At 26.3% G+C, this 57,671-nt stretch carries 35 protein-coding genes and 1 riboswitch (2 of these 36 cut by a window edge); of the genes, 23 read left to right on the forward strand and 12 right to left on the reverse strand.

The window, feature by feature from the left end:
* From GE118_RS02005 to GE118_RS02020, 4 genes are all read right to left on the reverse strand, one after another.
* A protein-coding gene (locus GE118_RS02005; RefSeq protein WP_158763786.1) for a M20/M25/M40 family metallo-hydrolase crosses the window boundary here: on the reverse strand, positions 1-873 show its 5' portion. Its footprint begins 213 nt before the window's first position; 873 of the gene's 1,086 nt are visible here — the first part of the coding sequence; the start codon lies at positions 871-873; its stop codon lies off the left edge, out of view.
* 8 nt (positions 874-881) lie between these two features.
* Positions 882-1,316 carry a 23S rRNA (pseudouridine(1915)-N(3))-methyltransferase RlmH gene (locus tag GE118_RS02010; protein ID WP_158763787.1) on the reverse strand — a complete coding sequence of 145 codons (435 nt, stop codon included), beginning with the start codon at positions 1,314-1,316 and terminating at the stop codon, positions 882-884.
* A complete protein-coding gene (mnmG, locus tag GE118_RS02015) occupies positions 1,306-3,141 on the reverse strand; it encodes a tRNA uridine-5-carboxymethylaminomethyl(34) synthesis enzyme MnmG (protein ID WP_158763788.1) in 1,836 nt (611 codons plus the stop codon). The genes GE118_RS02010 and mnmG overlap by 11 nt, the downstream gene beginning before the upstream one ends.
* 80 nt (positions 3,142-3,221) lie before the next feature.
* Positions 3,222-4,250, reverse strand: a complete 1,029-nt coding sequence (locus GE118_RS02020; protein ID WP_158763789.1) for a nicotinate phosphoribosyltransferase — start codon at positions 4,248-4,250, stop codon at positions 3,222-3,224.
* Between the two features lie 375 nt (positions 4,251-4,625).
* On the opposite strand from GE118_RS02020, the gene GE118_RS02025 reads away from it, so the two are divergent.
* The 5 genes from GE118_RS02025 (at position 4,626) to GE118_RS02045 (ending at position 9,842) form a co-directional block, all read left to right on the forward strand.
* Entirely contained in the window at positions 4,626-5,570 is a 945-nt protein-coding gene (locus GE118_RS02025) for a Vmc-like lipoprotein signal peptide domain-containing protein (protein WP_158763790.1), read from the forward strand.
* A 291-nt stretch (positions 5,571-5,861) separates the two neighbouring features.
* Complete coding sequence (locus GE118_RS02030) at positions 5,862-6,446, forward strand: type IV toxin-antitoxin system AbiEi family antitoxin domain-containing protein (RefSeq protein WP_158763791.1); 585 nt, start codon at positions 5,862-5,864, stop codon at positions 6,444-6,446.
* 80 nt (positions 6,447-6,526) lie between these two features.
* The gene (locus GE118_RS02035; RefSeq protein WP_158763792.1) at positions 6,527-7,288 is read left to right on the forward strand and encodes a nucleotidyl transferase AbiEii/AbiGii toxin family protein; all 762 of its coding nucleotides are present in this window, start codon (positions 6,527-6,529) and stop codon (positions 7,286-7,288) included.
* A 257-nt stretch (positions 7,289-7,545) separates the two neighbouring features.
* Complete coding sequence (locus tag GE118_RS02040; RefSeq protein ID WP_158763793.1) at positions 7,546-9,162, forward strand: ABC-F family ATP-binding cassette domain-containing protein; 1,617 nt, start codon at positions 7,546-7,548, stop codon at positions 9,160-9,162.
* On the forward strand, positions 9,162-9,842 hold the full coding sequence (locus GE118_RS02045) for a 16S rRNA (uracil(1498)-N(3))-methyltransferase (RefSeq protein WP_158763794.1): 681 nt from the start codon (positions 9,162-9,164) through the stop codon (positions 9,840-9,842). The genes GE118_RS02040 and GE118_RS02045 overlap by 1 nt, the downstream gene beginning before the upstream one ends.
* A 48-nt stretch (positions 9,843-9,890) precedes the next feature.
* Here the strand turns inward: GE118_RS02045 and GE118_RS02050 are convergent, their stop codons facing one another.
* The 7 genes from GE118_RS02050 to GE118_RS02080 all read right to left on the reverse strand — a co-directional run bounded on the left by GE118_RS02050 (position 9,891) and on the right by GE118_RS02080 (position 31,388).
* The gene (locus GE118_RS02050; RefSeq protein WP_158763795.1) at positions 9,891-16,505 is read right to left on the reverse strand and encodes a glycoside hydrolase family 2 TIM barrel-domain containing protein; all 6,615 of its coding nucleotides are present in this window, start codon (positions 16,503-16,505) and stop codon (positions 9,891-9,893) included.
* A 265-nt stretch (positions 16,506-16,770) separates the two neighbouring features.
* Positions 16,771-24,456, reverse strand: a complete 7,686-nt coding sequence (locus GE118_RS02055) for a beta-N-acetylglucosaminidase domain-containing protein (protein WP_158763796.1) — start codon at positions 24,454-24,456, stop codon at positions 16,771-16,773.
* A 66-nt stretch (positions 24,457-24,522) separates the two neighbouring features.
* A complete protein-coding gene (locus GE118_RS02060) occupies positions 24,523-26,469 on the reverse strand; it encodes a PTS transporter subunit EIIC (protein WP_233262737.1) in 1,947 nt (648 codons plus the stop codon).
* Positions 26,469-26,795, reverse strand: coding sequence for a hypothetical protein (locus GE118_RS02065; RefSeq protein WP_158763797.1), 327 nt, complete (start codon positions 26,793-26,795; stop codon positions 26,469-26,471). Before GE118_RS02065 ends, GE118_RS02060 begins: the two co-directional genes overlap by 1 nt.
* A 309-nt stretch (positions 26,796-27,104) precedes the next feature.
* Positions 27,105-27,947, reverse strand: a complete 843-nt coding sequence (locus GE118_RS02070) for an N-acetylmuramic acid 6-phosphate etherase (RefSeq protein ID WP_158763798.1) — start codon at positions 27,945-27,947, stop codon at positions 27,105-27,107.
* Between the two features lie 152 nt (positions 27,948-28,099).
* Positions 28,100-28,747, reverse strand: a complete 648-nt coding sequence (locus GE118_RS02075) for an SWIM zinc finger family protein (RefSeq protein ID WP_158763799.1) — start codon at positions 28,745-28,747, stop codon at positions 28,100-28,102.
* On the reverse strand, positions 28,737-31,388 hold the full coding sequence (locus tag GE118_RS02080) for a DEAD/DEAH box helicase (RefSeq protein WP_158763800.1): 2,652 nt from the start codon (positions 31,386-31,388) through the stop codon (positions 28,737-28,739). Before GE118_RS02080 ends, GE118_RS02075 begins: the two co-directional genes overlap by 11 nt.
* Before the next feature lie 326 nt (positions 31,389-31,714).
* On the opposite strand from GE118_RS02080, the gene prfA reads away from it, so the two are divergent.
* The 11 genes from prfA (at position 31,715) to GE118_RS02135 (ending at position 45,063) form a co-directional block, all read left to right on the forward strand.
* Positions 31,715-32,794 (forward strand): peptide chain release factor 1, encoded by a 1,080-nt coding sequence (gene prfA, locus GE118_RS02085; RefSeq protein WP_158763801.1) that lies wholly within the window; start codon positions 31,715-31,717, stop codon positions 32,792-32,794.
* The gene (gene prmC / locus GE118_RS02090; protein ID WP_158763802.1) at positions 32,794-33,513 is read left to right on the forward strand and encodes a peptide chain release factor N(5)-glutamine methyltransferase; all 720 of its coding nucleotides are present in this window, start codon (positions 32,794-32,796) and stop codon (positions 33,511-33,513) included. The genes prfA and prmC overlap by 1 nt, the downstream gene beginning before the upstream one ends.
* 78 nt (positions 33,514-33,591) lie before the next feature.
* Positions 33,592-35,358, forward strand: a complete 1,767-nt coding sequence (locus GE118_RS02095) for an ABC transporter permease (RefSeq protein WP_158763803.1) — start codon at positions 33,592-33,594, stop codon at positions 35,356-35,358.
* A complete protein-coding gene (locus GE118_RS02100) occupies positions 35,358-36,056 on the forward strand; it encodes an ABC transporter ATP-binding protein (RefSeq protein WP_158763804.1) in 699 nt (232 codons plus the stop codon). Before GE118_RS02095 ends, GE118_RS02100 begins: the two co-directional genes overlap by 1 nt.
* A complete protein-coding gene (locus GE118_RS02105; RefSeq protein ID WP_158763805.1) occupies positions 36,034-36,927 on the forward strand; it encodes a hypothetical protein in 894 nt (297 codons plus the stop codon). The genes GE118_RS02100 and GE118_RS02105 overlap by 23 nt, the downstream gene beginning before the upstream one ends.
* Entirely contained in the window at positions 36,917-37,777 is an 861-nt protein-coding gene (locus tag GE118_RS02110; protein ID WP_158763806.1) for an aromatic motif membrane protein, read from the forward strand. The genes GE118_RS02105 and GE118_RS02110 overlap by 11 nt, the downstream gene beginning before the upstream one ends.
* Positions 37,764-38,633, forward strand: coding sequence for an aromatic motif membrane protein (locus GE118_RS02115; protein WP_158763807.1), 870 nt, complete (start codon positions 37,764-37,766; stop codon positions 38,631-38,633). Before GE118_RS02110 ends, GE118_RS02115 begins: the two co-directional genes overlap by 14 nt.
* Positions 38,634-38,914: 281 nt before the next feature.
* On the forward strand, positions 38,915-40,273 hold the full coding sequence (locus tag GE118_RS02120) for a hypothetical protein (RefSeq protein ID WP_158763808.1): 1,359 nt from the start codon (positions 38,915-38,917) through the stop codon (positions 40,271-40,273).
* Positions 40,274-40,345: 72 nt separating this feature from the next.
* Positions 40,346-43,153 (forward strand): hypothetical protein, encoded by a 2,808-nt coding sequence (locus tag GE118_RS02125; RefSeq protein WP_158763809.1) that lies wholly within the window; start codon positions 40,346-40,348, stop codon positions 43,151-43,153.
* Positions 43,154-43,409: 256 nt separating this feature from the next.
* Entirely contained in the window at positions 43,410-44,531 is a 1,122-nt protein-coding gene (locus GE118_RS02130; protein ID WP_158763810.1) for a hypothetical protein, read from the forward strand.
* A 202-nt stretch (positions 44,532-44,733) separates the two neighbouring features.
* On the forward strand, positions 44,734-45,063 hold the full coding sequence (locus GE118_RS02135) for a hypothetical protein (protein ID WP_158763811.1): 330 nt from the start codon (positions 44,734-44,736) through the stop codon (positions 45,061-45,063).
* Between the two features lie 57 nt (positions 45,064-45,120).
* Here GE118_RS02135 and GE118_RS02140 read toward each other — a convergent pair whose 3' ends face one another.
* Complete coding sequence (locus tag GE118_RS02140; protein WP_158763812.1) at positions 45,121-45,672, reverse strand: thymidine kinase; 552 nt, start codon at positions 45,670-45,672, stop codon at positions 45,121-45,123.
* A gap of 103 nt (positions 45,673-45,775) precedes the next feature.
* On the opposite strand from GE118_RS02140, the gene GE118_RS02145 reads away from it, so the two are divergent.
* The 7 genes from GE118_RS02145 to GE118_RS02175 form a co-directional block, all read left to right on the forward strand.
* Positions 45,776-47,509 (forward strand): GIY-YIG nuclease family protein, encoded by a 1,734-nt coding sequence (locus GE118_RS02145; RefSeq protein WP_158763813.1) that lies wholly within the window; start codon positions 45,776-45,778, stop codon positions 47,507-47,509.
* 166 nt (positions 47,510-47,675) lie between these two features.
* Positions 47,676-47,840: riboswitch (Lysine riboswitch) on the forward strand.
* Between the two features lie 84 nt (positions 47,841-47,924).
* Entirely contained in the window at positions 47,925-49,757 is a 1,833-nt protein-coding gene (gene pepF, locus GE118_RS02150) for an oligoendopeptidase F (protein ID WP_233262738.1), read from the forward strand.
* 8 nt (positions 49,758-49,765) lie between these two features.
* Entirely contained in the window at positions 49,766-53,611 is a 3,846-nt protein-coding gene (locus tag GE118_RS02155; RefSeq protein ID WP_158763814.1) for an OppA family ABC transporter substrate-binding lipoprotein, read from the forward strand.
* An 87-nt stretch (positions 53,612-53,698) separates the two neighbouring features.
* A complete protein-coding gene (locus GE118_RS02160) occupies positions 53,699-54,796 on the forward strand; it encodes an ABC transporter permease (protein ID WP_370452018.1) in 1,098 nt (365 codons plus the stop codon).
* Positions 54,786-56,129, forward strand: coding sequence for an ABC transporter permease (locus tag GE118_RS02165; RefSeq protein ID WP_158763816.1), 1,344 nt, complete (start codon positions 54,786-54,788; stop codon positions 56,127-56,129). The genes GE118_RS02160 and GE118_RS02165 overlap by 11 nt, the downstream gene beginning before the upstream one ends.
* Positions 56,130-56,136: 7 nt before the next feature.
* The gene (locus GE118_RS02170; RefSeq protein WP_158763817.1) at positions 56,137-57,195 is read left to right on the forward strand and encodes an ABC transporter ATP-binding protein; all 1,059 of its coding nucleotides are present in this window, start codon (positions 56,137-56,139) and stop codon (positions 57,193-57,195) included.
* Positions 57,185-57,671: the 5' portion of an ATP-binding cassette domain-containing protein gene (locus GE118_RS02175; protein ID WP_158763818.1), read on the forward strand. The gene runs 2,087 nt beyond the window's last position; the window shows 487 of its 2,574 coding nt (coding positions 1-487); it begins with the start codon at positions 57,185-57,187; the stop codon falls past the right edge of the window. The genes GE118_RS02170 and GE118_RS02175 overlap by 11 nt, the downstream gene beginning before the upstream one ends.

The following is a 57,671-nucleotide window of genomic DNA, read 5'->3' on the forward strand; positions in this document are numbered from 1 at the left end:
ATAAGCTTTGATATTATGTTGTTTAGCAACTTGTTCAAATAAGTTAATTAAATTAACATCCATTAAAGTTCCACCATCTTTATATCTTAAAGCTGCACCTTTGTATAAAGCAGTAGTTCCTTCAATTGTTCCAATAGTATCATGACTTGAAGTTGTATCTAAAGCTATAGCTACATCAGGATTAATGATACTTACAGAACTTCTTGCACCTCTAGTACCCACTTCTTCTTGCACAGTACCTACAAGGTATAAATCACAATCTAATTCTAAATTAGCTAAATTATTTGCAATTTGTTCTAAAACAGCAACCCCAGCACGGTTATCCATTGCTTTTCCACCAATTAGATCTTGATCTTTAAATAAGATAGTTTCACCACTCATACATACTCTATCACCAATTTCTACACCATGATCAATAGCATCTTGTTCATTTTTAAATCCAAAATCAGCATAAATTTCATTATTAGTAATTGCTTTAGATACTTTTGATGATTCCATAATGTGAATTGATGTATGACCAAATACACCATCAAAAGTTTCATCACTACTTGTGATTAAAGTCGCTTTAGTTCCTACAACTACAGTAGGTCAAATTCCTCCAATTGGAGAAAGTAATAATTGTCCAGTTTTATCAATTCTACGCACAATGTATCCCACTTCATCCATATGTGCTGCAATCATAACCTTAGGAGCATTTACTTTTTTAGATTTTTTAAAGAAAATAATTGATCCTAATTTATCTCTAGAAATTTCATAGTTTCCTAAAATATTATTTCTTAATTCATCTGCAACTGGTTCTTCATATCTACTCATTGCTTGAATTTCCATATATTTAATTAATCTCTTTTTAAAATGTTGTTTTAATTCAGTCATTATTTCTCCTATTTATGATATTTAATCCCGTTTTTGATACTAAATCCACGATAAATTTGTTCAATTAACATCACCCTAAATAATTGATGGGGAAAGGTCATTTTTGAAAAGTTAATTTTTTTATTAAACATCTTTTCATCTACTCCATTAGAACCACCAATGACAAAAGTAATATTATCCTCTTCGGTAAATAATTTACCAAATTCTATTGAATCATATTGCTTACCTTGAAGTGATAAGTAATAAACAGTGGAATTTTTAGGAATTTTTTCTAAAATCATCTCTGTTTCTTTTTGAATTTTTAAATCGATATTATCGATTTTTTGCCCTTTAATTTCAATTAAATTAACTTTTGAAAAAAAGTTAATTTTTTTTACATAATCATTATAAATCACTTGATATTCTTTTGTTAAAGAACCTACAGCTACAATATTAATTTTCACTATGGTCCTTTTTGGTGCTGATATAAAACATTAACATTTGAATATCAGCTGGATTAATTCCGCTAATTCTTGATGCTTGACCAATAGTTATTGGTTTGATTAGTTTTAATTTTTGTTTAGCTTCTGTAGCTAAATTTAACACTTGATCATAATCAATGTCACTTGGTATTTTAAAATTATCTAATTTATGCATTTTATTTGCTTGAGTTTCTTGTTTTTTAATATAACCATCTAGCCTAACAGCTATAGCTAATTCATTTTTATAAGGAAAATCTCCTAAAATATCAGCAACTTCAACATCTGGACGAGCAATTACTTTTAATAATGAAACACCATTTTGAATATTATATTTAAGAGCAACTTCACTTTTTGAAGATAAAAATTGATTTTCTAATTCCTTAATTTTATCTTCAATCATTTGGTATTTATTAACCACTTGTAAATAATTTTCTTGTGAAATTAAACCAATTTCATATCCGTGTTTAGCTAGTCTTAAATCAGGATTATCATTTCTTAATAATAAACGATATTCAGCTCTAGAAGTTAGCATTCTATATGGTTCTTTAGTACCTTTGGTTACTAAATCATCAATTAAAACCCCAATATAAGCTTCATTTCTTTGAAGAATTAAAGGTTCTTTATTTTCTAATCTTAATCCTGCATTAATTCCTACAATTAATCCTTGAGCTGCAGCTTCTTCATAACCACTAGTTCCATTAATTTGACCAGCAGTATAAATATTTTTAATTACTTTAGATTCTAAAGATGGACTAATTTGTAAAGGGTTTAATGCATCATATTCAATTGCATATCCTCATTTTTGAATTTTACAATTTTCTAATCCTGGAATAGTTCTAAGCATTTGATCTTGAACTTCAATTGGCATTGATGTAGACATTCCATTAATATAAATAATGTCTCCTTCTTTAGTTTCAGGTTCAAAAAAGACTTGATGACGTTCTTTATCTCTAAAACGCATTACCTTATCTTCAATGCTTGGACAATATCTAGGTCCAATTCCTTCAATTAATCCTGAATACATTGCTGATTTATTAATGTTTTGTTCTATTATTTGATGAGTTTTGGCATTAGTGTAAGTTAAATAACAAGAAATTTGTTGATCAAGCTTGATATTTGAACGATTTGAAAAAGTTAATGCACTATCACTTAAATTCTCTTTTTCAACTTTTGAAAAATCAATTGAATCTGCATAAATTCTTGCAGGAGTTCCTGTTTTTAATCTTTGAAGCTCAAAACCTAAATCAATTAGTGATTGACTAATTTTTGGAGTAGTTTTTTGATTATCTGGACCGCTTATAGTTATATCACTTCCTCTTAAAATTCTTGAATTCATATATGTTCCAGTAGTAATTACTAAAACTTCTGCTTCAATAGTTAAACCGATTTCAGTTTCAATTGATTTAAATTGATTATTATCTGTATTAATTTTGATAACTACATCTTCTATTAAAGTAATATTTGGGTGATTTTTTAAAGCTTCTAGAATTAATTTTGAGTATTTTTCTTTATCAATTTGAGCTCTTAGTGCTCTAACTGCAGGACCTTTAGATTCATTTAGCATCTTAATTTGAATCATTGCTAAATCACTAAAATATCCTTGAACACCTCCTAAAGCATCAATTTCTCTAGTAATTATCCCTTTTGCAGGTCCTCCAATTGAAGGATTACATGGCATCATTGCAACTTTAGATAAATCAAAAGTTATAAGAGCTACTTTGTGTCCTTTGTTAGCTAGTGCAAAAGTTGCTTCAACTCCTGCATGACCTCCACCAACAACGATTGCTTGATATTTATTGTTTTTCATAGTATATGTATTTTAATAAAAAAATGAAAATTAATGTTTTTTTATTTTATAATAATTTACCTTTTTAAAATAAAGCACCACTATTGTGATGCTTTATTTTTTGGTTGATATAAAACTAAATTTTCATTATGTCTATAAAAACGCCCTTCTTTTGCTTGTTCTTTACCATTTAACATAGTAGCATCAGCTGAAAATGAATTATTTAAACTAAAAATTGAATGTCCTACACCATAAAAATCTACTGGGACTTTTAACCCTTCAAATAAAGCAATTTTTTTAGCATTAAATCCACTTGAAACAATTATTTTATAATCCTTAGCACCAATGTCATCTAAAGCTTGTCTTAATCTAAAGATTTGCTCAGGAGTAACTCCATATTGTGGTTCTTCATCATCAAACATGTGATCACACATAGCTTTTCCTGTATCAACCCTTACTCCATAAACTTTATTACCAAAATGTTGATAAATTTTAGTTGCATCTTCAATGACATTGTTATTGTAATCAACTAATGAAATGATCTTATGATTTGGAAAGTATTTAATATAAGCTTCAGTCGCTTTTACTACATCTCCATCAAAAGATTGAATTAAAGCATGAGGCATACTCCCAAAAACAGCTTCATCATCAATGCTTTTAGCAGTTTGTTTTTGAGCTAGAGTAGAAACAAATTTAATTCCACCTAAAGCCACTGCTTTTCCATCAACTTCTTGATTAAGATAATGATCAGCTCGATCACCCATAAAGATAACATCTTTACCATTAGCTGCTTGAACACATTTATAAGCATTTGAAGCTATTGAAGTACTTCTGGCTAAAATTCCATCAATCATTCCTTCTCAAATACCAAACTCATGATAAGGTCCAATTAACTCTAAAACCACTTCACAATTATGAATTAAAGTACCTTCAGGGAGATATTTAATTTTATAATTATTAGTATTAGTTTGAGCTTCTAATAATTCTAAAACTTCATTCATTCCACCTAAAATTGCATTGTCTTTACGTTGGAAAAATTGTAAAACAATTTCATTATTGGGAGTTTCGTTTTCTAAAATGGTTTTGGTTTTATGAAAATAACTTGCGATATATTGTTTTTTATCTTTCATTTTTCTCCTATTTATAAATAAATACTAAAAAATTGCAGTAAAATAATTATACAAAATATTTTTTAATGCTAAAAACATTATCAACTTACCAAAACCATTGTATAACGTGCTTTAAAGCACGTTATTTATTTTTTTAAATTTTTAATAATTAAAAAAGCACGGTTCCTAGTTTAGGTCCGTGCTTTTAGTTTCCTAGTAAAATATATAGAAAAAAATTAAATGAAAGGAAATCAACTTAATTATAATGAATAAATGTAAAACTCCAATAATTAAACTTATTTATGTTAAATTAATGGAGAATACCGTTCACAGCTTATCCATTTTTTAATAAATTATTTTATAATTTATTTATATAACTAAATTAAAGGAGCCAACGTGAAAAAATCAAAAATATTCTTCTCTATTTCTGCTGTAGGTAGTGTTATTGCCCCGGTTGCAATTGCTGTTTCTTGCAATGAAAAAACAAATCAAAATAACATTAAAAAAGCCGCTAATGAAATTACTACTAATATCGAAAACTTTTTATCTGGAACATTAGCAAATACTCCTAATATTCCAACGATAGATAAAAATCAAATCAAAAGCAATGTACTGAATTTATTAAACACTATTAACGACATATCTACCAAAGCTAACACTAGTATAAATTATCAATCATTAAGTACTTTTATAAATAAAGTAATGAATTATTACAGTACAGTTTTTTCTAGCAAAATAACTGCGGCATTAACCAGAGGATTAACTGGAGCAATAAATAACAATAGTAATGAGTTTCTTGAGAAATTAAATAACCAAGAATTTGTTGATAGTGAATTTAATAAAATACCTGGAAGCTCATCATTTGAGCAAAAATATACTGAATTGAAACAAATTATTAACCAAGTTCTAGATTATATTAAGAACAATATTGATAATCAAACCTTAATAAATAAATATTTAGATCTTTATAAAAAATTAATAGGCTTCTATAGTGTAATTTATCCTAATATTCCAATGAATAATGTTTTACCAAACACTGCTAATATAGCTCCATCAGCACAAGAAATACAATTTATTAAAAACTCTATTACTGAAGCTACTAAAAACTTTAATAATCAATTTGACACAGTGTATAAAAATGAATTTAAAAAGAATTTTGTAATGATTAATCACGAAATAAAAAATGAAAAAGATAAATTCACTTTAAATGAAATTTATGACGTTGTTTTACCAATCTCAAAAATGATAAAATACCTAGTTACAAATATCGATGAATTAACTAAACTTATTGATCAATATTTATCATTTGTATCCAAAACTCTAAAACCTGCAAATCAATAATTAAAATATCAATCTATACCAATACAAATAAAGGGTATCCTTTTTGTGTTGGTATTTTTTTATTAAATTAACTATTTCACACCTTAAAGGTTAATTAATCTTTTTTTAAGTAAAATTCACATAATTTAACTATTACTCAAAAATAAAAAAATACCTACTTAATATATATATATATATATATATATATATTAAGTATATAATGTTTGCTTTTTAATATCTTGCTTTATTTTTTTATTTTTAAAGCAAGATATTTTAAAAAAATCAATATAATTTTTATGAGAGGAGAAAATAATGAAAGTACTTGAAGAATATTTTGAATCAAATGCAGTTATTTCTACACAAGAGGCATACAACTTAGGTATTAGTTCTTATCAACTAAATAAAATGGTGAAAGAAAAATACCTTGAAAGGGTTAAAAAAGGGGTTTATAAAATAGAAAGATTCTTTGAGGATGAGTTTGCTACTGTTGCTTTTGAATGTGAAAAGGTTGTTTTTTCCCACGGTACAGCTTTATGATTTTTAGGTTATAGTGACAGAATACCAAATATCTATCACATTACAGTTCCTCAAGGATATAATGTCAGCACAATTAAAAAACGTTGCATGCAAGTTGTAGTACATTACGTAAAACCAGAAGTATTTGAATTAGGTAAAACTAAAATCAAATCACCTTTTGGAAGTGATATTTATATTTATAATGCCGAAAGAACCATTTGCGATATTGTTAAAAATAAAAAACATATGGATTTACAAATTTTTTCTGATGGTATGAAATGATATTTTAGAGACAGAAATAAAAATATGCTTAATTTATATAAATATAGCGATAAATTAAACATTAAAAACAAAGTATTAAATTATGTAGAGGTATTATAATGTATAGACATCAAAGTATAAAATCCAAGATTAACAACCTTTCTAAAACAAATAACCTTAATCCACAAGAGGTTATGAATATGTTTTTCTTTGAAAGATTCCTAGAAAGAGTATCAAAAACTGAGTATGCTAATAATTTTATTATTAAAGGTGGTTTTTTAATTTCTTCATTTTCTAATATTGCACAAAGAACAACAATGGACTTAGATGCTAGTATAGAGTATTTGGATTTTGAAAAAAGTAATGTTGAAAAGATTATTAAAGAAATTTCTGAAGCAAAAATTGATGATGGTGTTGAATTTGAATTTAGAAATATAGGTTATATTAGAGATAACTCATTTTATGGTGGATTTAGAATTAGTTTGTTAGCTAAATTAGATAAAGTAAATAATGTAATTAAGATGGATATATCAACAGGTGATAAAATAACCCCTAAAGAACAATTAATTGCATATAAATGTATCTTTGAAGATAAATCTATTGGCGTTCAAGCTTATCCAATAGAAACGGTATTAGCTGAAAAAATTGATGCTATATTTTATTGACTAGAAGGTACAACTAGAATGAGAGATTATTATGATATATATTTACTTTATTCATGCAAAAAGGATGAAATAAATTTTGATATATTAAAACAAGCTATTATCAACACATCAGCTCAACGTAATAATTTTGAATATATTAAAGATTCTAGACAAGGTCTAGAAAGAATAAAGAATCCTAAATACAATATGAAAGAAAAATGATTAAAATACCAAATTACCAACCCTTATACAAAATCAGTTAATTTTGATGATGTTATTAAAACTTTGGAATTGTTTATTGATAAACTTGGGTTTTAGACTTTTTAATAAAAACTGAATTACAATGTAAATTTTATAAAAAGTAGAAAAAGAGCAACATAATTGCTCTTTTTTGTTATTTTTTATTTAACTTGGAAACTTTTATCAAAAAATATATAAATATATTATTAAAAAATTCTAAATTGATCTTTTAACAATTAAGTTATTAAAGATTTTAAAATTTAATATAATATAAAAATATTTAATATTACATTAAAATACAAATTTTTAAAATAATAATTTTATAGGAGGATGATATGTTAGAGGTACAAAATTTAAGTAAAGTATTTAGTGATAAAAAATTATTTGAAAATGTTAATTTAAAATTTACAGAAGGTAATACATATGGAATTATTGGTGCAAATGGTGCTGGTAAATCTACATTTTTAAAAATGCTTGCTGGAGAAGTTGAATCAACTAGCGGACAAATAATTATTGAAAAAAATAAACGTATTTCAGTATTAAGTCAGAACCATAATGCTTATGATGATTATGAAGTTACTGAAGTTGTAATAATGGGAAATACTGATTTATATAAAATCAAAGAAGAAAAAGATGCAATTTATACTAATCCTGAAGCTACTATGGAAGATTATGAACGTGCAGCAGAATTAGAAGACAAATATGGTCAATTAGGTGGATGAACTGCAGAAAATGATGCTCAAGAATTATTAAGCAACCTTCATATACCAAAAGAAAAATGAAATGTTAAAATGTCAGAATTAACAGCTAATCAAAAAATTAAGGTGCTTTTATCTAAAGCTTTATTTGGTAACCCTGATATTTTAATAATGGACGAACCAACTAACCACTTAGATTTACGTTCAATTAGATGATTAGAAAACTTCTTAATTGATTATCCTAATGTTGTTATTGTTGTATCCCATGATAGTGATTTCTTAGATGCTATTTGTACTCACATTGTTGATATTGATTACAATGAAGCAAAAATTTATACAGGAAACTATAGTTTCTGAAAAGAATCATCAGAGCTTGCAAGAGAAATGATGAAACAATCTAACCTTAAAAAAGAAGCTCAAATGGAAAAACTTAAAGAGTTTATTGCTCGTTTTAGTGCTAATGCTTCTAAATCTAAACAAGCTACATCAAGAAAAAAATCATTAGAAAAAATTCAATTAGATGAAATTAAACCATCAAATAGAAAATATCCATATATTCGTTGAGATATGAATAGAGATCATGGTAAACAAATTTTAACTGTTGAAAATTTAACTTACCAAAATGAAAATGGAGATTATTTATTCCAAAATGTTAGCTTTACTCTTAGACCTGGTGAAAAAATGGTTATTGTTGGAGAGGATGATATTGCTAAAACAAGATTACTTGAATGTTTAGTAGGTATTAAACAACCAACTAGTGGAACAGTAGAATGAGGACAAACTATTACTTATAGTTATTTCCCTAATGATAACTTAGAATACTTTAAAACTGATGAAAACATATTAGAATGAATTTCTAAATGACCATTAGAAAACAAAATTAAAGAAAATCAAGAAAACGATGATGCAAGAATGCGTGGATTTTTAGGTCGAATGTTGTTTAGTAATGATTCAGTATTTAAAAAAGTTAATGTAACTAGTGGAGGAGAAAAAGCAAGATTAATGTTTTCAAGAATGATGCTTTTAGAATCTAATTTCATTATTCTTGACCAACCTTTAGACCACTTAGATGCTGAAAGTATTGATTCAGTTATTGAAGGAGTTAAAAACTACCGTGGTGGAGCTATTTTTACCACTTATAACCGTGCTTTTGTTAACCAATGTGCTGATGTTATTTTAGAACTTAAATCTCCTAGTGAAAGTTTCTTATTTAGAGGAACCTTAGAAGAATATGAAGAAATAATGGAAGAGTAATGAATCGATTTTTTGTAGATTTAAAAGAAGATAATCACTTTGTTTTATCTAAAGAACACTTAAAACATCTTAAAGTTTTAAGAATAGATAATAAACCTTTTATTTGTGTTTATCAAGAACAATTTTATAAATGCATCTTAAATAATGAAGTTGCTGAAATTATTGAAATCATAGATCAAAATCACGAAAGTGATTTTGAAATAATACTAGCTATTAGCGTGATTAAATTCGAACGTTTTGAATGATTGCTTCAAAAAGCTACTGAATTAGGAGTATCTAGAATTATTCCTTTTGTTAGTGATCACACTAATCATGAATTAGTTAAATATAATAAATATCAAAAGAAGATCCAGCGTTTTGAAACCATTATTCTAAATGCTGCTGAGCAGTCATTTAGAAATAAATTACCAATTTTAGAACCTTTAACCACTTTTACTAAATTATTAGATTATCCTATAAATAATAAAATTATTGCTCATGAAAAAGTTGAAGTATCAAAAACTCTTATTCAACCTATAGATCAAGAAGTAATCTTTTTTGTAGGTCCTGAAGGAGGATTTAGTGATAATGAAATTGATTTAGCAATTAAGCATAACTTTAATTTAGTCTCTTTAGGTTCAAGAATCTTAAGAGCTGAAACTGCAGGAATTTTCTTATTAAGTCAAATTAAAATTAAATAACAAAAACCACCAATAATGGTGGTTTTTGTTTAGCTTTAATTTAGCTAATTAGCTAGCAGTATGATTAAATTCAATGTAACTTTCACCCATTAAGGTTTTAATTTGAGTAATTAAACCATCAACTTTAGTTTTGTTTAAGCTTAAAATATCTTTTAATGATTCTTTAGCTTGCACTTTTAGCATTTGAGCTTGAGTGTATTTAGCAACACCATTGCTAAATACTACCTTATCTAATTGTTCAATTAAATGAGCTCTAAGTTCCTTATAGTTTTCTATTACTGGTGTAGTAGGAATCAGTTTAAAGTTATATGTTTTAATTGCTTGAGAGTTTTCTGCAGCTACTTTAACAACTAAAGTATCATCAACTAAATTTTGTTTAACTATAGCATTATTAGTTACAGTGAAATCAACTTTTGGAGTGGTGGTTCCATTCAAGTTAATTGTATAATCATAAGTATTAGTATCAAATTCAGCTAATGGAGTATCATTAACTGAAACTTGAGAAATAGTATAATCAGTATTAGCATTTACTATAGGACGATCAACTCTCATTTCAGTAATAATCATACCGTTTTTATTATCTTTTGGAGTCATCTTAATTCTTATTGCATAAGCTTTTACTGGATTAAATTTAATAGTATTAATAGTACCATCATCAGTTAAAGATTCTGGTTTATTAATATAAGTAACTTCATGTCATTTGCTATTATCTTTTAAATTACTTTCACTTTGATCAATATAACCTAAGTTTTCTAAACTAGGAAGAAGGGTAATAGGTTCATCAAAGTATTCAATAGTGTAAGTTTTAGGACTGCTTGTTCCACTATCTCCACCAAAGAAAATACTTACTGAATCTATATGTTCTTTAGTTAATACTCCTCCTCTTGCAAAAACTAATCCAACTCAATCACTAGCACGCTTAGAACGTTGTCAGTTTGATCATTTGTTATTGTCTTTTTGGACAATACCATCATTAACTTTATTGATTCTATCAGTACTTGCAGCGTCTTTATCATTAGTAAAGCTTGCTATAGCTGCAGGATAATCAAATCCTGTAACTTGTCTGGTGATATCTTGATTTTGAGTTGATGTTGCTACTCTTAGATTTAAGATTGCTTTTAAATTAGTTCCATTAATTGTTCCATAATGTACTTTAGAACCTTCGGTTGTTAATTCTTCAGTAGTAAATTCATCTCATACCACATCTTTAACATAGCTAGTTCCATCACTATCATAAACAGTAACTTGAGTTGGAACATTATATGGTTCTAAACCTATAGCAGTAGTTGCAGCAATAGCATCAACTGATACATAATCTTTAACTACAATAGTTAAATAAATCTCTTGATTTAATGAGTTAATTATTCCTTTATAAGTGTATAAACCAGCATTAGAGAATCTAGAAGGAATAGCTTGCTCTCAAGTTATAGCTAACTTACGATCAAATTGTTCATTTTTATATCTAGCAAGTAAAAATGAATCAATATTAATCGTTTCATTAACAAAAGTTTCATAATTTGGACTAGTAAATGATTGAATTTCATTACTTCTTATTGCATTAATAATATTTATATTAGAGATATTTGATCTATAACTTTGACCCTTATATTCAAAAGTTGCATATAAGCTAGAACTTCCAGCTCCTTGAGCTAATAAGTAATTATTATCAATGGTATATAGTGAATTAACTAATGGATTAGCATCAACAAATGTTAAGTTTTCCATTTTGCTTGGATCAAGTTTTGATCCATCTTCTAATCTAGCATCTAGTTCAATTTTACCTTTTAATCCTACAGCTAAATTAGGTACAGTAATATTAAAACTAGTTACTTTATCTAATTCTTTAACTACTTTTAAGGTATAAACTTTTTTAGTTTGGTTTTCTGCAATTACCGTAGCTTTATAAGCTTTAGTTAAGTTATCTAAATCAAATTCAACTACCGAAACATGAGCTGAAGAATTTTCTGGTAGGTTAAATTGAACTACTGGAAATGCTTGAGAGTAAGAAATAGTAGTTGAATAATCAGTTAAATTAGCATCAAACGAGCTAATTGGTTGATTATTGATTACAATGCTTGCTAATTGGTTAGAAGTATCTTTAATTAATAAATCACTTTCACCATAAGCTTTAACTTCAACCAATCCCACTACTCAAAAGTCACTATTTTTAGCTCTAGCAGTAATTTTTAGACGTAAGTATTTAGTATTAATTGCATCAAAACTCATTAAATGTTCTTTACTTACATTTTTAGCATCAGGGAAGTTATTAGTATTAGATTGATTACTTACATCCATATAAGTTGTTCCATCATTACTATATTGAATAATGATACTTTCAGGACCATTGGTATGAGTATTACCATCACCAAATAAATGAATACCTAATGCTTTAATGTCTTGAGCTTGATTTAAAGTTATATCAAATGTAGTTTCTCTAGCATTACCTTTATTTCCACTAACTCAGTTAGTTCAACGTTTAGAAGCATCTACTGCTCCATCAATTACGTATTTAGGAAGATCTCCTCCTTGTTTAAAGCTTGCATTTGCTTCTGCAGTTGAAGGAGAAATATATTGCTTATTAGGATCAATGGTTCTAGTTAGTGCTTTGACTTTAATGTAAGCTTTAGTGGCTACTTGAGGATATTTAGTTAAATGACCATTAATTTCTAATAATCCTACTTGATCAGTTGAATGATCTGCAATATCTCAAGTTACATCTTCAGTTAAATGTCCATATTTAGAATCTAAATCAATTTTAGTAGGTAAATAAGTATTTAAATCATAACCTACTCCTACAACATCAAAGTAATCTATAGGTTTATAAGTTGAAACAAAATTAATAACATCAACTTGAATTTTAAATACCGTTCCATCAACTTCTGTAGTAGCATAGTATTTTCCTGGAATAGTAGTTTGAACATTAGAAGTATCTCAAACTACTTGTTTTTGGATTATAGTTCCTGCTTTAGTTATTGCTTTAACAGTTTTAGGAAGCATTAATGTTTCACTTTGTTTAATCAAAACATTATTAGTTAATAAATGAATAACTTGATTATTATTAGGTTCAACATCTTTAATAGCATAAACACTAGCACTACCATCAATTAAGTTTTCACTTTTAGCTTTAAGTGTAATTACACCTTGATTTTTATTTGATTTAACTATTACAATTGCTTTACCATTGAATAATGAACGTTTTCAAACATTGCCAGGATATGCTTTCATTCTTTCTCTACTTCAAGCATCTCCATTATCAACTCCTACAATTTCTCCTTGTCCATCAACTTCAAAATTAATTAAGTTTTTAGCTCAAGGATATTCAGTTCCTTCTTCATCTACTGCAGAAATAGCAAAGTATGCCAAAGAATCTCCATTAGCTAAAATAACAGATTTTTCAGGAACTACTTTAATCGCTATTGGAGGATTTGCGGTTTTTATTATATCAGTAGCTACTAAATTACCTTCAGCATCATATGCTTCAGCTTTAATAGTAGCAGGTTCATAATCTAACATTCATTTTAGATATAGTTCATTATCATTCTCACCTTCTTGGTATTCTAAACCATAGTTAGTAGTTCTAACATTGAAGGTTTTTTCGCTGATTAATTGATCGTTTTTGTAAAGCTTGATTGTTCTAGCATTTGAATAAACTCTAAGAGCAATTTGTCCATTTTGAGTTACTAAATTACGATAGTTAGTTTGATCTCAAGTTCAATGTGGAGCAATTTTTACCATTGGATGTTTTTTAACATCTAATCATTGAGATTGATATAAATAATAATCATTTTTCTCAAATCCTGCAGTATCAACTATTCCAAAGTATGAACTTTTTGGAGCATCATTACCTCTGTGACTATGTCAAGGAGTAGGTTCTCCAATGTAATCTCATCCAGTTCAAATAAATTGACCTGCATATCATTTATTATCACGGTCAAATTTTCAAGAACTAGTTGCTGTACGACCTCAACCTACTCTATTATTCCCGTAATCACTAAGTTCCTTACCATATTCACTTACAGTAGAAGTTCCATTATCATAAGATCCAGGAGCATATCAAACCCCTCTACTTCTTACAGCTGAAGAAGTTTCACTTCCATAAATTTTTCAACTAGGATGAGCAGTTTTTAAATTAGTTGCATTAGCTTCTGAGTAGTTCATACCTACAACATCTAATGCATCACTTATAGCTGAAACATTAGCATTTTCACCATTACCAAAACGATATTTATCATTTCCTCAAGTGATATATCTAGTAGTATCAACTCCTTTAGCTCAAGCAGCTAATTGTTTTCCTACAGTTACACCTTTGGTTGAAGTTGATTCGCCAATTTCATTCCCAATTGATCACATAAATATAGCTACAGAGTTGATTTTTTGACGAATCATTTGTTTTAAATCATATTCAGCTCAGGTAACATTATTAGCTTTAGGATGAGTTGAAGGTTGTTCAAAGAATCTATGATAATCTTGGGATTTCTTACCTGCATATCAAGTATCAAATGCTTCATCAATCAATAACAATCCTAAATCTTCACAAATTTCAACGTATTTAATATCTGCAGGATTATGGGTAGATCTAATAGCATTAACTCCCATATCTTTCATTTTCTTTAATTGACGATACATTGCATCATAATTTGCTACCGCTCCTAAAGCTCCTTGATCATGATGCATTGATACCCCATGAAGTTTCATTCATTTACCATTTAATGAAAATCCATCATCAACTGTTCAATTAGTTCATTTATAACCAAATCTTGTAGTAGTTTCATCAATCACTTGATCATTTTGATTTAAAATTTCAGTTTTTAATAAATAAATATTAGGATTATCAACATCTCATAATGCTGGTTGATTAACATCAAAGGTTAATGAATGATCTGTAGTGGTTCCTGCATTTAAAGTAATGTCATTAGAAGTATTAGTAGCTACTACTTGATCAGAACCTTTTTTATAAATAGTTTGTTTAATTTTAATAGTAGCATTTTCATTAGTGTTGTTTTCTAAGCTATATTTAACATTTGAAGTTACTGTAGCATCTTTGTTAGCTTGTAGATTATTATGAGTAATAACTACTCCATATTCAGCAACATTAATTTTATTTTTAACAATTAAATTAACATCACGATAAATACCACTACCACTATATCATCTAGAAGAATCAGATTTATTTTGAGCTTTTACTACAATAACATTTTTGCTTCCATCAAATTTAAGATATTTAGAAATATCATAGGTAAATGATTGATATCCAGAAGGATAATTACCAATTTTAGTTCCATTAACCCATATTTCACTTTCCATATAAACACCTTCAAAATGAATTGATATTTCTTTATCTTTTCATTCAGGTTCTACATCAAAAGTTTTTCTATAATATCCAACTCCACCTTCTAATGCTCCTCATTCATTAGAAATAGTAGGACTATAATCTAAATAAATTGATCAATCATGTGGTAAATTAAGATTCATCATTGATGAATCATCATAATTTACTCCAGTGATTCCATTAGTTACACTAGATCTTGTAAATTTTCAATCATTATTAAAGTTAATATTTCTTAATTCACTAATTGAAGCTACGTGTTTTTCAACTTCTGGTTCACTAGGAGTTTCAACTTCAGTAATTAATGCTTTAAATCCTGTAATGGTTTTAGCAATAGATTTTTTAGCATTGTTAGTTGTATCAACTATTTCAACAGTTATATTGATACTATTAGTATCAATATCTCGATCATTAATCATTAAATTAGAGATTCTGAATTTAGGATTTAATCCTGAAATTTCTCTAACCATATTTTCACTAACATCTAAAACCGTTTTGCTAGCTTTATCATAAACATCAAAAGTTAAATCAGTTAATGCTTGATCAATATCGTCAGATAAATTTGATGAACCATGAGTTGCAGCTAGTAATTTTAAATTTTCTACTTTAGATTCTAAACTACTAATTTCTTGGGTTTTATCATTAATTTGTTGATTTAATGTTGCAATTGTTGATTGATAAGTAGATACTGAATCTTGTAAAGTAGAGATTAAAGTATCATTTTGTTTCTTAGCACTATCTAATTGTGCAATGGTTTGTCGAAGTTGAATTAAATCATTTTCTTTGTTTAAAATAGTGTTATTTAAACTATTTTTTTCATTAGTTAATGTATTAATATTAGCTAATAATTCTTGATTTTTTACTTCAACTGCATTCTTTTGATTTTCTAATTGAGTTTTTTGATTAACTAAATCATCTAATTGTTGTTGAATTTGAGATTTTTGATTTGTAATGAAATTTAATGAATTTTTATAAGTAGTTAATTGTTCTTTGAGCTTAATAATCGCTTGAGAATCAGTAGTTGATAAATATTGTTTTTCTAAATTAAGATATTTTTGGTTTAATGATTGAATTTCATTTTCTTTAGTTGTAATATCGTTATTTAAAGTGCTAATTTGATCATTTAAATTACTAATATTAGCACTAAATCCATCAATTTGGTTTTTATTTGAAGTTATAGTTTGGTTTAATTGATTAATTAAAAGATCTTTTTGTTGATTTTGAACTTTGATGTTAGCTAATTCTTGAACTTTGTTAGCAATATTTTCAATTGCTGCTTCTAAATTAGCTTCAACTTCTTTTTGTTTATTTTTGTTTAATTCTAAAAGAGCAACCATTGATGAGTGTTTTTGTTTTCATTGACCTAGTTCATTAGTGTTATGATCTAATTTGGTTTTATAATTAGATATTTTTGATTTGTAATCATTGATTAAAGATAATAACGCAGCTTTTTCTTTTTGATGTTCTTTCTTAATTTCTTCTATTTTCTGTTTACCTGGGTTCCCTTTCGGTAGCTTGAGGTTTTGAACAAGCTACCACTGTTAATATTGGGGTTAAAATAATTGAGCTAAAAACAACATTTTTTAACTTCTTATTCATGATTTATTTCTTCTTTCGTTTGAATAATTTATATCCTGCAAAAGAAAGTATTGAAGTTGCTAAGATAGTAGATATTGAAATTAAAGTAATTTTAATTTTACTTAAAGGACCGTTTTTTACTTTCTTGTTTTGTTGTGTTTCATCTTTATCTTCTGGTGCTGAAGGATCAGATGGTTTTGGAGATTCAAGTTGATTAGAAATAGTATTATTTGCAGTTTCAATAAGACTACTAATTGCTCCTTCTTTATTTTGCAGTTCATTATTGTTTAAGTTTGAATAATCATTATTTAATAAGGTGTCAATTTGTTTAGCTAAGTCATTATCATTTGCTAATTTTGATCTAATAGTTTTTAATTGTTCTACATTTTCATTGATTCTAGAAACTAAAGCAACTTTGTGATTTAAGTAGTTCATTTCACTATTAGCAACTTTATATTCAACTAATTTATTATTTAAATCATTAGTTGATAAATTATCATAATTTAAATTCGAAATTTCTTGGATTAAGTGATTAATTCTAGTTATTTGTTCGTCTGATAAGCTATATTTAGATTTAATATTATCTAAGCTTTCTTTAACTTTAGATAACTCTTGTTTTAATTCTTCTTTATCATTTGAAGGATTAATTTCTTTATCATAATCTTCATATCCAATAGTGTTTAAATGATCAACTAAAGTTTGATTTAACTTAGTTAATTTTGCTGTTTGATCATTTAAATCATTAGTATTATTAGCATTAATAGCTAATAAGTTTGATATTTGATTTTTTAATTCATCATCTTTAACTAAGTGATTATAGTAATTAGTTTTATATTTTGCTAATTGATTATTTAAAGTTGCAGTTTCTAATTTATGATTTTGCTGTTCAATAATTGCTTGGTTAATTTTTTGCTTAATTGGTTGAATTTGATCATAAGTTGATATTGCTTGAATTTCTTTAGAATAAGCATCAATTAACTCTGTATTTTCTAATTCCTTTAATTTTTCTAATAATTGATCTTTGTATTTGTTTAATTGTTCAACTTTGGTTGCATTAATTGAAGCAATAATATTAGTAATTTGTTCAACTGTAGTAGCATCATTGATTGCTTGTTTAAATGATTGGCTATCTTCTAATCCTGTAAGTTGATCTAATGCACTAGCTTTTGCATTGGTTAATGCTTGTTGTTGAATTTGGTTAATTAAACTTGTAATTTGACTTTCTAAAGCCATTAAATTAGTTTCATCATTGCTTTGATTAATCTCATTAGCATATGAACTTAATTGGTTATATGGTTGAATTAAATTTAAAAGTTTGTTCTTTAAATTATTAATTCTTTGAGCTTTCATTTGTTTTAAATGTTCTAAAGAAGCTATTTTTTGATTAATTGTTTCAATTAATAATCTTGCTTCTTCTATTGTAGTAATTGATTTTAATTTATTTAAATAAAGCTCAGGAGTATCAGTTTTAGTTGCTAATTCTGTAGCTTGAGTGATTAATTCTTGTAATTTTTGCTCTTGTTCAGCTAAAAGAGCTACTTGTAATTCTTGGATAATGTTTTCTACTTCTTCTACAGAGTTTGCTTGATTGATTTTGTTAGCAAAATCAGCTTTATTATTTAAAGAATTTAAAATAGCTGTTGCTTCTTGTTTTTTATTAACAATTGCAGTTGCTTTTTCGTTTCTAATAGCTGCTTCAACTTGATCCAAAATAGTATTTAAAGCATCTATTTCATTAGTATTATTCATCGCTTCTAATAATTTAGCTTTTTTAGTAGGGTTATTTAATTGATCTATTTTTGCTGTAATTTGACCTTTAACTACATTAGCTTTAGCAGTTTTATCATTTTCTAATCTTGCTAAAACATTAGTTTTAACAGTTTCAATTGCTTCTAGGGTATCTGCATCAAATAATGATAGTTCCAATCCTTCTTTAGCAGCAAAATCACTAATTTGATCAATTATAGCTTTAACTTCAGCTTTTTTAGCTGCAATAGTTGCATCATTTTGCTCTTTGATTGCTGCTAAAATTTGTTTGTTAATTGCTAATACTGCTTCTACTGTAGTAGCTTCAGTAATTTGACTTGCATAATTAGCTTTATTAGTTAATTGATCTAAATTATTATTTGCTAATGCTTTTGCTTCTTCAAGTTTAGAGCTATCTAAAGTTAATCCATTAATAGCATTGGTTAATTCTGTAATATAACCACTGATTTCATCATCACGAATTTGATCTTCATTAGTTAATAAAGTAGTCATTTTATTTAAGACATTAGTATATGTTTCAAAGGTTTCTGAAGTATAAATATTACTATCATTTGAATAAGGGTGATTTACCAAATCTTTAAGTTTATTTAATTCAGCTTTTTTAGCTGATTTTGCAGCATAAAATTCTGTTTTTAATTCATTAGTTGCAGCAACTATTGAATCAATAGTGGCATTAGTAGCTTCAGCTTTTAAATCAATAGCTGCAATTTTTGCTTTAAGATCTTTATTTAATTGTTGTCATTTAGCTCCATTATTATCAATAAAGCTATATACTTGATCTCTTAAAGTTGAGTATTCTTTATATTTTAGACCTTTAGCAGATTCTTTAGCACTAGCTAAAGAATTATTATATTGCTCAATTAAAGCTTGATATTGTTCAGGAGTTACTTTAGCAGCTCTATTAGTTGCTAAAGTATCTTGATCAAGTTTAGTTTTAATTTCATTAATAATATTGCTTAAAGCCATATATGATTCATCATCGTATAAATTTCGATCTAATTTAGTAAATTCATCTACTTTCAATAAAGCAATGTCTTTATAAGTGGGACTATATTCTAAAGCTTCTTCAGTAGTGTTAAGTAAATTAGTTAATTTTGAAACTTCAACATCACTTAAAGCATCTTCGTTTTCTAATGCTTTAGTAACTTTTTTGATTGCATTCATATAGTTATTTCAAGTAGCAGTAGTAAAACTATTAGCATTAGTTAATGCTGAAGCTAATTTAGCTTTTAATCCTGAAGTATCTGCTTTTAATTTAGCATTTGAAACAATAAATTTAATTTTATTAAGCATAATATTTACTGTTTCTTGAGCAATAGCATTTGAAGCTATAACTTTTTTAGCTAATTCTATAGCTTGATTAAATTTATCTTTATCAATTTGAGTTCATTGATCAAAATTACTTGGAGTTATTAAATTATTTTGTAATTCTTCTTTAGATGTTTCAGTTAGTTGAGAACGATCAAAGAAGATTAATTCATTAATAGTAGGTTTTATATTTGTTCAAGTAATAGTTATAGAAACTAAATATTTATCACTTGGTAATCTAAAAGTTGAAGTAGATAAATCTAAAGTACCTAAATCAAGAGTTTCTTTATTTCCTTGATCATTAACTACTACTGCAGATACAGTAGCACTTGAAGGTTCATCACTAGTAATAATTTTTAAATCTTTATTGTTAAAACTTTCATCTAAAGTATAAGTGATTGAACCATTAGTGTTTTTTGGTTTATAAGCACTATTGAAATCTCCATCAATCATTTTTCCTGGAAGATAGTTTCTTGAAACTTCTACTGCTCCATCAAATTTAGGATCATTAGCTAGTGAAATATATTCTCCATTATTAATTACAATTTCATTAATAATTAAAGCTCTTGTTGGATAATTTGCTAAAACTTTTAATCTAATGTATCTAGCTTTAACTCCATTAAGCTCATCATTTCCATAATATTTAATGTTTGGATATCTTGAATCACTTAATCCTGCACCTAATTGTTGAAGGTTGCTTTCTCTATCACTATCTTGAGTGCTATCACCAATGGTAAAAGCGGGTTGTCAATTAGATTGATCAGTTGAATATTCAACTTTTAAGTCTCTAGGATAATCTTGAACGTTATCTGAAACATATAATCTTAAAGAATTAAGATCAATTTCAGTTCCTATATCATAAATTGCAGTATTTCCTGTATTTGGATTTCCACCAAATTTAGTTTGAGTGTTGATATTACCATCAAATGCAGCTCCATTAAATCTTGTATCTCCTCAAGTTGAATTAATTGGCATATCGCTTGAAATTAATTTACCAAAACTTGATTGTTCTTTAATATGAACTTTAATACTATTAAAGGTTACTGTAATAGGTTCAGTAACTGAAGTTTCATTATTATTAAATAATCTTAAATATTTAAAGGTTCTATTATTTAACTCACTAACATCATTAATATTTTCTCAAATATGACCATTTTGAGATGCTTGTAATACTATATGTTCAGTTTGAGTATAATCAACTTCTACATTTTTAATTCTGTATAAGGTTTTTAGATCTAATCCTATATATTCTCCAGATTTTAATGAATGAGTGTTAGTAGTAGTGTTATTCATTAAAGTAAATGTATCATCTTGATGATCGGTTAATAATTGCGGACTTTCTAAATTACTTAAAAGATATTTAGCTGATGGTCTACGTTTTTCTTCAAATTCTATTTCTTTAATTTTTCATCAAGTACTTACTCCATTTTTAGATTTTAATCTAATACCATGAACCATTCCAGTATTTGCAGGAACTTCAAATGTTCATACTTGATTTGCATTATCAATTTCACCTAATGTAGTTCATACACCATTGATTTCTTTTTCTAAAACCATTGCTGATAGTTTATCATTTGTATCTTGAGTAACTGTAATGGTTTTTAATTCCAATGTTTTATCAAATATAACTTCCACACCATCATTAGCAGCAATATTACCATTTGAAGTTTTATGACTTATTCAAGCATAAGTGCTTTTATTACCATCTACTATATAATCGTATCTATTATTTCTTGCTCCATCATTGATTGAAGGATTTACTCCTATTTGAGTATTATAAGCAATAGCGGTTTTATTAAATGTTGCAGAAGCATCATATCCACCAACTTTAATAGTTCCTAATCTTCATCAAACTCTTTTTTCTTTTCTATTAACTAATCTAAGTTTATTAGTATGACAGTATCCATAAATAGTTTGATCTTTTGAACTATCAAAATGTCTATCTCCAAATTGTTTTCAAGTATTATCAGTGGTATCAAAGTATTGAACTTCTACATCTTCTAAAACATCTCCACTATTTGTACCACCTTGGAAGATTTTAACTTTAGTAACTTCTTGAATTGTTCCTAAACCTATATGTAATTCAGAGTTTTCTGATGAAAGATCACCATCAACACTTTTTAATCATCATTCAGTTGCGTTATCATCATCTAATACTCTATCTTTATTTCCGCCAGCAGTTGCAAATTTTACCGGAAGAGTTACATTAACAATAGGTAATCAAGAAGCTTTAGCTTGTGATTCTTCAACTACAGGTTTATTAACAATAAATTGAGTTAAACCAAATCAAGAATCATTTGGATCATCTTGAGTTGAAATCAATCTTACACCTAAAACATTTGAAATGTTTAAATTATTAACTTCTACAGGTACAACTGAATTTAATGGACGATCATAAACTTCGCTTGAAACATCAACTCAATCAGTACCATTAGTGGTATATTGTAATTTAGATCTAAAGAAGTGGTTTTTACCAGCATTCATTTCAATATAAACATTTTGTAAAGTGATAGGTTTATTATACTTAACTCCAATATAGTTACCATTTCTAACTATGTTAGGATTTTTAAAGTACACGTTTTCTCTATTACCTGGTTCAAAAATCTTTTCTTTAGTACCTCCTGCAGGTGAAAGATATACATCTGAAATGTAAGTTTTGGTAATAAAATTAGGATCTAAAGATGATTTTTGTAAACCACTAGCATAAGCATTTAAGTTATTTACAAATGGTTGAATGTGTTGATTACCTACTTCTGGATCTTTAAATTCACTAAGGTATCTAAATTTATGGTTAGTTCTAGCTAAAGTTAAATCTTTTTTAGCTGTAGTTACTAATTCTAAAAATCCACTAATGTTACCTAATTTATATTGTTTTAAAGCGTTTAAGAAATTAACTATTGAATTAGTTAAATCAACTCAAGAACCTAAAAAAGGTTCCATTTGACTTATAAGATTACGATCATGACCACTTTCAAGTAAAGTAGTTGCATGATCGTGTAATTTACTAAACACATCTATTAAGTTATTAATTTGTTCATCAGTATAAGTTTCAGTTTGTAAAGCACGGTTAAATTCACTTAAAGTATCTCTTATTTCTACTGATTCTTCAAGTTTAACAACTCTACTATCCATTTTTTGGTTAATCATATGTTTAGATAATTCTCTTAAAGCTGTAGATTCAGGAGTTTCTACAATTGAATTATTTTCTACATATTTAAATGCATCATGATAAACCTTATCTATATGGTTATCATTATCCCAAATATTTCAAGAATATTCTGCATTACCAAAAATTGCAACTTTAGATGGTTCAGATTGTTGCATTGGGTTTAATATAATACCTTCTAAGTTATTCGGATTTACATTTTTATGTAAAAACTCTTTATATCCTCCCATAATTAAATGGTTTTTAGAGTTATCTGAGCAAGGTCAGTTAATTCATAAAAATGGTCCTCTACCAGAAGTATTTGTAAATGAATTTGTGAAATTAACTGAAACTTCACCTCATATTTTTCCACCAGTCATTACTATTTGAACTTCTTGTGGTAAAGCTTTAAATCTTTCACTACCTCAACCACCATAATCATGCACAACAAAAGGTAAGGTAGTTTTCATATCTGGATATTCATTAGCTTTTAATTCTTTCAATCAAGCTACAACATCTTCCAATAATTTCTTTTCTAAAGCTTGTGATGGAGAGTGAAAGTCATCAGCTAAGATTCCAATTTGTCTTACTCCTACATCAATTACTTGTTTAAATTTAGCTTTTAAAGCGATTAAACTTTGATCATAATTAGCATCAGTAATTATGTTTGATTTAAATGGATGAAGTGTATAAATATAACGAACTTTAGTTTCGTTTCCTGCTACAGCTATTGGTTTAATTTTATTTTCAATTTCTTCTACTGTATATAATTCTCTTCAACGATCAATATGTTTTGGATCGTCTTTAGGAGCATAGAAATATCCATTTAATTTAAAATAGCTCCCTCATTTCATATAGTTAATCCGATCTTGTACAGATCATGGATTACCATAATATCCTTCAATTACTCCTCTAGATTTAACATCTGCATAATCTTGAATTTTAAATTCACTAATTTTTAAACCTCTAAGTTGTTTAAAAATGTGATATAAGGATGTTAAACCATAAAAGGCTGCATCATTTTCTTTTGCATATAAAGTAATTACATTATCTTGGTTATCTAAAAGATAACTATCAGTTTTATCTAATAATCCTTCTTGGTATTCTATATTCTTTTCTTTAACATAATCATCAACAAAATTATCTCTGTTGTCTTTGGTTCCAATTAAAATATTTGTTTTATTCTTTACAATTCTTCTACTAGTTGTATAAGTGATATTTCTTAAGTTTAACGTTTCTTTAAAACGATTAATGGTTGCTTGATCAATTCCTTCTTCGATTACCACATTAATACTTGGTGTCATAATATAACTTTTTTCATTGTAAGTTATTTGGTGAGGTGTTGGATAAATTTCATATTTATCTACAGTTGATACTACTGGTTGGTTTAAGTTAGTGCTTGATTCATCACTTGCAGCACTAATACTAGCAAAACATCCTAAAGATCCAACTATAGATAAAATCGTTTTTATTTGTTTTGATATATTCATAATTCTCCTAAGTGTTAACAAAAACTAAGAACAAGTCAAATGTCCTTAGTTTTTAATTATAATTGATTATTCTAAAGTTTCACCTTTATGCTCAACGATTTGAGTGTTAAGCCCTTCAGCTTCAACTCCAACTATTGAGTGAATTGTAGTATCAGACATTCTAACAACACCAAAAACACCTGCTTTTTTAAGAGCTTGATCATCGACTTTTGTACCATCTTTTACGATGTATCTTAATCTAGTTGAACAGTTATTATATTCAACAATGTTGTCTCATCCACCATAAGCAAGAACAATTTGTTTTGCTTTTTGTGATAATCCTGATCCAGTTTCTTCATTTAATGGAGTTAATACACCATCATCTTCTTTTTCAGCTAGAATAACTCCATCTTTTCTACCTGGTGTACTTAAGTCTAATTTCTTAATCATTAATGTTCCTACAAAGAAGTATGTAAGACCACAAACAAGACCAATAGGAATAATTCATCCTGGGTTAGCAAATACTTTTGCAGCTCCAGTAAATCCTGATTCTCTAATAATTGCTAATGATTTATTAATACTTAATAAGTAGTCCATAGCTCCTGCTGAGAATCCGAATCCAATTTGAATTCCAAATAATCCTGTAATGAATGCAAAGATTCCAGTAAGGATAGCATGGACTAAGTATAATAATGGTGATACATAAACAAAGGCAAATTCAATAGGTTCTGTAATACCAGTTAAGAAGCTAATTACAGCTGCTGAACCAAATAACGCAAATACTCTTTTTCTTTGTTCTGTGTTTTCTGAAGTATATCAGAATGCACCAACTAATGCTGGTAATCCAAACATCATCATTGGGAAGAATCCTGCTTGGAATAATCCTCCAGGGTTACCTTTTGCAGCACCTTGTAAGAAGATAAAGATATCTCCATGAACTGCATCTCCAGCTTCGGTGTGGAATTCTCCTAATTGGAATCAGAATAAGTTGTTTGGAATGTGGTGTAATCCAAATGGAATTAATAATCTGTTAAAGAATCCATATCCACCCATAATTGTAGCTCTTAGAGCTAATGAACTAGGAACTGGTTTCCCATCAGCTCCAATTGTTGATGTAGCTTTAGACATAGATGAAGAGATAATGTAAATTACATATCCAATTCATGGGAAAATTAAAGCTCATAAAATTGAAAATACAATTGTTGTAATAATTGCTAATGCAGGAATTAATCTTCTTCCTGAGAAGAATCCTAAAACTTTAGGTAATTCTACATTTCAAGCTCTATTGTATACATATGCTACAAGAGAACCAATTAAGATCCCGTTTAACACGTTTTGTGCTAAAACAGCATTAAATTTAGATCCAAATAAGCTTTCAAATCCAAATTGAGCTAAAGTATAATTTGCTTTAACAGCAACAGTTTTAGTAGTTGCATTAACATCACCGAAGCTAAAGGCGATTTTTCCACCAACTACTTGATCTGGAGTAATATTAATTAATTTATCTCCATATGCTCCAATATTTGTTAAAAATTCTTTATTTTTATCAAATTCATTTGCGAATGTGTATATTACTTTATTATCAGTAGTAATTTTAAGCCCATCAATATTGCTTAAGTTCGCTGAAGAAATCACTGCAGTTTGAGCAGAACCTTTAGTGATTCCAAAATCTATTGAACCATAGTATAAATTTACTAATGGTCCCATTATTGCATAAAGCAACATAATGGCTACAAAACCAGCAAAAGCCGCTTCACCTCTACGTTCTTTAGTGAATCCAAATGCTAGTCCAATAGCGAATAATACTGGTAAGTTATCAAATACAATACCACCAGATTTTAAAATAATTGTTCCTACAATACTTGAAAAAGCTGTATTTCCAGGTATGTCTGATCCAATTCTTAGTAAAATAGCAGCAATTGGTAACACAGCAATAGGGAATAATAATGCTCCCCCAATTTTACCTAATTTAGCAATAAAGCGGTGTAATCCACTGTTATTTGCTTTTGATTTTTTAGTCATAACAGCAGTCATTATGCACCCCTTACTTTTGAGCTTTTCTTAAGAATAAAGCCATTTGTGATAACAGTTAACACAATGGCACTAAATAAAAAGATTGTCATTAATAAAGCCATAGATGCAATGAGATTAGCCCGCATTGCATCATGAGCTTTTTGAACCATTTTTAGTGCATCACCTTTTTCACTAAAGGTCATATTTGCACTTGATGGTACGAAAGCAGTTACTAAAACAGTAACCACCATAAGAACTACAAACATAAGTCACAAGAAAACATAAATTTTTTGTGCTATATGCATATTTTTTACATTTTTAATTAAACTATTCACTTTATTAGACATATTGCCTCTTATTTTTGGGGAATATTGGATTTTGTAAGTAAAAACTTACGGAATTATTCCCTCACAATAAATTATGTTCTTTTTTTTTTTTTTTTTTTGAGACCAAACCTCGAATATTGTTTTAAATATTCATAAAATAATACTTATTTAAAATTTTGAAAACCTCCATAATCTAATTTTTGTTTATTTTATGCAAAAAAGTGCTAAAAAAATATCGAACCGTTCCATATTTTTGAGTTTAACTATTTTTTAGCATCTTTTTTAGCACTTGATTAATCAAGTGCTAATTTAAAAAATAAGCATTTAATCCTATTCAATACACTTTCTTAAGTTAAAATCATTATCTTGATAAATCTTTTTTGCTTTAGTTAAATCAACCTTATTTTTAATCATAATAATAGCTAAAGGAATGTTTTGCTCTGCTTGATTATAGGTTGAATTAGCTAATTGATAATCACAATTTGTGATTTTGACTATCATATCAATACTTCTTTTTTGAAGTTTGATATTAATTGGAGTTAAATTAATCATATATTGATCATAAACTTTATTTAATTTAATAGCAGTAATTGAAGAAATGTTATTTAAAATAATTTTTTGTGCAGTAGCACTTTTTAATCTAGTTGAACCTAAAATCACTTCTTGGCCTACAGGTATAAAAATATATTTATCACAAACTTCAACACAACTACCATTATCAAAATTTGCAATTAAAGCTGTATAACCCTTAACTTCTTTAGCGTATGTTAAAAAACCTTTAACATATTTAGTATTTCCTGAAGCACTTAATCCAATTAATACATCTTTATTAGAAATATTATTTTTCTTAGCATCATTATATCCAAGTTCAAAATCATCTTCATAACCTTCAAGCGATTGCAAAATAGCTTGATCACCACCAGCCATCGAGTATTTAAATCAATTATTTTCGCCAAAAGTAGGTAACACATCTAAAGCATCAAGCATCCCAATTCTTCCACTAGTTCCAGCACCAATATAAAAAACTCTTCCACCTTGTTTGATTGATTCTACAATTTTATCTATTAATGATTCAAATTCCGCAGCTTTTTGTTGAATTATTTTAATTACTCCAGTATTAGAATTAGTAAAAATTTCAAATAATTCTTTAGTATCATAAGTATCTAATTTCATATTTCTCCTATCTTTTTAATGATATAAAGAATAATAAAGTTTTAACAATACAAAGTATTTTTATATGAAACTATTTCATATTTAAGAGCTTAAGATTCTTTAACAAAATAAAAAACAATAATAGAATTTAATTCTATTATTGTTTGCTTTAGTTAAATATTAAATATTTCTTTTGCTTTGTCTATACTAATAATTCGATTGCTTTTTTGAACTTTCTTTTTAACAATGTTTTTAATTGCAGTATCAACACTTTCTTTTAATAAATCCTTTGTTTTTATTCCTCTAAGTTCAAAAAATGCTAATGGTTCAGTATCTAATTTAACTCCCAAACCATAAAATACTGCAATAACGTGTTTACATAAAATAGTTCAATCAGGACAACTACATTTAACTCTCATATCATCTAATTGTGGTAAAAATCCTAATTTTGGATCATATAATTCTTTAGAAAAAGTATCATTAAACTTACCCTCTTCTAATTCAACTAAAGAATTAATATTTTCACTAATTAAATGTTTAATTTGATCAATTTTATCTTGCTCTAAAGTTGGTATTGTAATTAAAATTTTATATGGTCATCTAGCATTTCCGCTAACTCGAGCAAAAATTTCTCCAGCTTTTAATTCAAAGTGAATCACTTTACCTTTACGCATATAAGTTCTTGCACGAGTAAAACGTTTTTCATCATAATAATAAGAAGTTTTTAGTGAATTAATTCATTCTATAGCAGATCAAGAAGTAATAATTCTTCTTGATTCCACCACAATAGGAATACGAACTTTTTCTTTTTTAGTAATCATTTTTATCCAATCTTATTAAATTCAAAATTTCTTCATTAGTCATTTCAGTTAAATATTTGCTTCCTTCTATATTTAATAAATCTTGTGCTAATTCCATTTTTGATTCAATTAAATTATCAATTTTTTCTTCTATAGTACCTTGGGTAATTAATTTTCTTACTACTACATTTTTAGTTTGTCCAATTCTATATGTTCTATCTGTAGCTTGATTTTCCGCTGCGGGATTTCATCAACGATCAAAATGAATAACATGGTTAGCTGAAGTTAAGTTCAATCCTACTCCTGCAGCTTTTAAAGATAAAATCATATATGGAATATATTTATCATTGTTATTGAACTCATCTACAAGCTTACCTCTTTGTTTAATAGGTGTTTTACCATGAAGTATTAAACCTTCAGATTTAAATATTTGTTTTAAACACTCATTTAAAAGTGGTATAAACTCTGTATATTGTGTAAAAACTAGAACTTTTTCTTTTTTATTTGCAATAGTTTCACAAAGATTTTTAATATAAGTCATCTTACCACTATGACTTAATTTAAAATCATCATTTTTCCCTAAAAATAAATTAGGATGATTACAAATTTGTTTTAGTTTAGTTAAACTAGAAAATATAAGACCTGTTCTTGCTATACCAGATTTTCCTTCTATTTTTTCTTTTATTTCATCAACTATTTTTAAATATAATGCAGCTTGTTTAGGACTTAATTCCACTATATCTTTATATTCAATTTTTTCAGGTAAGTCACTAATAATTTTTTTATCAGTTTTTAATCTTCTTAAAACAAAAGCGTTAATTGTCTTTTTTAACCTTTCTAATAGTTCTAAATCTTCATCAGTTTTATGAATAAAACGTTTAAATTGAGTTAAATTACCTAATAAACCTGGATTAATAAAATCAAAAATTGATCATAAATCAACCAAATTATTTTCAATTGGTGTTCCAGTTAACGCAATTTGCATATTAGATTTCAAGTTTTTTATTGCTTTAGTTTGAATAGTGGTAGGATTTTTAATATTTTGTGCTTCATCTAAAATAACAATATCAAAATCTGTTTTAACTAGATTTTGAATTTTAGAAACCATACCATAAGTAGTTATATACAATAAAGTTTGATCATTGATGCTGTTTTCAAAATCATCATTATTGTCAGTTCTATGTAATATTTTAAAGCTTATATTTTTAGCAAATCGTTTAATTTCTGCTTTTCAGTTGCTTAATAATGATGCTGGAACTACTAATAAAACTTTTTTAATTTGTTTTTTTGATCTTAATTTATCTAAAAATGTTAAAACTTGTAAAGTTTTACCTAATCCCATATCATCAGCTAAACAAACACCTAGGTTTAATGAATGCATTTCCAACAATCACTCAACACCTTCTTTTTGATATTCTCTTAAATTAGCATTTATTGTTTTAGGAATCGAAGTATCTAGAGTTTTTTTATTCTTAGTAATAGTATTGTTTAATTTATCAAAGAATATTTTTACAATTTGTTGGTTGATTTTATCATCAAATTTGGTATTTGAATCTAAGGCAAATTGATTGCTAATTAATGATTTAACTGAAATAGTAGGATTTTTCTTTAGTTTTTTAATCGCTTCTAATAAGTCTTTAATTTGTTCTTTGTTAATTTCGACTCATTCATTTTTAAATCTAAATAACCCTTCATCTTGATCTAAAAGAGCATATAAATCATCCTCAGATAATTTTTGACCATTAATCTCAGCTTGAGGTACGAAATTAATAATATTGTCAATTGATAAGATGCTTTTTTCATCTTCTAATTTAATAGATAAACTTGGTTTAGGTCTTTGAGACTTACGTTTTCATCAATTAGGTACAACACAAACAATTCCATATTTTTCATACAAATCAACTTCTTTTAAAAATATTGATGCTTCTTTAATAGTTAATTTAATTGGACTAAATAACTCATTGCTTTCAACTAATGAGTTAATAAAATCTGATTCTTTAGAAATTTTAATAACTGTAGAAATTAATGATAGTAATTTCATTGTATCGTTTTTATATTCTTTAAAAGCTTTATTTAAAGGTGTATGATATGTCTTTTGATCTTGCTCTTTTTGAGCTGAATAAGTAGCTAAAAATGCAAAAGGATATTCTGGATCATTATATTCAGCTAAATGGAAAAATATTCTATCTGCAACATGTAAATTTGCATTTTTAGAATTTATATATTCTTCTACAGTACCTTGATATTCTTTACATTCTTGATTAAAAACTTTTAAAACTGAATATCATAAATTTTCAACTCATTGATAATTGATTTTACCTGAGTTTAAATCATGACCTCAAGGTACTAAATTATAAATATCAGTATATAAATCTTGTATCATTGGAATATCAACATTTCCTTTATTAATTTCAACTGATGGATCTTGAATAATTTTTTTAATCATCATTTGAAAGGTTTTACATAAAAATATAATTCCTGGACCATAAGGTATTTCTTTTGTAAAACTTAAGTTATATATAGTTAAAAATTTATTGTGCTCAAAATTATTTATAAATTTCTCTTCATCTAGAGAATATAAATTTTTAGTTTTTGTAAATTCTTTAGTATCAATTGAAAAATCTTGATCAGTAAAGAATATATCTAGTTTCTTTTTAGTCATACAATTAATAATATCGATAATGATTTAAATTTATAAAATAAATATCACTAATTAAATTTAATATGAAAAGTATTTCATAAATAATTAATAATACTAAGGTTTTTATAAACTTATTTTTTAATTAAATTCTTTATCATAACTATTGTTTATTCTTTAAATTAGCATTAATTACAAAAAATACTTACATTTATAAATAAGTGATGAAAAATAGTATTTTGCTATTTTAATTCTTTTAATTTAAGCCATTTAAAAAACTTAAAAAATAGTTTAAATATTTGTGCTCATATGATAAAATAAAGCACTTTTTGTGATAAAATAAAAAAACTATGGAAAACACAATGTACAACTCTCTTACACAAATCAAAAGTAAATATGATGAATTACAAAAACAATTAATGGAACCAGAAATTGTTTCAGATATCAAAAAATACACTAAGATCGTAAAAGAAATTAATAATATTAAAGATATTGCAGAATCATTTGAAAAATATTTAGAAGCAGAAGCTAACTTAAATAACGCTAAAGAAATGTTGGTTCTAGATAAAGATGAAGATATGCAAGCACTAGCAAAAAGTGAAATTCAAGAAGCTCAAGCTCAAATGGAAAAATTAACTGATGAATTAAAAATATTAATTCTTCCTAAAGATGAAAATGATGATAAAGACGTTATTGTTGAAATAAGAGGAGCTGCTGGTGGTGATGAAGCTAATATTTTTGCAGGTGATTTATTTAGAATGTATCAAAAATGATGTGCTCAAAATGATATGAAAGCAACTATTTTAGATTCTTCATCAGCTGAAGGTGGTGGATTTAGTTTAATCACTTTTTCAGTTAAAGGTGATAAACCATATTCAAAATTAAAATTTGAAAGTGGTGTTCATAGAGTTCAAAGAGTTCCAGTCACTGAAACTAAAGGTAGAGTTCATACTTCTACAGCTACAGTTACTGTAATGCCTGAATTAGATGATGATATTGAAATTGAAGTTAAACCAGATGACATTAGAGTTGATGTTTTCCGTTCAAGTGGAAATGGTGGACAATCAGTTAATACCACAGATTCAGCAGTTAGAATTACTCACTTTGCTACTGGTATTGTAGTATCTTGTCAAGAAGGAAAAAGTCAAATCCAAAACAAAGATATTGCAATGAGAATTTTAAAATCTAAATTATATGATCTAGAACTTGAAAAAAAACAAGCAGAAGAATCTGGATATAGAAAACTTGCAGGTAGTGGAGCAAGAAGTGAAAAAATTAGAACTTATAACTACCCTCAAGATAGAGTAACTGACCACAGAATTAGCTATTCAACCAGTTTATCTCCTGTTATGGAAGGTAAACTTAACCCAATAATTGATGCATTATTAGCAGAAGAACAAAACGAAAAAGTTAAAGCTGCAGGAATTTAATGCCTACTAAAGAAGATTTATTATTAGAAAAAAGGAGATATGGTCTAGATCAAACCATATCTCCTTTTGAATTAGAACAATTAAATATTGGTACTCCTGTACAAAAAATTATTGGATATGTTGAAATGGCAGATGTTGTTATTAATTTAGATCATAATGTATTAATTCCTAGATACGAAACTGAAGAATTAATATTAAAGGTTGTTAATGATATTAAAATTCAAGATAATTTAGATATTTTGGATTTATGTTGTGGTAGTGGATTTATTGGTTTAGCTATTAAAAAAGCTAAACCAAATTGTAATTTAATATTAAGCGACATTTCAAATGAAGCGATACTTCAGTCTCAAAAAAATGCTAAATTAAACCAATTAAAAGTAGATATTATAGAATCAGATTTATTTAATAATATTGAGCCTAATAGTTTAGATATTATAGTGTCAAATCCACCATATTTAGATGTAAGAGAACTTATAAGTGATTCGGTATTAAATTTTGAACCTCATTTAGCTTTATTTGCAGATGATCAAGGTTTATATTTTTATAAAAAAATTATTGAACAAGCTCCTAAATATTTAAAAAATCAAAAAGGACTTTTATATTTTGAAATTAATCCCTTACATTTAGAATATTGAGAAGATTTAGCAACCAAAATGGATTTAGAAATTATTAACGATATTGCTAATTTAGCTAGAATTGTAAAAATAAAATTTAAATAATTTAAATATTACTTTGCAGTAATATTTTTTATTTTATAATTTGTACATTACTGTACAGTAATATTACAAAGGAGAAATATGTCTAAATATTTAAAACTTTTATTTTCATTAATAGCTAGGAAAAAGCTAAATTACTTTATTTGAACTATTAATTTAATTTTTGTATTAAGTTATAGTTTGTCATTTAAGTATGTTAATCATGATTTTGATTACAATACTTTATTTTTAATACTAATCACTTTTGAAATATTTATTACAATCTTGTATTCTTCACTGATTGCATTGTATTTATTCAAAGGATTAAGTTATGAAGGAATAGATTTATTAGTCTTTAGTAAACCTATTTCTAGAAAGAAAATCATTTTAGCTAAATTAATTACTTTGATGATAGTAGCTAGTTTATGAAGCTTGTTTTCTTTAATATTAAATATTATTGCCTTAGCATTATTTAAATTATTTGATCAAATTTTATTAATTAGTTTTATCTCATTAATTAGCTTCTTTATGGCATTTATGTTTTTTGGAAATATTAGTGCTATTTTAAGTTATAAACTAAGCTCAAAATTAGCTCTATCAATCAATTTATTAACTAGTATCTCATTAGTAGCTGCAGGAGTTAGTGTTAATATTAATACCACTTCAACAGTAAATCATTTTGCTAAGTTTTTAAATCAAAAATATAACTATAATCGCTCAGGAAATGTAGCCAACATTGAAAGTTTTTTTGTTAAAAATCAAAATAAACTATATTTAGTACCTAATGGTGTAGATAATAATGAGTTTTCTAATAAACAAAAAGAATTTATTGATTTTGCATACAATAACTCAAAACAAGCACCACAAACTATGCATATTTATAATTTTTTATCTTTACCTTATCAATTTATTGATAGTTTTAATGTTAAAAATTCAAATTTTATTAAACAAGAAAATAATTTAACAAATTATTTATACCAACCAAGAGATTTATCATTGCGTTATAGTTATAAAATTAATAAAAACAACCCATCATTAATTAAAACTATTGATAGCAATAAGTTATCAATAGTGCCGTTTTTATTAAAAAATAATTCTACTATTGCTAATCTTTTAGATTCAAAAATAATTTATGCAAGAGAAAATGCAAATAACTTTATTCAAGAATTTCCTGAAGATAAATTTGTCTTTGCTTCAAGTGATAATTTAATTGGTGAAATAGATTGAACTATTGTTAATCAAACTTTAGCAAATGACTTTTTTGATGAATATGCAAACAAATTATTTAACAAAATTAATCAAGAAATTAATAAAAGAAAGATTTATGATCAAGAATTAATTAAGCAATTAATATTAAAAACCATTACTACTATTTTAAATAATAAAGATGACCAAATAAATACTTATAGCGATCCATCTACTGCAGTATTTGATCAAAATGCTATTAAAAATAAAATTATTCAAACTTATACTCAAAGACAAATTTATTTATTTGCTAGTTTAATCTACTATTTATACTTTAATAATAATTATCCGATTTTATTAGATGCTATTTTATTTAATCCAAACAAAATGGATTATTCACCAATGGCATTTAATATTAAAATTGGTCAATATAACTATCAAATTGGTGGATATCAAAGTTATACTCCAATTCAAGAAGTTGATAAAAAAACTAATAAAGTAGTAACTAGATATAGTATTAAACCTAAAGATAATTATCTTTTTACTACCACTAAAGATTTATATAGTGTTGCAAGTGATAAACAAGTAACTAACATTGGATATTATTTTATTATTTGAATTATAGTTCTATCAATTTTAAGCACCATATCATATCAACTTTATTATAAAAAGGATTACAAATAATGACATACAGTTTAGAAATTAATAATTTAACTAAAATTTACAATAAGAAAAAGAATTCTGGTATTTTTGATTTAAATTTTAAAGTTAAAAAAGGTGATTTTCATGCTTTTATTGGTGAAAATGGAGCAGGAAAAACCACTACAATTAAATCAATTATTGGTGCATTAAGTAATATCGATGGTGAGATATTAATCGATGGAATTAATAATAAATTAATTGCTTCAAAGCAAAAATTAGCTTATGTTCCAGAAGTTATGTTATTTCCTGAAAATCTTACTACTTGAAACTATTTAACATTATTAAGCAACTTAAATAATATTGTAGATATTGAAACAAAAATCAATAATTTATTAGATATTTTTGAAATATCACATTTAAAAAATAAAAATCCAAACCAAATGTCTAGTGGCCAAAAGAAAAAAATTATTTTAATTCAAGCTTTATTAAATGAACCGGATTTATTAATATTAGATGAACCTGCATCTAATTTAGATCCTACAGCTAGATATCAATTATTTAAATTATTAAAAGAACTAAATCAAAAAGGTACAACCATTTTTATTAGTTCTCATATTTTAAGTGAATTAGATCAATATGTTAATTCATTTACCTTAATTCATCAAGGTCAAATTATTGATTCAGGAGTTAAAACTAAAAACTTAGAGGAATTATTTTATGAAAAAATTATTAATAACTAATTTATTAATAATTGCTCCTGCTTTAGTTTCTTGTAACACTATAAATCAAACAAAACAAATAACTAAACAAGAAAATAAACTTGATGAAATAGTTAAATTAACTTTAGATAATAATCTTGCAAATCAATATAGACAAAATCAACTAAATACTAGTGATGAATATTTAACTGAATTACATTCCTCAATGGTTTTAGCACCTATTTTTAATGTTGAACTTTTAGATAAAACAACAAATAGATTATCTAGAACCAAAGATGCTATAGCTATTTTAAACACTGCTATTGTTGATAATTGGTATTTTTTACTTCATAATTTAAATAAATTATTTTTCATTTTTAACCCTTATGATAGTAGTTTAAATGAAGATGCTAATCAAGAAACTTTTTATAATCCAAAACAACTTTTTATCCAAAAACAAGATCAAGAGCAACCTTTAGTTTTGAATTTAAACAATAAACAAATCAATAATTTTATTATTAAAGATTTAGATGATAAACATCAAATTATTTATTTAAATATTAATGATCAATATATGACCTTTTTAATTAAACAAGCAGATAAATTAACTTGATTACCTGAGATAATTAAGCTCAATAATCAAAAATTTACCAATGATTTTATCCAAATATTTAATGACCAATTTTTAAAACAATACCAACAAATTATCCAAAAAGAAATTAATTACCATAAACTAATTGAAAGCTCAATTACTGAAGAAAAAATCAAAAGCAACTTTGCTTTTGATCAATACTTTTTATTATTTAAAAACAATAACTATGTTAATAGTTTAATAAATACTATTAATCATTTAAATCACAATAATCAAATCAATCTCGAAAGATACACCCTAGGAGGAATCAATGAAAACTAAACTGATAACTTTTATAAGCTTAGGTACTTCTTTAAGTGCTATTAGTTGTGTTAATTATTCCAAAGTAAGTCAATCATTTAAATTTGTTGATAGTGATTTTGATGAAGTGATTAACAATAATCAAGAAATTGATAAACAAAATAAATTAACTAAAGCGATTTTAAATAAAATTTATAAATCCAATAGTGCTGCAAAACTACTATTTATTAATCAACAAAAATCACCTACTATTAATCAAATTTTTAAAGATTGAAGTGTTAAATATAATGAAGTTGCCACAAAACTTAAAACCATAAATATCGATAACAATGAATATCAAGCACTAGAACATCAACAAACTCAACTACAAGATGAATTAAATCAATTAATTAATCAAAATTGATTATTTGTACTAAATAATTTATCAAAATTTAAACTTACTTTTAAATTTTGATTCAACAATCCATTGAATAATAACGCTCATTTAGATAAAGAATATTTAATTAATTTACTTGCTAAACCCAGAGTTAAAGATATAAGTTTAAATGATGCTAAAATTAGTGATTTTATCGAAGGTGAAGAATCTAAAGAACTAAGAAATACTCAAGTTTTATATGTTTTAATCAATAATAGTGTTTGAAGAATTTCAATTAATAATTTAAACAATCAACCTTATGTTAAGTTTCATCCAGAGCTATGAACCTTTGATAAAGCTAAAAGACCGATTTCACTAAACTTAATTTCAAATATTATCCATAGTGGTTTTATCCATAATGATAAAGAAATTATTAATAAATGAATTACAGATTTAGTTGATAAACAACTTTATGGGGATGCTGCATCGATGCAATTAATTTATGATGAAAAATAAAATTCTAAAATCTTTTTTTAGTATGATTGGTGTTTCTAGTTTTTTAGGTTTAATCGCTTGTAATCAAGTAGCAAATATTAATAATTTAAATAATCCTAAGCAAGAACAATTTCATAATTTTGTTAGTCAAAAAAGTATATCCGCAATATTGGATTATGTTTTTGATAATCAAGAACAAAAAAATCAATATATTAATCAACAAAGCTTATTGGATGATAAATATAAAACTAAAATTAAGCAAAATTTAATCTATGGTAATAATATATCTGCTTCATTTAAATCAAATAGCTTTTTTACAAAACCAATTCAACCAATAAACACTGCTAATAAAGTCTTAAGTTATGATGATGATTCTTTAGCAAAGCAAAATTGATTATGATTTTTATTTAATTTACAAAATGCTGTCTTTATCCAAGATCCAAGTATTGATTATTTTGAATCTAATATCAATGATATTGATATAAATAATAAGAAAAATAATATTTTATACAAGATTTTTTATCAACCTAAATCAAATAAAATTATAGATTATGTTTTTCATAGTTATGAAAACAGCATTACTACAGAAGAAACTGTTGTTTATTTATTAACTAGTGAAGGCTTTATTATTCAACTTAATATCACAAAAAATAAAGAATCAAATGAACCAACTAGTGTTAATTTACTTTTTTACATTTACACTTTTCCAAAATTACTAGAATCAAAAAATAAATTACAAAATTTTGATCTTAAAAAATATGTCAATGATACTAAAAGCTTTTATGATTTAGAAGATGATAACAGTACAAAAAGAGTTTTATTTAAAGATAAATATGGTGGTCAAGAACTGAAATATACCTTAGTAGATATGGTTTAATTTCCACAAAATAAGAGCACTGCTCTTATTTTTTATACCAATAAAAACCTTATTTAGGTAAATTTTTACATCTTTTGATTATTATTTGTATGATTTAATCATTTTTTGATCGCTAGACGTATATATATATATATATATATATATAGGATTCCATATTTCCATTTAACAATAAATATATATGAAAAATTTTCAGCAACATTAATATGGTCTCTTGACATTGGTAAATAGCAAAGTAAAAACTTGTTATTAATCAATTAAACTATTTTATTTAAGGATCAAAAATGTCTCAAAACGCAAACAAGAATACAAGTCGTAAAAAATTATTCATCATTTTAGGTGCTATTACAGCAACAGCTGGAGTTGCTGGTATTATTACCTATAGCGTAGTAAATAGCAAAAAAGAATCTATGAATAATAATGAATTAGTTAAGAAAATTGATGAACAAAAAACAAATATTCAAAAATCAATAGATGAATTGAATTTTGTAGTTCAAAAAACTAACGATAAAACTAATCCTTATTCTTCGACTTTAGATTTAGTAAATCAAAAAATTGCTCAAATCTCAAAACTTAACCTTTCTCAACAAACACCACAAAAATTAGACGAAATTCTAAAAGAATTAACACAATTAACTTCTAAAATCCAAACAGATTACAAAGCTGCATCACAAACAGGTATCACTAAGTACAAAAACCTTATTGATCTAAAAATTGAAGATCTTAATAAAAATTGATTCCCTTTATGAACTGATAAATATTTCGATAATTCAAAAGCCACATTAAACAAATTTATCCCAACAGTAGCAAATAAAGAATGATCATCATTTAAAGTAATTTATGAAAAATATGAAGAATTATTAGCTACAGCTGATAAAGCTGCAATGAATGTTGTTCATGCTTCTGCAGAATTACAAGATGCTATTAATGTTAATTATCAAGTAATGAAAGAAGCTGTTGAATTATACAATGGTAGAACTAGCGGATATGCTTTAACAGCACCTTATAAACAATTAGTAATAGCTACTTTAAATTTTGAATCATTATTTAAAATGCCTGTAAATGAAATTGGTACAAATAATAACGTTTTAGCATTACAAAATGGAGCTAAACTTGCTAAAAAATATGCTGATGAATATCTTGCATTAATTAATACAGCTCAAGAAAAAACTGCTAACTTATTAAAATATGCTAATGATTTAATAAATAAATGACAAGAAACTCAAAAAGATACTTTAGCTAATTTAAAAGCATTATTAGATAAATATAGTAAAGAAACTCTTGATGATAAACCAAACCCAGAATACATTAAGGATTTAAAACCAGTTTCTAAAGATTATGATGTTTTAGATGAAATGCAAAAAACATTATTCCAAACAATTACCCCTGTTAATAATGTTGTTTCTAAAATATTATTAGATCAAAAAATTACTGAAGTTGAATCTTGATTGAAATCTCATCAATCAGAAAGCAATGAAAATACAGCAGTAAAAACATTAAAAGATAAAGCGGCAGAATTAAAAGCTAAAAAATATGATTCAACTAATAATCCAAAAACGTTTGAATCAATACTAAAAGATCTAGAAGATTTAGAAAAATTGTTTGATCAAGCTTCAAAAGAATCAACACCTAAACAATCGTAGTTATATATTAATAAATGTTCTAGTTTCAAATTAGATCATTTATTAATATTTTTTATATCTCTAAGGAAAATTATGTTTAATAAAAAAATAACAATTATTGCAATTACTGGTGGAAGTTTAATATTAGCAACAAGTATTGCCACTACTGCTATAGTAGCAAAAAGTAAAAATATTAATGCTTTATCTAAAAAAGATGTAGTCTTTTATCAAAAGAATTTAAAACAAACTCAAAACGATTTAGCGTTATTGATCAATACCACAAAAGAAACCATCAACAATCCTAACAATAGTAATATAGCTTTAATAAAAGTTATTAAAGATAAAATAAATGATACTCAAACAAAAATTAACAATTTACCTAATAGCAATTTAAGCACTTGATCAGTTGAACAACTAACTAATAACATTAATATAACCAAACATTTAATTAATGAAATTAAGCAATTAATCAATTCACATAATACAATTAGTGATAAATTTTCTAAAATCAAAGATTTAGAACAAAAATTATTAAATATTGAAAGTTCACTAAAAAATCAAAATTTAGATCAAGATTTTGAACAATATAATGAACTTTTAAATAATATTAATCAAGCTATAGCTAATGTATCATCATTTAAAGAATCACAAGATTTTAATGAAGCAAATAAATTATTTAACAATATTGATCAAGCATATAACGATTCATTAATTATGCTTAATCAAAATAGATTTAACCAATTAATGAATTTAGAAACTCAAGCAAACAACTTAATTAATGATAGTTTGCTTGAAGATGAAGAAACTATAATAAATAATATCAATACTGCTTTAAAGCAAATTTCTAATAATAATTTCAATAAAGAAAGTTCATTTGAACAGTTAGATAATTCAATATTGATTTTAAAACCAATTTTAAAAGAAGTTCAAGATAAAAGGCAACAAAACCTAGTTGCTTTTGAAACAGCTTTAGCTCAATATAAAAATTCATTTAATACAACTAAACAAGAATTAAATGATTATGAATCAACTAACAACAATAAACTAAATGATTCATCTAACCAAGATATTAATTTAGTAACAAATTTAAAAGCAAAGATACTTGATTTAAAAACCAAATTAGACCAATTTGAAATCAATGATAATCAAACTCTAACTAAAAAACAATTACATCAAAAAGAATTAGATTTTGCTTTATTAAAAACTCAAATTAGTGATCTTAAAAACAATTACACTGATTTATTTACTAACATTGACCAAATTAAGGTTCTATTACAAAAGCTTCAAAATATCAAACCTTTATTAGAAAATGAAAATCATCAATTTCAAGATATAGCAAATAAAGATGATGTTTTAAATCAATTAAATACAGCTTTAGCTAAAGAAAATGTGTTTAAAACCACTTTAGAACTTACATTACTTCCAACATTAATTAACGAATTATCAAACTCTTTTAATCAAGTTGTATTAGCATTAGAAAATGCTAGAACTTTAGAATTAAATAATTTAATTTCAAAAGTTGAAAAATTCATCCAAGACAAACAAAATAATAATGCTTCAATAATTAAACCATTGGTTCAAAAAGTTAATGAGACTAAACAAACTCTATCAACTAGTAATACCGAAGAAAATAATGATAAAGTTTCATTATTTTCTAGATTAATTAATGAATTATCAAGTTCTTTAGATCAAGCAATAACATCATTAGATAATTCTTTAACATTAGAATTGAATAATTTAATTTCAAAAGCTAAGGAATTTGTTCAAGAAAAACAAAATGAAAATACTTCTTCAATAACTCAACCACTAGTAAATAAGATAAATGAAATTGAACAAATGTTATCATCTAATCATTCTATTGAAAATAAAGAAAGTTATATCACTGAATTAAAAACAGTTTTAAGAGAAACTAGAGAACAACTATCAATTCATAAACAAGCTATAATGGAGCTAAAAGAAGTAAATTCTAAAATCAAAGAAGTTTTAACTACCGATAAAAATCAATATTTAAAGAGCAACTTCTTTGATAGTTTAACTGCTATAACCAATGAAATAGATACCTTTTTAGATTCAGATGATCAATCTAATATCAAGGAAAAATCAAAAGAATGATCTTCAAGAATAAATCAAGCTTGTTCATTACTTTTTGATGAAATAGATGAATGAAAACAAGGTTCAGAAGCTAACGCAAGTGAAATAGCACATAAACTTTATGAATATGGAATAGATGTTGATACTAATATTTCTATGATAAATAACAATTTACCAACTGATATCAAACTCCTAGAACAAGCTAAACAAAAAATATTATTATCAAATAATTTAGCAAATAAAATCCAAGAAACTGATGCAGCTTATGCATCATTAGATACAATTTCAAAAACACAATTAAGCAAGATTCAAAGTTCATTAGAAGATGATTATTTTAAAAATGGAGAAGGACTTAAATATAAAGAATTGTTAGATAAAGCATCAGAATTGCTTACTGCGACTAAAAAATATCAAAAAATTAACGAAGTAAATGAAACCAAAAATGATTTAATAACTGCATTTAGAGCATATAATCAACACACAGCTCCTTTATATCTTGCTTTAAGAAACATTTATAATGAAGCTACAAGATACTATAATGAGCAATATAATGCATTTAATGCTTTTAAAGAAAAGAATCAAAATTTTGTTGGAGATTATGTTTGAAAAGCATTCACAACCTCAAGAGATGCTTCTGAAATTGATAAACTATTAGCACAAGTTGCTGCTGACTTAAATTCAAACGATATTTCTTATCAATTAACCAACATCAAGGTAGCAACAGCAAATATAGAGGCATCGTATAAAGTATTCAAAAATAATATCAATAGATCTAAAGAAATATTTAAAAATTACAACATTGAAATTTAACCAAAAATCACTTTTTCTCCTTAAATTAACTAAAAAATAAGAGTTTTTCTCTTATTTTTTATACAAGCTTTAGGACTCTAATTCATTATATAGGTTGTTTTTGCTAAAAAAATGTATACTTTAATCGTTCTTTTAGTAATAATTTACTTATATATACTAATATTTATAGTATAAAAATAAAGATAGAATATCTTAATAAATTTAATCAAATACAACGTACAAAGAATTTAATTAAAAGAAAGGATTTTTTAAATATATGAAGAAAAAATGAAAATTCATTTGACCAGTTGTTTTAACTAGTTCATTAGTTGCTACAACAGCTGTTGCTTATACTTTATCAAATAAAAATGACACTACTTCAAACAAAGTGTTAGAAAGTAAAAAAGTAGAAGTATTAGGTTCTAGTTTAAACCTTGAATTAAATAAAGAATTTAATTTAAATACAGCTAATGGTGAAGAAGTTGCTGCTGATGGAACAGGAGAAGGAGGAACATCTCCTGAAGCTCCTGCAACACCAGAAGGAAGCTCACAAGGCGGAACTACTTCAAATGAAAACGAAGCAGAAAGTTCTGAATCAAGACCAGAATCAGAGAACTCATTAGAACAACCTAAAGGTGAAATGTCATCAGGTTCAAACAATGGAGAATCTAATGTTGAAACTCAACCTTCAAGTGTTGATTCAACACCTGTAGAACCTAAATCTGAAGTGGTTTCTCAACCAGAAGAAAACAGTGGAGAGGTTACTAATACTGAATCAACTACAACTTCAGGTGGTGATGAAAAACAACCTGTTGTAGCAAATCCTGAAGAAGGACCAAAAGCTAGCGAAAATACCGATAGTGAAGGTGGAGCATCTACAGAAGAAAAAGAAGCAGAAGGTGAAAAAGAATCTACAGAAAATCAAGCCGGTACACCTGGAGCTACTGATTCAAACGGAAATGAAGCATCTGCTGGAAAAGAATCTGAGAATACTGTCGATCCTGCTCAACCAGCTGTTGAAGGAACAACAACTGTATTACCCGAATCTACTCAAGACGGTAACAAAGAAACAGAAGTTGAAAACGCTAACAAAGAAGCTGATGGTGAAGGGAATGCTGTAGATAACACAAATAGTGGATCTGAAGCAACAACAGACCAAAATGGTGAAGCTACTTCAACTGAAGAAAACCAAAACGGTAATGGTGAATCATCTGCTGAAGGAAGTTCAACAGAAGCAGGAAGTAACGAAGCTGAAAATACAGCAACTGAAGGAACTGCTACAGAATCAAATGCTCAAGAATTAACACCTCAAAGCATGATTGCTAACGGTAAGGTTCAAGAATTATTAAGATTGATTTTATCACTATACATCTTTGGTGAAATGAACCAAAACAACTAGTTTATGGATTTTGATTAACTAAATCAAATAAATAATTTAATCATTTTTTAATTTCAAGTAAAAATCTACTAGCAATAGTAGATTTTTATAATTTTACTCTTGCATAATAGCTAAATTTTTAACTATTATGCAAAATCTCTAGTTATGAAAATATAGCAAATATTGTATAATAATATAAACACTTAGTTATAGAAAGGTTAGTATGTTCAAACTTAAAAAGTTATTTATTTCACTTGGTGCAGTATCAACTATTGCTGCAGCATCAACACCATTAATTTCTGCTAGTGCAAATTCTACAGCAACAACTAATACAAATTCAAACGTTAATAATAATGATCCTATTACTGTTCCAAAAGTAGCTCAACCTAGAAGAGTTGCTTCAACTGAATTAACACCTAAAAACCAAAGAAACTCAAGAAATCTATTATTATCAATATTAATTCCTTCAACATTTGTAGTTATATTTGGTGCATTCTTATATATTATTTTCGCTCGTGAAGAAGATGAAGAAGAATTAGAATTAAAAAAATAATGTAATTTTATAAATTAAAAGACAAGAATTAAATTCTTGTCTTTTTTAATCAAATTATTATTTAATAGCATGACAAGTTCTACATCTTGCTTCATACTCATCATCTCCAAGTAAATGCCTTTCAGTTGAAGCAACTTTTCTATAAGTCATATTAGCTTCTCCAAGACATTTCATACATACAGCTTTTAATTTGTTTACTGTATCAGCTCTAGCTAATAAATCTGCTACTATTTCAAATGGTTGACCTAAATAATCAGTATCTAACCCCGAAACAATTACCCTAATATCTAATTCAAGTAATTTTTCAATTACTTGAATTACTCCTTGGTCAAAAAAATGAATTTCATCAAAAGCCACTGCTTTAACATCTTTAGTGATTAATGGTAAAATCTCACTACTATTTTTTATCACTATTGCATTAATGTTAGATCCAGTTCTTGAAACAATTTTATATTGATCAAATCTTTGATCAAAGCTTGGTTTAAATACCATAACTTCTACTTTAGCAATTTTTCAAATCGTTAAACGTTTAATCAATTCAGCAGATTTCCCTGCAAACATAGGTCCAGTAATTACTTCTAAAGTTCCTTTTGGATATTTTCAAAACATCTCTCTCCTCCTTTTAGTTTATTTATTTTAAATATTTTTAATCAATACGATATAAAAAAATATTTTTTTATGAAAAAAGAAACATAAATAATATTATTTAATTATGAACCAATCATTAAAAGAAAAAATTAAACTTATTCCACATCTTCCTGGGGTATATTTATGAAAAAATATTGATAATGAAATTATTTATATCGGTAAAGCTAAGGATTTGAATAATAGAATTAACCAATACCTTCAAGGATCAATTAATTCTTATAAAACTAAAAAAATGATGCAAGAAGTTAGTGATATTGAAATCATTATTTGTGCTAATGAACATGAAAGCTTTATTAAAGAACAAAATTACATCAAACAGCATGTTCCTAAGTACAATATTGCTTTATTAGATGATAAATATTATCCATATTTAGTTGTAAGCTTAAAAACTAATAAATTAGAAATCAAAAAGAAAAATAGCATCAATAAAAAAGAAAAAGCTTTTTATTATGGTCCATTTTCACCTAAATATCGCTTAAGACATTTAATCAAAATTCTTGAACGAGAATTTTTATATGATAATGGATTAAAAATCAATAATAATGATTATTGATTTTGATTAAACAAATACAATCAAATTAAAGAAATACTTAAGCTTAAAAATAATAATTTTATTAATCATCTAACTAGTCAAATGGAACAAAATAGTTTAATTTTAAACTATGAAATTGCTATGGAATATCGTGATGCTGTAGTTTTACTTCAAGCATTAAAAGATAAACAAATTCCTAAAATTAGTAATCAGCACAATGTTGATGTTTTTTCTTTTAAAGTGATTGATAATTGATTGGTTATTTATGTTTCTTTATACCAATATGGTATTCCTATGGAAAATAAAAGTTACCTTTTTGAAATTAAGAATAATTTAGATTTAATGATTAATGATTTTTTAGAGCAATATTATCAATTAAATGATGATCCTTCAGTTATTTTAATTGATACAAATAATTTGGATATAACTTTAGATTTTAGCTATCAAAATAAAATTTCTCATACTAAAAATGAATTTCTTAATTTATTAGAAATTAATCAAACTAATTTAAATAATTTTATTAATCTTGAATTTGAGCAACATAAACAAAAATATCTTCAACATCAACAGTTAAATAATGAAGTAAATATGATTTTTAATGAGTCTAAACAAGTTAATAACTTATTTTTATTTGATAACTCATTTATTAATGACAAATATCTTGTAGGAGTTGTTATTGCTTATACTAATTTAATTAGAAATAATAAGTTAAATCGTAAGTTCAATCACATTAATCTGCAAAAACAACTAGCAAAACACGGAGATCCTATGTATATGTATCTCACAGTTAGTAAATACCTTCAACAAAATCATCTTTTTTTAACTAATGATGATATTTTTATTGTTGATGGAGCAAAAGCACAAATTGATCAAGCTCTATACGCTTTAAAAGAGTTTAATTTAGAAAACAAAATTAAAGTTTTTGGTTTGATTAAAGATCAAAACCATAAAACTAGAGCTTTAATCAATGCTAAAGGACAAGAAATTCAAATAACTAATAACTTATTTAAATTTCTTACTAATTGTCAATTTGAAGTAGATAAATATGCTAAACAATATATGAATAAAAATCTTACTAATAACTCTTTAAGTAGTGGATTATTAAAAATTAAAGGTATAGGACCTAAAACTGAAACCATTTTATTAAAACATTTTTTAAACTACAGCAACATTTATAATGCTAGCTTTGAAGAATTATCTAAAGTAATTAATCCAATCAAAGCACAAAACATTAGAGATTGGGTTGAAAGTAATAAAAAAATCTAATTTTAGCAAGAAATATCGCATTATATAAATAACTTTATGATAAAATAAACGTATGCAAAAACATTCAACAATTTTTAATTTTATTATTAATATTATTAATAATTTTTAAAGTACAATCTGTTGTTTTAACAGATTGAAAACATATTAGAAATCTGTTAATGTTTTATATAACTATAGAGGAGCTTTTACCATAAGTAAGTATTCTGAGCCGCAAGCAATGATGATACCTAAAGGGGATAAAAGCCGAATTATTCTAAATGGCAATTTGGGATAATGGTAGAAAAGCATAAAAGATTTCTACTCTGGTTTATACCAAGGTGCTATAGAATTACTAAGTTAATAAAATTATTTAAAAATAAATTATTAGTTTTGTAGTTTAAGCACTACAAAACTTTTTTTATTTTAAGGAGAAATTATGGCTAAACAATATGCAAAATATAGTGATGTACCAGCTAAATACCGTTGAGATTTAGAAGATATTTTAAAAAATAAAACTCTAGACCAATTAGTAGCAGAATACAAAGCAATTAAAGAACAAAGAATTGCAAATAAAGATTCTAAATACCAAGATATTGAATCATATATTGCTGATATTAAACTTCAAGAGCAAGAAACAATGTTAAGTTATAAAATTAGCAACTATTTATCAAACAAATTAAACACTAATTTAATTGATACTGAATTTAGAACTAAAGAACAAGAAATAGATTTCTTATCACAACAACTTTCAGAACAATTTGGTTCTGAAACCAATAGATTCTTTGCCAATATTGAAAAAATGAAACAATGAAAAGATGATCCAAGATTAAAAGATTATAAAAGAGATATTGAAGATTTAATTTTAGAATATGAGCATAAATTAGATGATTCAGTTGAAGAATTTATTGTTAAATCATCATTCTTTGAACCTGATCCACATGCTATTTTTAGCATTATTACCAATAGTGAATTAGATTATGGAACTGTAGTTTCATCAAAAGGTAAGAAAATTAAATTAAATCCTGCTAATCGTTCAGAATTATTAAAATCAGATGATAAACAAATTCGTAAAGGTGCTTATACTAATTACTGAAACGCTTATTATAAACACAAAGATTCTTTAGCTTCGACCTTACACCAGCACTTTAAAGCCATTGTAGGTAGTGCTAAAATGCGTAAATATAATTCAGCAGTTGAAATGTTAACTAAAAGTGACAGAATGACTGATGAATTATTAATGAATTTATTCACTCAAGTTAAAACTCATTCTAAGAAACTTAAAAAATATGCTTCATTAACTAAAAAATTCTATAAAGCTAAATTTAATAGCAAAATGGAAAAATGAGATACTGCTAGAGAATTAGTTCAAGTTAAATCAACTTATACTGTTGAAGAAGCTCAAGAAATAGTTAAAAAAGCTTTAGAACCTTTTGGAACAGAATATATGAGTCAAATTAATTTAGCATTTAGTGAAAATTGAATTGATTATATGAATGTTAAAAATAAACGTAGTGGTGCTTATAGTATTGGTGGAACTTTTGGAATTGATAAAAAATATATTTTAATGAACTTCGATGAAGAATTAAGAAGTGTTGAAACTCTAGCTCATGAATTAGGGCATTCAATGCACTCATACTTTTCTGATACACGTAATTCATTAAACAATAGTCAATATCCTATTTTCTTAGCTGAAATTGCTTCTATTTTTAATGAGTTAATGTTATTTGATTATTTATTAAAAACATCAGATAATGATAAATTAAAATTCAAAATTCTTGATAGTATGATTAGCGGATTTATTGGTACGGTTTTACGTCAAGTGGAATGAGCTAATTATGAATATTTATTATACGATGGAATAGCTAAAGGAAATATTGCTCCAGATTATCAAACTATTAGTAAGTTATACTACCAAAACTCATTAGATTATTCATTAAGTAATAAAACTAAAAAATACAAAGATAAAGATAATATTGCTAGTGTTTATGTACCACATTATTACTATGGATTTTATGTTTATAAATATGCTATTGGTCAATTAGTAGCGTTATACTTCTTTAGTCAATATAAAAAAGAAGGACCTAGTGCTTTAGAAAATTACATTAATAATTTCTTAAGTGCAGGAGGGTCAGATTATCCAATTAACATCCTTAAAAAAGTAGGAGTTGATTTAATGGATGATAATTTTTACACTCAAGGATTTGATTATGTAGTTGAATTAATCAAAGATTGAGAAAAACTAGGTAAAAAACTATTTATTAAAAAATAAGGAGAAATATGAAAATAAAAAGAATATTGCTTCCACTTATAGGAACAGGTTCCTTAATGACTTTAGCAGCAGCCATTAGTTGTTCTAACGCTAATTCAACTAAAAAAACATTTGATTCTAAAAAAGCACTTGCTTCAAAAGGTAATTTAGAACAACAAATAGCTGATGTTAATGAAAAATTAAACACTCAAAATCAACTTTTAAATCAACTAACTTCGTTAATTAACGAATATAAAGATCAGTTAGCTGATTTAAAAAATGAAAGCAATAAATTAATTAATGATAATTTATTGTTAAATAATGAAATTGAATATATTAAAACTTTTGGTTCAAAAGATTTAACTTATATTATTGATCAATATCTTAACTTAAAAGATGTTGATCTTGAAGATAGCGATTCTTTTACTAAATATTTTTATCATTTTGTATCTAGTCAATCAGCAGACATTGATAGTTTAACCAAAGATACTTCTTTAAAAAATCAAACACAAGCTTTATGAGATCAAATTAATAAACTTGATTGAGCTAATACTCAAGTTAGCCAATTAATTGCTAGTGTTAAAGATTTAGTAGAAAAAAGTAAATTAAAAATTGATTTATCAGAGTTATTTCCTGAAAAAGAAAATACTAATGCCGCTTCAGCAAAAATAGTTACTGAAGTTAAAACATACATCGATCAACAATTTGCTAGTGAAATTGAAAGCTTAGATAATAAAGTTTCAAGCTTAACTACTAAATTAACAACTGCATTAACTTTTGGCAATCAAGAACAAAGAGATAGCAAGATTGAAGAATATTCAAAAGAATTTCAACAAAATGAAGAATCTAGAATAGAAAAAAGTGCTCAATATCGTGATATTAAAGCTAAATTAGTTAAATTAGAAAATCAAAACAATAAACAAATTGATGCTGCTAAAGCTGAAATTGATAAATTAACTGCTCAAAAAATTAAATTAGAAAAAGAATACCAAGTTGTACTAGGTGATTTATATATTAATCAAATTGAAAATCTTGATGAAGATGGTATAACAGATGCAGAAGCAGGTACTGGTAATTATTTAACTAAAGACGAAGTTAAAAACTTATTAGTTAATAACTATAAATTTGAACAATTAACTCCTTCATTTGCGGCTACTGCAAAAAGTAGATACTTTATTAATGATTATAATTCAACTTATAGTGCTCCAGTATTCCTTTATGATACTTCTATTGTTAGTGGAAGTAAAAATGATCCATTTAAAGATACTGCAACTGCTGACTTATTCCAAAGAGAACACAAAGGTAGAAGTATTATTAAAAACTTTATCACTAGCATAGATTCAACAAAAGGAACATATAAAGAAGAACATTATGTTACAAAACCTTCATTTTGAAGATATAAACTTGAACTTGCAGATGCTATTATAGTTACTGTGAAAGAAAATGATCAACTTAAAGAATATACATTTGATCAAGATGATGCTTGATTAGTAGAAAGACCTAAAACTAAAGAAATTACTTATTATATAGATGGTAAAACTAAAAAAACTGAAGAAATTAAAGTTTACTCAAATACTTCAGTTCAAAGACGTTCAAGCAACCCTCGTTCTATAAACTCTGACGAGTTTGATAAAAAATTAAAAGATGCAATTAATGTTAAATTTAGAATTAGAAAAAATGGATTTTGAACTAATTCAAATGGAGAAGCTACTAAATACCATATTAAAGCTAAAGACTTTGCTATTGGTTATTTAAGAACCAAAATGTATGACACAGATTATAGAGATAGTCATGGTGGAAGCAAAAATTTAGATGATTTAATAAGAAAAATATTTATTAGTCCAGGTAATAACTTCACTCCAAAAAGTAAATATGGAAACGAGTATTTATTTAACTTATTTAACGTAAGTTCAGATAAATTAGCTTCAGTTAAAGATGCTGTAGAATACGCTGATGGAAATGAATATTTTGTAGCTCATAAAAAGAATGAAAAAGAAGAAACTGATTGAAAAGCTTTCTTAGAAAACATAATTACAAGTTATACAGTTCAACCAGCACCTTCAGAATACATTGAAGAACAAAACATTAACAATAATGTTCCATTATGAGCTCAAACTCAATTAAGCCCTGCAGAATTAAATAATATTAAAGATCAAATTAGTAGTAATGCTCTTGGTTTAGCAAGACAATCAGGAGTTTATTGATATGGTTTTGATATTAAAAGCACTTTATTTGCCGGTAAGTATTATGGAGTAGATTACAACACTGATACTTTATCAATTGAAACTAGATTAAATACTAATTATTGAGATACTAAATTCACTTCTGATCCTCAAACCATTTTAAAATTCATTAATAAATATCAAAACCGTAGTCAAGATGCAGCCGCTTATGCAGCTCAATCATTTAACTTATATATTGCTGGATTATCTTCAAGTGTGGCTTTTGGTAATTTATCAGAACAAAACATTGCAAAAGTTAAATTAAATCCTGAAAAATATGGTTTAACTCAAAGACAATCACTTAATAAATCAAGCTTAACTTCAAAAATTGTTTGAAGTCTTACTCCAAGTAAAAACAAAGACGCTAATACATTCTACAATGATGCATTTGCTAAATTATTCTGAGGAACTGATGCTCAAAGTTTAAGAGATGGAACTGCTAAAAATACAGTTATTCATGCAAGTAGTGGTATTGCTAATGAGTTTAGAAGTATTTTAACTTCAAGTTTAAACTGACAACAACTTGCTGCTCAAATTAATTCTCCAAGAGAAGTATTACCTTGAATTTCGGGTTTTGCTCCTGATTCAAGAATTAATGGAGATGATAAAGATACTTCATTACCAAAAGATAAATGAACCCCAAGAGGCAATTGAGATTTCTTAAACTCAACTTTCGTAGTTGATGCTAAAACTGGAGAAAGAATTGATTTTGGTAAAAATTCTGATGGTAAAGATATTGGTACTTTATTAAAACCTCAAGACACCAATGTTAATGGTCTTCCTGCAGAAGAAGAAGTTAGAACTGTGGCATTTAAAGTTTTAAAAGCTAAAATGAAACAATTATTAGATGATTTCTATGCACAAAATCCTGAGCTTCAAGGTCAAAAAATTTCTGCAACTTTATACTATAGATATACAAACTATAGTGATAAACAAGTTAATGCTTATAATTTAGCAGTTAGATCATGAAACGCTTTAGATGATAGATTAGATTTCAAACTTAAAAAACCTGATAATACCAAAGATTTCTTAAGCTACTACTTAAATTCATCAATCCCAATTGCATTAGTTGGTTGAGGGTATGATTATGATGGTATTGGTTCAGGATTTGATGGATATTCATGATCAGCAAACTTAATGAATATTTTAGTTTCAATTTGAAACGATGAAAAATATAGAGATTATATGGCTAAAGCATATCCTGAAATCAAACGTGCTTCAGACTTATTAAAAACCTTTACTTCTAATCCGGATGTAAATTACAGATTTTCAATTGATCCAAGCAAATGAGGCGAATTAACTTCTGCTGAAATTAATGATTTATCTGATTTATTAGGAGCAAAGAAATTTGAAAATGGAAAATTAGTTAATTTAGATCAAGCTACAATGAACTTACCAGATAATGAAAAATATCAAACTGGAGGTACTATTTCATCTAGATTCTGATTGTTCTATACTGATCAATCTAATAAAAAACAAATTATTGATTTAGCTCAAGAATTTACCAATATGCTTGGTAATTCATTAAACCCAACAATTAGCATTTCACAAAGTCCATTTGTTAATGTTATTGTTAATCCAAATTACATCATACCTTCAAACTTATCAGATTATGCTGATTTAACTCAATACCGTGTAGTAAATGGAAAATAAAGAAAGGACTAAATGTTAAAATATATTTCACAACGTATAGCATTTGCTTTTTTAACATTATTTGTGATTATAGTAATTGTTTTTTTAATGGTTGCTCAATTCTCAGATAACCCTTTTGCTAGAAAAGCACTTGATCTAGCGGGTGCAGCAGGTGCTGATAAAGCAACTGACAACACTGCTCAAATAAAAATTTACTTTGATGAATCAGTTAGGCATCATTTAACACCTGCTGGTTTAAACTTTGAAGAAGTTAAAAACACATGAACCACTTTAAAAGTTAATCCAATCATTCGTTTAGGATACTGATTCCAAAATTTATTCACCAATCACGCTAATCCTTTTGGTGAACCTTATGATCCTGAAATTCTTAAAAATACCGGAACTTCAACCATTCCACAATTCTTCTTTTCATATTTAAGATTTTCAGCAATCATTACAGTTCCTGCATTTATTATTAGTGTAATTGCGGGAATCACTTTAGGAATTGTTGCTGGATATAAAAGAGGAACTATGTTTGATGCAGCAATCAACTTATTTGCATTATTCTTTGTTGCTTTACCATCATTTGTTATAGCTCCTATTTTGATCTCAATCTTACTTTCAGCTAATGTTCCACCTGTATTTTTAAACCCTGTTGATCCTAATGTTTTACAAACTTCAGGATGAGGACAAATTATTACTTCTTGATTAGCACCTATTTTCATTATTGCATTAGGTTCATTATCAGGTTATATTACATATACTAGAAACCAAGTTATAACAGTTTTAACTTCTAACTATGTTTTAATTGCTAAATCTAAAGGTTTATCAACTAAAGAGATTTTCTTTAAATATGTTTTAAGAAATATTTCTATTCCTTTGGCAGCTGTTTTAATTCCTTCATATATTGGACTACTTACAGGAGGAATTGTTATTGAAACATATTGAAGAGTACCTGGTACTTCATATGTAATTTCTCAAGCTTTCCCTAATGGAGAGATTAATATCATTATGTTTAACTTAGTATTCTTTACTAGTTTAAGCGTCTTTACAACTATTTTAGTGGATGTATCATTCACATTCTTAGATCCAAGAATTAAATATGGATCAAAAAATCCATACAGCTACTTACAATTTTATAAAGCTCACCGTAGCAGAGAAAAAGAATTTAAAGAATATATTATAGGAGGTGGAAATGAATTCTAATGAATTTAACAAAAAATATAATTTATCATTAGGAAAAGTTGCACCTGCTTTAAAAACTTTTGCTCCTAAAGGTAATGAAAACTTTGGTAATATTGCTGGTAAACCTAAAAAATTAGTTATTGAAATCTTTAAAAGATTTATGTCTAACTGAGTAGCTTTATTATTCTTTGTGTTATTCATTATTTTACTTTTAACAGCTATTATTGTAACTTCAACTGCAAGTTATAGTGCTAGCAAACCAATTTCAGATACTTTAAAATTACACTTAGTTAATGACAAAACTGAAGTAATTGGTTCAAGTTCATTTTCAAGAAACCTCCCTCCTCTTTATAGTCCTTGAGTTGATTCAACTAACTTCTTAGTTGGTGGTAAAAATTATGAATCACTTTCATCAGATTGAACCACTAAATATGATGGTTATATTTGAAAAAACATTATTGCTCCAAACGGTGATTTAAGTCACTCTGTTAAACTTGTAACTAATGAAAATGGAGTAGTAGTTAGATATATTAATGCTTATAACTTTTACAAAGCTGATTCATTAGCAATTGTTTTAGCTAAATCATTTGAAGGACAAAATCTTGATAGTGTTTCTAATGATAAATTATTAGCAAGTATTAATCAAGCTTTAGCAGTTAATAATGACTTTAAATTACACACTTATTTAGGTACTTCTAGTGTTGGAATTGATGTTTGAACACAATCATGAGTGGGTACTTGACAAGCAATTAAACTTGCTTTAATTGTTGCTATTATTCAAACTATTATTGGTGTATCAGTTGGAGTATATTTAGGATTCCACGTAGGTACTTTAATTGATACCATCATTATGCGTTTAATTGATATCTTTGTTGCTCCTCCAACATTGATTTGATTATTATTATTCGCTTCAACTTTTGGAACTAGTGATTTAACTTTAGGAATTGCTTTAGTATTCACTGGATGAGTTGGAGCTGTTGGTGGTGCTAGATTATTCACCATTACAGTTAGAGATTCAGAATTTATTACAGCAAGTAAATCAATTGGTGCTTCAAAAGCAAGATTAATTTACAAACATGCTCTTCCTGCAATTATTGGAAAAATTGCCACTAGATTCGTTGGTTCAATTCCATCAATCATTGTTTCTGTATCATCATTAGCATTCTTAGGTTTCTTTAAATCTGATGATGTTAACTTAGGAGCAATCTTATCAAAAGCTCCTGCAGAAGCTGATTCAAACATTTGAATCTTACTTTTACCTGCAGCTATCTTATTATTAATATCAGTATCACTTCACTTTACAGCTTTAGGAGTTCATGATGCTCTTGATCCTAAAGTAATCCGTGGAAAATAGGAGACTTATGGAACAAACAAATGAAAAATTATTAGATGTTAAAAATCTAAAAGTTAGTTTTAAAATTAAAAGAAATAAGTTCATCACTATTGTTCGTGGTATTGATTTAGATATAAATAGAGGTCAAATTGTTGGACTTGTTGGAGAAAGTGGTAGTGGTAAATCAGTTACTTCTAAATCTTTACTTTACATTAATGACAATGCCTTTATTACTGCTGATGTTGCAAGTATTGATGGAATAGATTTAACTTTAAGTAATAAAAATAAATTCTGAGAAAAAATTAGAGGTCATAAAATTGGATATATTCCTCAAGATCCATTAACCTCATTAAATCCAACTAGAAAAATTGGAAAACAATTATTAGACGCTTTAAATAAAAATGAAGATTGAAAAAAGCGTCCAACTTATATCAAACGTAAATACTTAGTTCAATTATTAGAAAAATTTGGAATCAGAAATGCTAATGCGGTTTTTGATATGTATCCTCATACACTTAGTGGTGGAATGAAACAAAGAATCGTTATTACTATGGTTGTTGCTTTAAAACCAAGTTTAATTATTGGTGATGAACCTACTACTGCTTTAGATCCTACAGTTCAAGCATCAGTTTTAGCTTTATTTGAACAAATTAGAAAAGAACTAAATATTTCAATTATTTTAATTAGCCACAACATTTCTGTTGTTGCTAAATTCTGTGATTATATTTATGTAATGTATGCTGGTAAAATTGTTGAAAAAGGTACTAAAGAAGAAATCTTTACCGTTCCTGCTCACCCATATACTTGAGCTTTAATTTCTGCTATTCCAGAAAATAAAGAAGATCGTTTATATTCAATTAAAGGAACACCTCCTGATATGACTAATTTACCTTTAGGTGATGCTTTTGCCCCTAGAAATGATTATGCTTTAGAAATTGACTTTTTAAAAGAACCACCATTATTCCAAATCACAGATACTCATTATGCAGCTACTTGATTACTTCATCCTGAAGCTCCAAAAGTTAGCTTACCAAAAGAATTACAAGAAAGATTAAACAGTTTTAAAGAGGTATTTAATGAAAAATAATGAACAATTACAAAATGCTAAACCAATTTTAGAAGTAAATAACCTTAAAAAATATTTCTTAAATAAAGGTATTGTAAATAAAGCTGTTGATAATGTTTCTTTCACTGTTAAAGAAGGTGAGATTTTAGGACTTATTGGAGAATCTGGAAGTGGTAAAACCACAGTTGGTAGATCATTATTAAGATTATATGATGATTACAATGGGTTTGTTAGATTAGATGGTCAAATCATTTCAGGTAAAAGAATTTCACGTAAAAGACGTAAATTCATGCATAAAAATATTCAAATGATCTTCCAAGATCCTATGGCTTCATTAAATGGTCAAAATACTATTTTCACCATTTTAAAAGAACCATTAATCGTTAATGGAGTAATTAATTCAAAAATTAAAGACTTAAGTTCAGATTGAAATGATGTTAAAAATAACTTCCACTATACTTTTTTAGAAGCGTCATTACAATTTGAATTAGAAAACT

The sequence above is a fragment of the Mycoplasma sp. NEAQ87857 genome (assembly GCF_009792315.1).
In the GTDB taxonomy this organism is placed as follows: Bacteria; Bacillota_I; Bacilli_A; order Mycoplasmatales; family Metamycoplasmataceae; genus Mycoplasmopsis.